Genomic DNA, 57,671 nt, shown 5'->3' with positions numbered 1-57,671 from the left:
TAATTGTTACTCCAAGGCCTGGTTCTGTGATAGGGCTTAAAGGTTCCAATCTTGAAAAGATTGGTCAATTGTTAACTAAAAAAATTTCTAAAAAGATTAGTATTAAGATTAAAGAGGTTAAAAGGCCAGAGCTTGATGCTCAAATTATTGCTAATGGGATTGCAAAGCAAGTAGAAAATAGAGTGTCTTATAGAAAAGTTTTAAAATCAGCTCTTTCTACTTCTATGTTAAAAGGTGCCCAAGGGCTAAAAATTAAGATTGCTGGGAGACTTGGTGGGGCTGAGATTGCAAGAAGCTTTGAAGTTAAGGAAGGTCGGGTTCCTTTGCATACTCTTAGAGCTAATATAGATTATGGGTTTTCTGAAGCTCATACTACTTATGGAATTATTGGAGTTAAGGTTTGGTTATTTAAGGGTGAGGTTTTAGGTAGACAAACCAATTCTGATGCTGGTCAGGTAATAAATAAAAAACCTTTTAGGGAAAGAGGCGAGACTGTTAAAAATTTTGATAAAATTTTAAATAATAGAGAGAAAATTAATGAAAAGCAAACTAGGGCTTTAAATAAAAAAGATGGATTGTCTAAAGACGAAGCAAGTCTTTTGAATAAACTTAGTTCGTCTTTTTCTAAAGAAAGAGTCGATTCTAATGAGCAGAATATTGGAGGATAATTAGATGTTAAGTCCAAAAAAGGTTAAATATAGAAAAAAGCAGAGGGGAAGATTGTCTGGAGAGGCTCAGAAGGGCAATAAAATTTCTTTTGGTGAATATGGACTTGTTTCTTTGGAAACAAATTTTATTACTGCTCGCCAAATTGAAGCTGCTCGTATTGCAATGACTCGTAAAATAAAAAGAGGTGGGAGAGTTTGGATAAGAATATTTCCTGATATTCCTTATACTAAAAAACCAGCCGAAACTAGAATGGGTAAGGGTAAAGGGGGTGTTGATCATTGGAATGCTCCTGTTAAGCTTGGTACTGTTATGTTTGAAATGGCTGGAGTTGTGGAGGAACTTGCTCAAGAGGCTATGTCACTTGCGAGTTCTAAACTTCCAGTAAAAACCATGTTTGTTGTAAGGCGAGATTTGAGGTAATTATGTTAAAAAATTTTAAGAATTTTACTCTTGAGGACATGAAAGCTAAAAGGCTAGAATTAAAGAAAGAATATTTAGATTTAAGATTTAAATCTGTTGTTGGTCATGTTGAAAATCCTTTAAAGAAAAGAGAGATTAGACGTGATATTGCAAGGCTTAATACAATGATTTGTGAATATAAATTAGGCATTAGAAAGGTTTAAATATGGCAAGAGAAAATAAAAAAGAATTAATCGGTAGAGTTGTTAGTGATAAGATGTCTAAGACTATAGTAGTAGAAATTGTTCAAAGAAAGATGCATCCAATCTATCATAAGTATTTAAAGGTTAGTAAAAAAGTTAAAGCGCATGATGAAAAAGAAGTTTCAAAGGTTGGCGATAAGGTAAAAATTATTGAAGTTCGACCTATTAGTAAAGATAAAAGATGGTCTCTTGTTGAAGTTTTAGAGAAATTAAAATAGTTTTGATTTTTCTAAAGGAGGTTGATTATGATTCAGATGCAAACCTATTTAACAATTGCTGATAATACTGGTGGCAAGGTAGCTCAGTGTATTAAAGTACTTGGTGGTAGTAAAAGGCGTTATGCCAAAATCGGGGATATAATAACTATTGTAGTAAAACAAGCGATTCCTAATTCTTCTGTTAAAAAAGGAGATGTTTGTAAAGCTGTAATTGTTAGGACTTCTAAAGAAGTAAGACGTAAGAATGGAACCTATGTTAGGTTTGATGATAATGCTTGTGTGATACTTGATGCTAATTTGAGCCCTAGGGGTAAAAGGGTATTTGGACCTGTTGCAAGAGAACTTAGGGATGCTAATTTTATGAAGGTAGTATCATTGGCTTCAGAGGTGATATAGCAAAAGGGGGTTTTGTGAAGACAAAGTTGAAGATAGGTGATAGTGTAAAAATTCTTTCTGGAAAAGACAAGGGAAGAATAGGTAAGATTGCTAGTATAAATAGAAAAAAAAATAAAGTTATTGTTGAATCTTGCAATATGGTTAAAAAAGTTATTAAAGCTAGGACACCCCAAGAAAAAGGTAAAATAATAGACAAGGAGGCCGCTATAGATATTTCAAATGTGATGATATTTGTCAAAGGAACTTCTTCAAGATTAGGTATTAGATTTGAAAATAATGAAAAAATAAGATACCTTAAAAAAAATGGACAGAGGATATAAAGTATATGAATTATGTTCCTGAATTGAAGAAATATTATAAAGACAGTGTTATAAAAGAACTTGTTAAAGAATTTGAATATAAATCTATAATGCAAGTTCCCAAGCTTGAGAAGATAGTAGTTTCTATAGGTGTTGGTGAGGCTGTTAGGAATAAGAAGTTGTTAGATTCTGCAGTTTTAGAGCTTGCTCAAATTACCGGCCAGAAAGCTGTAAAGACAAAAGCAAAAAAAGCAATAGCTGGATTTAAAATTAGACAAGGGCAAGAAATAGGTGCTAAAGTTACACTTAGAGGTAACTCGATGTATGAATTTTTATATAAGCTTATTCATTTAGCATTGCCAAGGGTTAAGGATTTTAGGGGAATAAATGGGGATGCTTTTGATGGCAATGGAAATTATTCTTTTGGTATATCGGAGCAAATAATATTTTCTGAGATAGACTATGATAAAATAGAGAGAATATCTGGTTTGAATGTTACAATTGTGACAACAGCTTCAAATGATAAAGAAAGCAAAGCTTTGCTTTTGAAATTTGGAATGCCGTTTAGTAATTAAAGGGATTTATAAGGTATATGGCTAAAAAATCAATGATTATTAAGGCTTTAAGAAAGCCTAAGTATAAAACAAGGCAGAATAATAGATGTAAGTTATGTGGTCGTCCAAGAGGATATTTGAGAGATTTTTGTATGTGTCGAATATGTTTTAGGAAGTATGCGTCTGAAGGATTAATTCCTGGCGTTTCAAAATCAAGTTGGTAAGGGGATTTTATGGCGATTACTCATTCAGTAGGAGATATGCTAACTAAATTGAGAAATGCAAGCAGAGTTAAGCATGGATCTGTAGATTTAAAGATGTCTAATATGAATAAATCAATATTAAACATTCTTAAAAAAGAGGGTTATATCAAGGATTTTAATTTTTTAGAAAAAGAAGGAATTACTTTTATTAGAGTTTTGTTAAAGTACGATAACAAAAGAAATCCTGTTATAAATAAAATAGATGCCATTTCTACTCCCGGTAGAAAAATTTATTCTTCATATAAGAATATGCCAAGAATAAAAAATGGATATGGAATATTAATCATATCTTCTTCTCAAGGTGTTATTACTGGCAAAGAAGCTAAAGATAAAAAAATAGGTGGTGAGTTGATTTGCTCAGTTTGGTAGTTTAATAGGGGGATGTATGTCACGTATTGGAAGACTTCCGATAAAGATTCCAGATACTGTAAAGATTGATGTTAAAGACAATTTAGTAATAGTTGAAGGTATTAGGGGAAGATTAGTTCAAAATATAAAAGACAGTATTAATGTTAAAGTTGAAAATGGTAGCGTTATTGTTGGTCGAGTTTTTAATGATAAAAAAGCAAAAGCTTATCACGGTCTTTACAGAAGTTTGATTTTTAATATGATAAAAGGAGTAACTGAAGGATTTTCTAAGTCTCTTACTATAAATGGTATAGGTTATAGAGCAGAGCAACAAGGTAATAGCCTTTTTTTAAGCCTTGGCTATTCAACTCAGTTTGAATATGTTATCCCAGATGGTGTTAGTGTAAAGCTTGACGGGAATACTAAAATTTCTGTTGAAGGAATAGACAAGTTTAAGGTTGGCCAGGTTGCTGCTGAAATTAGAAGTTTAAAAAAACCAGAGCCATATAAAGGAAAGGGCATTAAGTATGATAATGAAATTATTAGAAGAAAAGTTGGAAAATCTGGTGTAAAAAAATAAATTTTGGGTTAATAGTTATGAAAAAAATAAAAGAAGCAGAACAGAGAAAGATTAGGCGTAAAAAAAGAATAAAGGATAAAATAGGGCGTGGAATAGCTACCAGGCCACGAATTACCATATTTAAATCCAATAGGTATTTTTATGCGCAAGTTATAGATGATAGTAAGGGACATACGGTTGCAAGTATTTCTACTATTGAAAAAAGTCTTAATTTAAGCAAAAATATTGATGATATAAAAAAACTTGGAGAAGTTCTTGCTAAAAGGCTTAAGGAGAAAAATATAAATAATCTTATTTTTGACAGAAATGGTTATAAGTATCATGGACTTATTGCAAGTTTTGCAACTTCTTTAAGGGAGTTTGGTATTAATATTTAAGGGAGTGTATTTATGGTAGATGTTCAGACTCAGAGAAAGCAGATAGAAAAATTAATATCACTCAACAGAGTTACTAAAGTTGTTAAGGGCGGGAGAAGATTCTCTTTTGCTGCTTTCATGGTTGTTGGAGACGGAGAAGGACATGTTGGTTGGGGCTTTGGTAAAGCTAATGATGCTAGTGATGCAATAAAAAAAAGTTTAACAAGTGCTAGGAAAAATTTAAGATTTGTTTCTATTCGAAAAGGAACATTGCCTCATGAGGTTATTGGTTGTTTTAAAAAAGCTAAAGTTTTAATCAAGCCAGCTACTCATGGTACTGGTGTTATTGCAGGAGGTCCTGTTCGTGCTGTAATGGAGGCTTTAGGGGTGCACGATATTTTGAGCAAATCTCTTGGTTCTAATAATTCTATGAATGTAGTAAAGGCAACTTTTAAGGCATTTGATTTAGTTTTGAATGCTGAAAAAGTGGCAGAAATGCGAGGGAAAACTTTGAAAACTTTATGGGGTTAATACATGATTAAAAGGAAATTAAGGTTACAACTAAAGAAAGCTAGGTTTAATGCTTCAAGGTCTAGGTCTAAGAATAAATGTTTTATTAGAAGAATGGAAAAGAATAGGGAAATTATTTCTAAAAACAATATTAATGTGGAAGTTTTTCTTATAAGAAGTCTTATTGGAAAATTAAATAAAAAGGTCAAAGTTTTAAAAGCATTGGGTTTAAATAAAATAGGTGATAAAAAGGTTCATTTTTTAAATCAATCTATTAAAGGTATGCTTAACGAGACTATTAATATGATTTTATTAAGCGAGGTAAGTAATGTTTAGTCTATTAAAGCCTAAGGGAGCGGCTAAGCGACGCAAAATTGTTGGCAGAGGTCCAGGTTCAGGGCTTGGTAAAACTTCTGGGAGAGGGCAAAAGGGTCAAAAAGCAAGAAATACTTCGCCAAGACTTGGATTTGAAGGTGGACAAACTCCTCTTTATAGAAGATTACCGAGGAAAGGTTTTTCTAATAATGATTATAAATTGGAATATGCAATTGTTAATCTTGGAGATATAGATAAAAAATTTAATGATGGACAAGTGGTCAACTATGATACTTTGCTTGAAAATAAACTTATAAGAAAGAAAAATAAAAAAATTAAGATTTTGTCTAATGGCAAGCTTACAAAAAAAGTTTCCTTGGAGGTTTCTAAAATTTCTAAAACGGCTGAAAGCCTTGTAATGAAAATTGGCGGTACTATTAAATTAGTTTAAAGTGGAATAAAAATGAAAGAATTGTTTTTAAGTTTATTTACTGTTAAGGATTTGAGAAATAAGTTTTTGTTTACTTTATTTATTCTTTTTCTTTTTAGAGTTGGTTCGTACTTGCCGATACCAGGAATAGATTCTGTAGCGCTTAAAAGTTATTTCAAGTCACAATCAGATTTTTCAATTGCTAATTATTTTGATTTTTTTTCAGGTGGTGCTTTTAGTAATTTTTCTATATTTATGCTTAGTATAGGGCCCTACATTTCAGCATCTATTATTGTTCAGCTTCTTGTTTATTCTTTTCCTTCTTTGAAAAAAATGCAAGAGGGTGATGGTGGGAGACAAAAGACTAAAAAATATACAAAATATTTAACAATAGTTGCAGCTGTAATTCAAGGATATGCAACAAGTCTTTATGCTAAGGGTATTCCGGGTGCCGTTACTATTCCTTTTTATAGATACATATTTATTGCTATTTTAACAGTTACTACGGGAACATTTATTCTTTTGTGGTTTGGAGAGCAGATTAATCAAAGAGGTGTGGGTAATGGGACGTCTTTGATAATTTTTTCCGGCATAGTGGTTAGACTTCAAGCAGCTTTGTTTAACTTATTCCAAAGCATGCAGGATCCTTCACAAAATGTTAATCCTGTTTTTGTGATACTTGTTATAAGTATATTTATTTTAGTTGTTATTTTAATTATATATGAATATAAAGCTCAAATGCGAATTGCTATTCATTATGCTAGAGCAAATTCTAATAGTACGGTTAGTTCATATTTGCCAATTAAATTGAATCCATCGGGTGTTTTGCCGGTTATTTTTGCCTCTGTTTTGATTACTTTGCCTTTACAAATTTTAAGTGGTTTTGCGGAAACTTCTTCTATAGCTAGGCAAATTTTATCTTATTTAAGGCCTAATGGGTTTTATTATACTTTTTTAAATGTAGTTTTGATAATCGGATTTACGTATTTTTATTCTAAGATTCAGTTAAGTCCCAAAGATATAAGTAATAATATTCGTAAGAATGGGGGTACTATTCCTGGAATAAAGTCTGATGAAATGGAAAAATATTTAGATGAAATTATGAATAAAACTTTATTTTCAGGATCTATTTTTTTGTCAATTATTGCAATTATTCCGTTTTTAGTGCAAAATATTTTTAGATTTCCGCACGATGTTTCTAGAATAATGGGGGGATCTTCTTTGCTTATTATGGTAGGAGTTGCACTTGATACATTAATTCATATTGATGCTTATTTGAAAACGCAAGGATTTTCTCATAGAAATAAAAAGAATTATGCATTTTTGCAAAAAATTTAGGAGTGTTTGATTATGAAAGTTAGAGCAAGTGTAAAGCCAATTTGTGAAAAATGTAAAGTTATAAAAAGAAAAGGTGTATTAAGAATTATTTGTGATAATTTAAAGCACAAGCAAAGACAAAAGTAAAAATTAGAGGGAATAAGATGGCTAGAATATCGGGAATAGATTTACCAAGTAATAAACAATTAAAAATAGCACTTACTTCTATTTATGGTATAGGTAGAACAAGAGCTTTAGAAGTTTGCAATAAGGCAGATATTTCTCCAAGCAAAATTGCTAAAGATTTAGATAATGATGAGGTTAATCGACTTAGGAAGGTGATTGAGAGCGATTATGTTGTAGAGGGAAAACTTAGAAGTGAGGTTGCTATGTCTATTAAAAGGCTTATGGATATAGCATGTTATAGGGGCGTTAGACATAGAAAAGGATTGCCTTTGAGAGGGCAGAGAACTAAAACAAATGCAAGAACTAGAAAAGGAAAAAGAAAGACTGTAGCTAATAAGAAAATAGCTAGCAAATAAAATAGTTTTTAAGATTTGGAGGGTAAGTTGAGCGCAAAATTATCAACTAATAGTAAAAAAAAAATTAAAAGAAACATAGGAGAAGGAAACGTTTATATACAAGCTACTTTTAATAATACCATAGTTACTGTATCTGATATAAAGGGAAATGCTTTAGCTTGGGCAAGTGCTGGTGGGATGGGTTTTAAAGGGGCTAAAAAGTCGACTCCATATGCTGCTCAAATAACAGCAGAATCTGCTTTAAATAAAGTGAGAGATTTTGGAATTAATTATGTTCATGTGTATATAAAAGGGCCAGGTATTGGTAGAGAATCTGCAATAAGAGCTATTGGTTCGATTGGGATGACTGTAAAATCAATTTCAGATATTACCCCTATTCCTCATAATGGATGCAGGCCGAAAAAAACCAGACGGGTTTAGTTAGAAGGAGTTATAATGCCCATGGAAAGATTTTTGAAAGATTTTACTATACCTGAAAAAATTGAATTTTTAAAAAGTCAAGATGATGGATCTTATGGTAAATTTACGATATATCCTTTTGAAAGAGGTTTTGGAGTTACCATAGGTAATACTTTAAGGCGTGTGTTGCTTTCTTCTATTGAAGGGTATGCTATTACTGCTATGAGAGTTCAGTCTAATAATAAAGACTCTTCATCAAAGGTCGTTTCAAGTGAATTTGATTTGATTCCTGGAGTTTCTGAGGATACTCTTGAAGTCATTGCTAATATTAAAAATATTCATTTAAAACTTAGAGAAGGAGAGCAAAGAAAAACAATAAGTTTTAGTGTTAGTGGTAAAGATACTAATGTTTTGAAAGCTTCTCATTTTGAAAGGGATGGAGTTGAGGTTTTTAATAAAGATTTAGTTATAGCTACTTTATCACATGATGTGAATTTAGATTTTGAATTTCAAATTAATTATGGTAGAGGCTATGTGTCTTCTGAGCAAAATTCCAAGTATTTAGAAGAAGTTAATGTTATTGCTTTGGATTCTATATTTTCGCCTATAGAGAAAGTTTCATATTCTGTAGAAGATACTAGGGTTGGTCAAAGGTCAGATTATGATAAGCTTGTAATGGAAATTTGGACTACAGGTGTGATTTCTGCTAAAGATGCAATAAAAAAGGCTGCATCAATAGTAAGAGAGTTTTTGTTTCCTCTTGTAGATTTTGAAGATAGTGTTAGTGTATCTTTTGATAAATCAAAATCAGAAAGTTCTAACTTACTTGATATGAGTATTGAGAAATTGGATTTGTCAGTCAGATCTTTAAATTGTTTAGCCAAAGAAAATGTTAGAACTTTAGGGGAGCTTATTAGTAAAAATGCAGAAGAGCTTTCTAAGGCTAGAAATTTTGGGAAAAAAAGTTTAGAAGAGATAATCGAAAAACTTGGTTCTTATCAATTGTTTTTAGGAATGTCCAAAGAAGATGCTTTATCTGTATTGAGCAAGAATGTTAAAATATCTGAATAAAAGGAGAGTTTAGGTTATTTCATGAAAGCAAAATTGGGTTTTAATAGGTTAAGTAGGAAATCTAGTCATAGGAGAGCGCTTTTAAAAAATATGGTAATTTCTTTTTTAAAACATGAAAAAATTTCTTCTACTAAGGCAAAATTGTTTGAAGTTAAAAGATTTTCTGAAAGATTAATTACAAAGGCAAAAGTTGACACTGTGCATAATAGGCGAGAATTATCAAAATTTATACATGATAAATATATTTTAAATAAGCTGTTTACCAAAATTTCTCCTGTTTTTAGACAAAGAAGTGGTGGGTATACTCGGATGATTAAATTAGGTAAAAGATATGGAGATGCGGCTGAAATGGCTATCCTAGAATTAGTTGAAAAGCCTTTAAAAGCCGAATAATTAATAAATTTGAGCATACTGTTTTATAAGATTAAAGTTTAAATTGCTTTTAACAGCATAGGAGTTAAATGATATGATGTATATTATTTTTTCTTCTATTTTTGCTGGCTTTATATTAGGATTTTTAATAAGAGTTTTTTTAGGTAGATTATCTTTATTAGATTTAGAAAAAAATCTGACAAAAGTAAGGGTAGAATCACAATTAGAGATAGAAAATGAAAGAAGGCAAATTATTGCTAATGCAAAATCTCAAATGCTTAAAGAAAAAAACCAGCAAGATAGGGATATAAGGGATAGGAAAAATGAGATTGTTAATCTGGAAAAAAGATTATTACAAAGAGAAGAAACCTTAGATAAGAGAATATCTGCTCTTGATAAACAACAATCCAGAGTTGATTTTAAAATTAAAGAATTTGAACAAAAAGAAAAAGTAATAAGAGAAAAAGAGGCCGATCTTGTTAAAAGATTGGAGAATATTTCTGGTCTTACAAGAGAAGATGCAAGAAAAATTGTAATTGAAAAAGTTGAGCATGAGTCTAGAAGAGATGCTCAAGTTATTATCAATAAAAGTGAACAGGAGGCTCAGTTATTAGCGGATAAAGTCGCAAAAGATATTTTAGTATCTACTATGCAGCGTATTGTTACAGAGGTAAGTTCAGAGTTTACAGTAGCTTCTGTTGAATTGCCTAATGACGAGATGAAGGGGAGGATTATAGGTAAAGAAGGACGCAATATTAGAGCTCTTGAGACTTTAATAGGAGCCGATATCATTATTGATGATACTCCTGAAGCTGTTGTTATATCTTGCTTTGATCCAATAAGAAAAGAACTTGCCAAGAGGACCTTAGAAAGACTTGTTACAGATGGTAGGATTCATCCTGCTAGGATTGAAGAAGTTGTGTATAATGTTACCAATGAGATAAATAGCATTATTCAAGAAGAAGGTGAGAAAGTAGTTTTTGATCTTAATATACATGGACTTGATAAGAGACTTATTAGAGGGTTGGGAAGGCTTTATTTTAGAAGTAGTTATGGGCAAAATGTTTTAAGCCATTCCAAAGAAACTGCTATAATAGGAGAAATTTTAGCTAAAGAGATGAAATTAGACCCTATTGTAGTAAAAAGAGCATGTCTTTTACATGATATTGGGAAAGGTATGGAAAGTATTTCTGATAATAGCGAGGGACATGCTATTACTGGTGCTGAACTTGCTCAAAGTTGCGGAGAGAGTGAAATTGTTGTTAATGCTATTGCTGCGCATCATAATGAAGTTAAGCCCGAGAGTCTTGAGGCTATTGTTGTTCAAATAGCAGATGCCATCTCAGCATCTCGCCCTGGAGCAAGGCGAGAAAGTTTAAATAACTATATAAATAGACTTAAAAGACTTGAAGATATTGCTTATAGTTTTGAAGGTGTTCAAAAATGTTATGCGATTCAAGCTGGTCGTGAAGTTAGAATTATTGTTGACAATGCTTTAATTAATGATGAAAAATCAATTTTACTTGCAAGAGATATTGCCAAGAAGATAGAAGCTGAAATGAGATATCCTGGAAAAATTAAAGTTACAATTATTCGTGAAACTAGAGTTATTGAATATGCAAGATAGCATTATTAAAACCTTGATAATTGGGGATATAATAGGCGAGAGTGGATTAAAAAAAGTTTTTTTTAATCTTAAAAATATTAAAAACAAATATAGAATAGATTTGGTAATTGCTAATGGAGAAAATTCTTCAAATGGTTTTGGAATAACTCCGGAAATAGCAAATAATCTTTTTAGATCAGGTGTTAATGTTATTACCACCGGGAATCATGTGTATTCTAATTGCAAAATAAATGATTATTTAAATAAGCAGATGTATATTTTAAGGCCAAATAATTTTTCAGATTTATTAGATGGGCATGGCTATTGTTTTTTGACTGTTAGAGATGAGAAGATCGCTGTGATTAATGTTCAAGGGGGTATAAATATGAATTTTATTGTTAAAAATCCTTTTGATAATACAAAAAAATTGATTAATATGCTAAGTAATAAGGCCAGAACCATTTTTGTAGATTTTCATGCTGAGAGTAATTATGAAAAAGAAAGTTTTGGATATTTTTTAAATGGTTTTGTAACAGGTGTGGTTGGGACTCATACTCATGTTATGACTAAAGATGAAAGGATATTATCAAAAGGGACAGCCTATATTAGTGATGTTGGAATGACAGGGGGATTGAATTCTGTAATAGGATTTAATCCCGACATTTCTCTTAAAGGCTTGCTTGAATATATCCCTTTAAGAGCTGAAGTTGTGAAAGATGACATAATTTTACAAGGAGTTATTATTACCTCCAATCTAAAGACAGGCCGTGCTTTAAAAATTGAAAGGATTCAGAAATAATTTATTAAATGTACTTTGTAAAAGGTATCCGGAAAAAACACGAAAAGAATTAATGGTTTTGATTTTAACGGGTAATGTATATGTAAATTCTCATAAAGAAAAAAATCCTAAAATGTTAATAAACAAAGCAAGTAAAATAGATTTAGTTGAGAATACTTGTCAAATATTTGTATCAAGGGGAGGTTATAAGCTTTTAGAAGCTCTTAAAGGTTTTGAGATCGAAGTTAAAAATAAAATTTGTGTTGATGTTGGCTCTTCAACTGGTGGCTTTACTGATTGTCTGTTACAGTGTGGTGCTAATTTTGTTTATTCAATTGATGTAGGCATTAATCAACTTTCTTATAAATTGAGAATTGATCCAAGAGTTAAAGTTTTAGAGAGAACTAATATTTTTGATGTTACAGAATTTGAAATTGTGCCTAATTTTGCCGTTGTAGATGTTTCTTTTAGATCGTCAATAAGTATATGTGTGAATTTAATAGATAAACTTTCTGATAATTTTATTATAGTTTTGATCAAGCCTCAATTTGAGGTTAAAAGTTTAAATTTAGATATAAAAAATTTTAATGGCGTTGTGAATGGTAAGTATTTGAAAATAATTTTGCAAAGTGTAATTGAAAAGTTCTATAAAAATAAATTACAAGTTAAAAATATATTAAAGTTAAAAACCAAAGGTAAAAAAGGCAATCAAGAATTTATGTTTTTAATTATTAGGTCAAGTATTTTAAATATTGCAAGCTCTATGCAATTGCTTAACAATATTGAATTTTAATATTTATCCAAAGTCTTTTTATTTAATATCCCTGAGAAGTTTAAGTTTAATTCTTCAAGTATTATTGGATTATTTTCTATCGTTAAAATTATTCCAGTAATTCCTTTAATTTCAAGACATGTTAAAGTTATTTGAGCTATTTGATTAATTATACCCTCAATTCCGAAACTATTTTCATAAAATTCTTTAGATAAGTTTATTTTAGCAATTCCTTCACTTAGGCTTAAGTTTAACAGCTTAGTTTTTATAGAGATTAAGCTTAAAAAATTGTTTTTTAGTTCGTATTCATTTGGTCCTTTGATTAAAGATTTTAGTGTTTCTTCAAGAATATTTTTGTCGTAATATATAGCTCTTTTTACAGTTTGTCTTAAAAAATAGCCTTCTGGGGTAACTTTTATAAAATAAAGCTTGATAAATTTTTTGTTTTTAAGGTTATTATTTCTTTGGTTTTGTTTAAGTTCTTCTTCAAGTTTTTTTATTTCTGGTGGTTGGATTAAAAAACTTTCATTTTTAAGTATTTTTATATTTGTATTTTTATTAGTGTCTTTTTTGACTTCAATTAACCTATTATCGTGTGTTTTACTTGATTCAAATAAACTGTTATCGTAATTTTTTTCTTTAAAAATATGCATAATAAGTGAATTTTTGGTTATTAATAGTGCGCTAATTATTGTTAAAACAATAGCAATCAAAATTAGAAGTATGTCTGATTTGATTGAGCTTGAACTTTTTTTCCTTTTCAATATAAACACTCATGCGTAATTGGCATAAATACTAATATTTGATATTATAATGGAAATATCGGAATAAATAAAGAGGTGTATTTGCTTTGCTTAGTTATAAAAAGGTTCTTATTGTTGGTAGACCAAATGTTGGGAAATCTGCTTTATTTAATCGAATTTTAGATACAAAAAGGAGTATCACTGAAAATACTTACGGTGTTACTAGAGATTTAGTTGAAGAGGTTTGTAAGGTTGGTTCTTTTAAGTTTAAATTAATTGATACTGGTGGGTTTACTATCTTAAAAGATGAGATTAGCAAAATTGTTGTGCAAAAGGTTTTAAGCTCTTTAGAAAAAGTTGATTTAATTTTATTAGTTTTAGATGTTAATGAAATTTTACTTGAAGATTATCAGATTATTGAAAGACTTAGGAAATATAGTAATAAGGTAATTTTAGTTTTAAACAAAGTAGATGCCAAAGATAAGGAATTTTTAGCTCATGAATTTCATAATTTAGGGTTCAAGCGCTGTTTCTTGGTTAGTGCAGTTCATTGTCGAGGCATTGCTAAACTTAGGGATTTTTTAAAAGTAGAAGTTGGCGAGGCTAATATTGAGGATGAAGTTAATATTAAGGTTGGGATTATAGGTAAGCCTAATTCAGGCAAGTCCACCCTTATTAATTATTTATCTGGAAATGAAATTTCAATTGTTTCGGATAAACCCGGTACTACTAGGGATTTTATTAAAACCAAACTAACTAGAAATGGAAAAGTTTTTGAGATTATTGATACAGCTGGGATAAGGCGAAGGGCCAGAGTAAATGAAATTGTTGAATATTATTCTGTTAATAGGGCATTAAAAGTAATTGACATGGTGGATATTGTGTTTTTGTTGATTGATGTTAAAGAAGAATTAACTTCTCAGGATAAAAAGATTGCTCATTATGTTACTAAAAAAGGGAAAGGAATTATTATTGTATTTAGCAAATGGGATCTTGTGAAGGAATCTAAAGGCTATTTTGAAGCCCTAAAGAGTCGTGTGAAATTTTTTTTCCCTGTTTTAAATTTTGCTCCTATATTTAGAATTTCTGTTCATAAAAAGATAGGTTTAGATTCTCTTTTTAAAGAAGCTTTTAAGTTAAAAGATCAACTTGAGTTTAAAACCAGTACCCCAGATCTAAATAAAATGTTGAATTTATGGATCAAAGATTATCATTTAAATGTTTCTCATAAAATAAAATATATTACGCAAGTTAGTGCTAATCCTGTCAGGTTTATTCTTTTTGCAAATAAAATAAAGAATTTTCCAAATTCTTATTATAATTATTTAGTAAATAATTTGCGTAAAATTGGATATAACAATATTCCAATTTTAGTAGAATTGAGAGAAAAAATAAGAGATTTAAAGTGAAATATATATTTTTATTCCTAATAATTAAGAGTCTAAATCTTTTTGCGCTTGAGAGTTTTTTTTATGATTTTGATATAAGGACTAAGTATTCAAAATATTTTAATTCAAGCTATGTACAAAAAAAAATAAGTCCAACTAAGCACTTTATTACAGAAAATTATTATATTGAAGTTTCAAGTTCAGTTTCTTCTGAGTATGTTTACTATTCTTTTTTTAATAAAAAAAAGAATGTGGATTATATTTTTCCAGGGTCTTATGTGATTAAAGTGGGCAAAGATGGCATTGAACAGATAAAAATATTTTTTATAAACAGGGGTGATACGTTTATTAGAATAAAGTCTGCAAAATTTTCTTCTAGTGCTGATTTTTATTTAATAAATACTTTAATTTATAAAGATGTTAAATTGCCTTTTAAGATTGAAGAGATTGCAGTAATTTCTCTTGGCAATATAATAAATTATATTGCCAAGGTTATTGATTTTAGGTATTTTATTCCTGAATATTTTGATATTTATGAAAATATTTCTAATATGGCAATTACCCTAAGGAAGGCTCTTGCATCTTTTTCCATTGCTGAGGTTGTTGATGGTGCAATGGATGAATATGGCAAAATGGTGCATATAGAAACTGGATTGTTGCAAAAAGATCCTGTAGGGTTTAATTGTTCAGGATTTGTTAAATGGGTGGCGGATTCGATTTATAAATCAATTACGGGACGACTTTTAAGGATTGATGATCTTAAGCTTAGACATATTGGTGTTAGAGGTAGTGTTTTTACTAACAACCAAGAATTTAACAAGGATCCTTTTTTTGGTCTTGATTGGATTCGTAATATTGCCTATAGGATAAATAATATTAATATGGATTTTAATTTGTCTAAAATTAAGGAAAATGATGTCAATAATATTAAGTTTTTTGATTATATTGACAACCGTGGCTATAAAATTGAAAATTTAGAATTTTTATTATATAGTCTAGCTTTAGATGAGCCCGGATATATTTATTTTGGATCTATTAGTACGGGTGTTAACAATTTGTCAAGTATGATGCTTCATAAACATGTTGTTTTATTTCTTCCATTTCTTGATGAAAATAAAATTTTTAGAGTGTCTGTTAATGAAGTTAATGCTGAGACTTCGATTAAGTCTCTTCAAAAAAGATATCCAAAATCTTATATCCATTTAGTTAGAGTTAAGATTCCTGAAAATTTACCGATAGTACCTATACCTATAAAGGCAAATAATCAATTATCATGATTAAAGCTGTAATATTTGATTTAGATGGCACCTTGTATCCTGAAGTGGATAGAAATAAATTAATGTTTTTTGAATTTTTAACTAATATTAAGTTTTTTTTAGCTTTTAAAAAGATTAGAAAAAAAATACGAATTTTACAAACCAATCAATTTCCGCCTTCAAATAGAGATGAATTACTTTCCCTTCAGGTTAAAATGCTTTCTGAGCATTTAAATCTTGATGAGAATAGGTGTGCTTTTTTATTAAATAAAATATATTACAGTCAGATTTTTAGTGATAAGTTTAAAAAACTCAAGCCATATCTTGGAGTTCAAGATTTAATCTATTGGCTTAAATTTAAGGGAATAAAATTGGGTGTAATGTCAGACTTTCCTATTTTAGGTCGTGTCAAAAATTTATTAGGCATTCAAGACAGTTTTTGGGATATTCTTTATTCTTCAGAAGATACTGGGTATTTAAAGCCGCATAAAGCGCCTTTTTTAAAAATTATTGAAGATTTAAATTTAAGTAGTAATAATATTTTGTATGTAGGGAATTCTTATGAATATGACATTTTAGGTGCTAAAAATGTTTCAATGAAAGCAGCTTTTTTTTCAAAAAAGAATATAAATTTCAAGGGGACGATTGATTTTATTTTTCATGATTATAAGGACTTAAGAGAATATATACGTTTGAATATATAGAATATGGGTAAAATATTTTATGATAGATTTTGCGACTATTTTAGTTAACCTTTTTTTGGTTTCAATAGTTTTGTTTGTTTATAGGCAATATGATAAACGTTCTAGAGCTTTAGATAAAATTAAAAAGTTCATTGACCTTACAAAGGTTAATCTTGAAGATTTTATTGAAGATAAGACAAAAGAGATTAATGATCTTGCTGTTGATATGGAAGCTTATCAAAGATCTAGCATAGAAATAATAAAAAAGATTGAGGAAGTTCAGCAAAAGATTAAAAACAAAAGCAATGATTTTGCAGAGGTTGAAAAAAAGATAGCTTATCATGATTCTATGCTTAAGGATCTTGATGAGATGACCTTTAAAGTTCAAGAGAATATAGAAAGATTGCAAGTTGATGGGAAAATAGTAGATAAACTTTCAAAAACTTTAAAAGGATTTAATACTCAAATTGATTCGGTTGAATCAAATTTAAATTCGGTGTTAGAAAAATTTGACAAGACCAATAAGGAAAATCTCGAGTCTATTAAAATTGCTAGTTGGGAAAAGTTTGATACTAATATTAAAGACCTTGTTTTTAAAATGGACAATTTGAATAAAGAGATTGATCTTTATGAAAAAGATTTAGCAAATATTGAAGAGAGAAAAAAGGATATTTTAGTTAAGGGTAATGAGAAATTAGATTTAGAATTTAACGATTTTCTTGAAAAAGTTGAATTTAATATTGTTAAATATAATAAAGAGATAGAAAATTCTTTTGGTTTTTATGAAGACAAATATAAGTTAATAGAAAATTCTATAGAGCTTATTATGGAGAGCGTAAAGAATAAAATTAATGAGAAAGAAGATTTTATTTTAAATAGACTAAATGAAGAATTGCAAAATAAATTTAAGGATATCTTTACATACGTTGATGATCGTTCTAAGGAAATTCAAGATAAACTTGAGGATAAGTTGATTTTAGTAGATGATGAAATTTCTTCTATGAGCTCTTCTTTTAAGGACAATGTTTATTCAAGAATTAATTCACTTGAAGAATCAATACGAATAGAGATGGGAAAATATGAGGAGCAGGTTGATGATGTTTTTGATAAATTTAGATCTCAAGTTGAATTAAATCTTAAAAATATTTATGAAGATTATGAAGATAAAATAAACCAAGTTGATAAGAACATTAAAGAAAGGGTAGAACTTGGTTTGTTAGATTTGAATTCTAAAATGGAAAGCGTTCAAGTAGGTGCTATCGATCTTATGAAGAGGCTTGAAGATGATTCTAATAAAATATATCTTGAATTTAAAAATAAGTTTGAAGAAGATATTAAAGTATTTAGTGGAAGTTTTAAGGATGATATTAATCAACTTAAAATGCAATTAGAATCTCAACTTTTAGATGTTGATTCAAATATTCAAGACAAGCTTATTAAGCTTAATGATAATTTGATTTCTAATTTTGAAGAAATTGGTGGCAAATTTAATAATAATTATTCAAATTTAAGTGATAGTATAAATGCTAAGTACACAGCTCTTTTTGAATCTTTGGATTCTAGCAGCTCTAAATTTGAAGATCAAATGGAATCTAAATATAAAGTCTTTACAGATAAATTAACGGCAGAAATGGATGATTTTTCTTTAATTTATGGTAAAAAATTTGACACATTCTCTCAAGAAGCGATTAATAATTATCAAGAATTTCAAGATTTAAACAAAAAATTAGAAAATGAAATTGGATCTTTGTGTAATATGTTAGAAGAAAACCAAGAGATTTTAAAGCGAGATTTTAATACTAGTTTAATTAACATTAAAGATGAAATTGGTAAAAATATAATAGAGTTTAAGGATCGTTATTACGATGAGGTAAATATTTTTGTTAGTCAGCTAGAAGAAAGTAAGCTCCAATATTCAAAGTGGCAAAGTGAAATGGATTCTAATTTAAAAAATATTGAATCTCAAATAAATAAAACAAATGAAGAATTTTTAAGTTTAATTCAGATTCAAAAAGACAAAGGAATAGAGCTTAGTGAGAGTGTTTTTAATGATCTTTCTGATCATATTCAAAAAAAAGCTATTGATATGCATGGTAGTTGGAAAGATGAGCTTATTGCTTTAAATAAATCTTTGCTTGATATTAAGATCTCTAGTGAAGAGCTACTTTCATCTGCTACTTTAAAAATAGAAAATCTAGAAAAAGATATTAACGATAGAATGGAATATGTTTTGTTAAAAACAGGTGATATTGAGAGTTTAGTTATAGAAAAATATAAAGAATTAAAGGATATGTCATATTCACAAAGTGATGAAGCTATATTAGAAATTAAAGAATTTATTAATAGACAAACAGAAATAATTAAAGATAAAAGTGTATTTATGCTTGAGGATTTAAACAAAAAATTTGATGATAAGAATAATTTTGTTATAAGTAAGATTGAAGAATGTGATTATAAATTAAAAGATTTCAAGATTGAATCAGAAGATGTTTTAAATAATTTTAAATCTGATCTTAATGAATTTATTGAGTCAAAACTACAAATTGTCTCTGATATAAAATCAGACAATCAAAAGCAAATTGATGATTTTTTAGATAGAATTTCCAAAGATATTTTAAATAGGAAAGATTCAATTAACAATGAAGTAGACATTAAGCTTAGTGATTGGCAAAGCAAATTAAACGAAATAACTGTTAAAATTGAAAATTTATTGTCTTCAGGCAAGGTAGATTTGGATTTAATAGATTCTGAAGTAACTACAAAAATCAAAGAGCTTAAATTTTCCATAGAAAGTCTTGAGAGTTATTATCTTGAGAAAATAGATGAATTTAGAAATCAGGGTGCTATATATTCTGATGAGCTTTTACAGGATATAATGAACCATTTTAATAAAGAGACTAGAGAACTTGAGGAAAATTTGTCAAAAAAGTTTGCTGTAGTTTTAAATAATTCAGAGGAATTTGTTAAAGAGGTTGATAGTTTATTGCAGGATAAAAGAACTGATATTGCTTCTTTTCAGGCTAATATAGATATTACTCTTGATTCTCTTAGTGTAAAGTTTAATGATATAAACAAAGAAATTAATGAAAAATATAATGAAGTGATATCTAATTACAGAGGGTATTCAGAAAATATTTCTAGCAAACTTGAAAATGAAATAATGCATGAGATTGAAAATCTAAATAGAAGATTAACAGATAGAATGGATAGTCTTAGCAAAGGTATGGATGAAAATCTTCAAAAACTTAAGGAATCTTTTGATGTGTCAAAATATCAGGTTGAAAAATTTGAATTGAAAGTTAAAGATCTAACAGATGATGGAGAGACAAAAATTAGTGAGTTTGTTAAAGAGATCGAACAGTATTATAAATCTAGATTAGAAGAAGCAATTGATTATAGGAGAACTATTGATAGTGATATTATGCAAGCAAAAGAGAGATTTGGAGAGATAACAAATGATCTTAAAAATAATATTGAGAGTAAATCTGAGTTTTTAAATGATCTTTATAAGGAAAGATTTAAACTTATTGAGAGTAATTTTGAAGAGAGATATTCTACATTTTTAATTGAAAGTGAGGGAGCTATTTCAAAAATTAGAGATGAGATCTATAAAACACTTACAATTAATGATGAAAATTTGCAGATTAAGATTGCTGAAATGGATCATAATTTTGAGATAATAGAACAAAGATCAAAAGATATTTTAGAGTTTGAAAAAGAATTGCGAGATAAAATTCAGGATTGTTACGGTGTTATAAATTCTCAATTTGGAGAGATTAAGGTAAGTGTTGAAGAGGATATAAAAAATCATTTTGAAGTTTGTATAAAAAAGGCAAACACTTTGATTGATGATGACATTATAAAGTATGAAAATGAAATTCATAAGAGAATTGATTCTTTAAAATCAATTGAAAATACTTTTGATAGCATAGAGAAAAATTTGAATGACAAAGTGAATGGGTGTATTGATAAAATAGCCAATGATTTTAATCTTAAGTATATTGAACTTGAAGAAAGGTGCAATGAAGGGCAATTGAATTTAGAGAGTAAAATTGACAACAAAATTAAAGCCATTGATAATTTAGCTTCAAGTCAATATGATGAGCTTGAGAAAAAGTATGCTGATATGTATGATGAATTTTTAGAGAGATTAAATTCTTATATTACAACTTTAAGTGAAGAGTTTAAGCATTCAAATAAAGAGATGATTTTTGAACTTGAATCTCAATTAAAAAATCTTAAAAATCTTGAGTCTGATTTAAATAATGTTGAAAAGGATGTTATTAGATTAAAAGAAGAGTCTTATCACAATGTTTCATCACATCTTAAACTATTAGAAGAAGATTTTTTTAAAGATTTGAAAATTAGAGGCGAAGAGCTTAAATATTCTTTGGAAAACTTTGTTGCTTCATATAATGATAAAATTCAAAATTTAGAATATGATTTGTCTAAAAATTTGGAAAACAAGACAGAACTTATTCAAAGCTTTCACTTAGATATTGAACAAAAAATGAAAAATGATAAAGAAAATTTTTATTTGGATTTTACTAAGGAATTTTCTTCCAAAAAAAAAGATATGGAGAGTGAGATAGCCTTAATGGAAACCAATATTACTGGGAGAGTAGATGAATTTATTGATTTTGTAAATAACAGGCAAAATATTATTGATTCTTGGTTTTTAAATATTAAAGATGATGTAAAAAATTGGCAAGAAAAATCTTATAGTACAATAGAGAAGAAAATAAATCTTGCTGAACTTGGAATTAAATCATTTGAGAATGATATTCTTAATGTTAAAATTGGTTTAGAATCTTTTAAAGATGGTTTTGAAGTTAAGGCTGAAGAGATTTTTAGCAATTTGCAAAGCGAGGCTAAAAAAATTGAACAATCAGTTCATCTTGATTTTAAAAATATTGGTGAATCATTAAATCTTAAAGTTTTAGATCTTGAAAGATTTGTTGATTTTAAAGTAGAAAAGATAGACGAAAAGGTTAATAAGAAAACTGAAGATATCTTGACTCAGGCAGAAGTGAAATTTTTAACTCAGCAAAAGAATCTTGAAGATAGGATTTTTGAGCTTAATCAAAAATTGGAGCAAGAATTTACAACTTTATCTTCTAATCTTGATAAAGTAAGGCGGGAAATGGTTGATGTAATTTCTAGTGATAAAGAAAGCTTTGAAGGTCAAATTGAATTAATGCATAAAAATATTTCAGAATTTTCTGAAAAAATTAGTTTATACAGAAGTAATATTGAGACATCAATTGAGAATGAATATAGTTCTTTTTCTAAATCTATAAAATCAGAGTTCGGTTTACTTGAGGACGAGCTTAAAAAAAGTTTAAAACATTCAACGTTGGAGATTGAATCCGTAAAGAATGACTTACAAGAACAAATTGATAAGTTTGAGGTTGAATTCAAAAAAAATCATAAAGAATTATTAAAAGAAGTTGATACTAATGTTTTAGAACTTGAATCTAAAATATTAAATTGTGATATTACATTTAATAAATTTATTAGTGACATTAAAGACAATCTGGTTGAATATAAATCCGATTTGAGAAAAGAATTTGAAGATAGTTATGATAAATTAAATTTTCAAATTGAAAATTTTAAAAAACTAGATGCTGAGCTTGAAAAAAATAATTCAATATTTTTAGAGGCCTATTCTCTTAAGGATAAGTTAGAGAAATTATGGGAAACTTTAAAAAATGAGATAGATCTTGCTCAGGAATATAAAAATAATTTTGAAAACGTTAACAAAGAATTCTATAATATTCAAAAAGAAACATTAGGTATTATTGAAACCTTTAATGATTTAAAGTTAGAACATGAATCTATTCAAGCTATTAAGAATGATTTAAATAAATTTTTTGAATTTTATTCTTCATTTGATAGTAGATATAAGAGTTTAGTTGAATCTTATGATGAAATGCAAATTTATAAAGCTAAAATAAAAGAGATATCTGTTGAGCAGAGAACCATTCTTGATAATTATGAAAGAATTAGCAACAAAGAGAGTATATTAAAGAGTACTATAGAGTCCGTTGATAAAAACTTTGATTTAATAAATGAAGTGGAGAAAAGATTTAATACTTTAAGTAAAGAGAGCACTGAGTTTCAGAACAATCTTAAAGACATGGAAAATGTTGTTTCTAATCTCTTATTAAACAAAGGGTTGTCTGAAGAAGTGATGGTTAATGCTCAGAATTTAAAGGAAATGCTCTTAGATATTGAAAATAGGTTGAAAAACACTTTAACTATGAGAGAGAAGGTGGTGAAATCTGAGACAAGGTTAGAGAATTTAAATATTGCAGCAGAAGAGAGAATAAAAACTCTTGGCATTCTTGTCAAAACAGATTCTAAATATCAAGATAATGTTGGTCTTAATAATAAAACTGTTAGGAATTCTGTAATAAAATTAATGAGGCAAGGATGGAGCGCTGAAGAAATTTCTAGAGCTACTAAATTATCTATTGGAGAAGTTGAGCTTATTTTAGAACTTGGTATAAGCAACAAGGGTGATTAAAGGTTATATTTATGAAGGCAGATTTAAATTTAATAAAAACATTACATCCTCTTGAGATTAAAGTTATTTTAAATAATAAAGAAGAGGATAATATTTCTTCTTCAATTATTATTGAAAAATTAGGGTTTAATGAAGGCCAGGCAAATAAAACAATTGAATGGTTAAATTCTAAAAGGATTATTATAGAGACTTATAGGAAATTAAATGTATTTTATAAAGCAACAGAAAAGGGCCTTAGTGTTTTAAAAGATGGGTTTGTTGAGGAAAAAATAATAAATCTAGTATCTCGAAAGACAGTTTTGGCTTCAAATTTAGCATTAGAGCTTGAGCTTGATCTCAAAGAAGTGAGAAAAGCGTTTGGCAATTTATTAAAAGAGGGCATTCTTTCTCTTGATTTAAATAAACAGGTTATTATAAATTGTTCAGATGGTATAGAGGCTAATTATCAAAAAATACGTGTCTTGTTAGAAAGAGCAAAAAGTAGTGATCTTCTTAGAGAAAGTTTGACAACTGAAGAGCTTTTATTAATATCAAATTTTGCTAAGAAAAAAGGAGCAGATTCTGTATTTTTTAAAATAATAGAAAAGTTTGATTTAAAGTTTAGATTATCTGATTTTGGCTTAGAAGTAAAAAATTTTTTAATGAAAAGCAAATTGACAGGAGATGAGCTTACTAAGCTTACTCCCGAAATTTTAAAAAATAAAACGTATGAGAATAAAAAATTTAGAGCTTATAATATTCATATTCCATCAGCTAAAACTTTTATTGGGCGCTTTAATTCTTATTTAGATTATATTTCTAAAATTAAAGACAAATTAGTTGGCCTTGGTTTTGAAGAGTTTGATGGGCCTTTAGTAGAAACAGAATTTTTCAACAACGATGCTCTTTTTATGCCTCAATTTCATCCTTCTCGTGACATTAAAGATGTTTATTACATTTCAGATCCTAGCATGCAAAAATCCTTACCTGAACCTTACTTTTCTAATGTAAAATTAGCTCATGAATCAGGATATGCAACAGGTTCAAGAGGTTGGAGATATAGTTTTAGTGAGGATCTTTCTAAGAGATTAGTTTTAAGAACTCAAGGTACTGTTCTTTCTGCAAAACAGTTAATTAATGCTAAAAACCCAAGCAGATATTTTGGAGTTCTTAGATGTTTTAGATATGATCAAGTAGATGCAACTCACGGAGTTGATTTTTATCAAACTGAGGGGATTGTTATTGAGGATAACGTTAACATTAAAACTTTGTTAGGCCTTCTTGAAATTTTTGCCAAAGAGTTTGCAGGTGCTACAGAAGTTAAATATGTTCCTGCATATTTCCCCTTTACCGAACCTTCGATTGAAATACATGTAAAACATCCTGTTCTTGGCTGGTTTGAACTTGGAGGAAGTGGAATTTTTAGGCCAGAAGTTACAAAGCCTTTAGGCATTGATCTTCCTGTTATTGCTTGGGGGATTGGAATAGATAGAATGGCTTTAATGCACTTAGGTCTAAATGATTTAAGAGATCTTTTTACTTATGATATTGGTGATGTTATTCTAAGGCGAGGAAAGATAAGATGCCAAAAGTAGAAATTTATAAAAATCTTTTTTTAGATAAAGTAGGAAAAAATTTTACAAATTCAGAGATTTCAGAATTGCTTGAACCATTTAAAGCGGAATTTGATGGGTTTGATGAAAATTCAGGAAAAATCAAAATAGAATTTAATGATACAAATAGGCCAGATTTGTGGTCCTATACTGGACTTGCTCGTCAAATAAAAACGTATTTTTTTGGAAAAATGCCTTGTTATGATTTTTTTTCAAAAAAAGGAGACTTTAAAAAGTGTTATGGTGAAATTTTAGTGGATAATAAAATGTCTCAAATCAGACCGTTTATTTTTGGATTTTTAGCAAAGGGATTGATTATTAATGATAGAATGCTTGAGGCACTAATTCAATTTCAAGAAAAGCTTTGTCAAAGTTATGGACAAAAGAGGAAAAGAGTTGCAATGGGGATGTATAATTCTAATTTTATTAAATTTCCAATAAGTTATGTTGCTTCATCTCCTAATCATAAGTTTGTTCCCTTGGGAATGGATTGTGAGCTTTCTCTTTTAGAAATAAATGAGAAGCATCCCAAAGGATTGGAATATTCCCATATTATCAAAAATTTTGATAAGTATCCGTTATTATTGGATGATAATAATAATGTAGTCTCTTATCCTCCAATAATTAATTCTAATAATATCGGATCTTTAAAGGTTGGTGATACTGATATATTTGTTGAGGTTACGGGGATTGATTTTGAAGCAACTTTGTTAGCGTTATCTGTAGTAGCTTGTGATTTTTATGATATGGGTTTTGAAATTTTGCCGGTAAAAACTGTGTTTAAAAAGCCTTTTGGTTTAGATTTTGAAGAATTAGTATGCCCTTATTATTTCCAAGAAGAAGTAGAGTTTAATGTAAAAAATGTTAATAGGCTGCTTGGAAGTAATTTAACATTAGAGCGTATTTGCCTTAGTTTAAAAAAAATGGGAGTAAATTCTTACTCTAGAGATTTGAAAAATTATGTTATCCCACCTTTTTATAGAAACGACTTTCTTCATGAGGTTGATGTGATTGAAGATGTGATGATAGGGGAAGGTCTTGCAAGTTTTCATCCAGAGCTTCCTAAGGCTTTTGCAGTGGGAAGGCTTAGTGCTTTAGAAGAGTTTTCAAGGGATATTAGAAATTTAATGGTGGGTATGGGATTTCAAGAGATGATTTATAATTATATGGGTTCTAAGAAAGATTTTATTGATAGAATGAATATTAGTGATCAAAACTTTTTAAAAGTATCTAATCCAATGACAGAGAATTATGAATATATTAGGGCATCAATAATTCCCAATTTATTAAAATCAGAAAGTGTTAGTTCTAATTTCCCTTATCCGCATAAAATTTTTGAGGTTGGTAAGATAGCTTTAAAGAATTTGAATACTACTATTGAAGGAACAAGCACTTTTACCAATTTAGCTTTTTTAATGTCTGGCAAAGAAATTTCTTTTAATGAGATTAATTCAATTGTTGCAACGCTTTTTTATTATTTAAATATTGAGATTAATTTAAAAGAATCACAAGCCAATTTTTATATTAATGGTAGGGGAGCGGATATTTTTCTTAAAGACTTTAATATAGGTAGCTTTGGTGAAATTTCACCTTATGTTTTAAATAATTTTGGTATTTTTATTCCATGCTCTGTTTTTGAGGTTAATATCAATAAGCTTATGAGTCGATCTTAAGTATTTAATATTAATTCTAGCAACACTAAGATTTGCATTGAAATTTTTAAGGGAGGCTTAAAATTTATATGTTGGAATTTGAAACCATTGATATAAATCTTACTCAAAAGGAAAATTTATCTCAAAAAGAGGTAGATTTTATTGAAGATGTAATAATTGTAGGATCTGGTCCGGCTGGATTAACAGCTGGGATTTATTCTGTTATGAGCAATTATAAAGCTACTATTTTAGAAGGCCCTGAACCTGGAGGACAGCTTACTACAACCACAGAGGTTTACAATTATCCAGGCTTTAAAAATGGAATAAGTGGTAGAGATTTGATGTTAAATATGAGAGAGCAAGTAGTAAATCTTGGAGCTAAAACTTTTCTCGAAACTGTTTTTTCTATAAAAAAAAGAAATAGTATTTTTTACCTTTATACAGAAAATTATGTTTATAAAAGTAAAGCTGTAATTATTGCCGTTGGATCAAAACCCAAAAAACTTGAATCTCTTAAAAATTCGGATTTATTTTGGAATAAGGGTATTTCGGTTTGTGCTATTTGTGATGGACATCTTTATAAAGGGAAAAGGGTTGCAGTAATTGGTGGAGGAAATACTGCTCTTTCAGAAGCAATTTATTTAAGCAAATTAGCGGATAAGGTTTATGTTCTTGTAAGAAAAGATTATCTTAGAGCTATTGCTATGTTAAGAGATAATGTTGCAAAGTTGCCGAATATTGAAATTTTGTATAATTCAGAGGCCACAGAAGTAGATGGAAAATCTTCTATTTCTTCGGTTAAAATTTTTAATAAAAAAGATAATATTGTTTATAAATTAGAAGTGAATGCTGTATTTATGGCTGTTGGTTATAAGCCGAATACAGAATTTTTAAAAGGGTTTTTGGATTTAGATGAAGAAGGGTTTATTATAACTAAAGACGTTGTTAAAACAAGTGTTGATGGTGTTTTTTCGTGTGGAGATGTTAGTAATAAACTTTATGCTCAAGCCATTACTGCTGCTGCTGAGGGATTTATTGCGTCTGTTGAGTTGGGGAATTTTTTAAAATAGTTTTTATTCAATTTAATGTTTTAGAGTAGATTTAATTGCCTTTTGATTTCAAAGATTAAAATGCCAGCAGATACAGAAACATTAAGTGAGTCTATTTTGCCACTAGTTGGAATTCTTATTAAAAAATCGGAATTTTGTTTTGTTAGCTTGTGAACACCTTTTCCTTCATTTCCTAAAATAAGTGCAATTTTTTTGTCGTTTATTTTGATTTTGTTTATATCTTGCCCTTTAATATCACCAGTGTATATCCAAAATCCATGTTTTTTTAAAAAATTTATTGTATTGTTTATGTTTGTCACTGTTATTTTTTTTACATATTGACTTGCACCAGAGCTGGTGCGCAAAACCGTTGAATTGTCTTTTGCACTATGTTTTTGAGTAGTAATTACAAGATCTATACTAAACTGTTCTGCTGTTCGAAGGATTGCTCCGAAGTTTTGGGGGTCTTCTATTTCGTCTAAAAGTAAAATGAAAACATTTTCTTTTTTTTTAAATGTTTCTAGCAAGTTTTCAAAATCTTTGGTTTGTGTTTTTACATTTTTATTTTTTTCAACTTTTAATTTTAATGCAAATCCTCTATGATCTTTGTTTTTTAGAATTTTGTCAAGCTCATTTATACTGATTTTTGTTATTTTTATATTTTGTGTTTTAGCCAATTTTTCAATTTCTTTAGTTTTTGAACTTTTTTTTGATATATAAAGTTCAAATCCTTTATTGTTTTTTATGCTTTCAATTATTGAATTGGCATGAGTTATATACATATTATACTTTGAGTAAATCTATTTCATCGCCATCTCTTAATTCTTTGCTCAAGTTTTCAAAAAGTTTGATAGCATTAGAATTTAAATTTTTAGGTGTTTTTATTTTGGTGATTAATATTAAGTTTCCAAACTTTTCGGTTTGAAGAATTGGCATTCCTGCGTTTTTAATTAAAATTTGTTCTTCATTTTCTATTCCTTTTGGAATTTGTATTTTAATCTCTTTTGAAGCAATTGTTTTTATTCTTACTTCTTTTCCAAGGGCTGCTTGAGTAAAGCTTATTGGAAGCATTGCGTAGAGATCTTTACCATTTCTTTTAAATATTTTATGAGATCTTATTAATATTTTTACATAAAGATCACCATATTCTTGGTTGTCTGGATTAACATTTCCTTTGCCTTTCATTTTTATTTGTTGGTTATTATCAATGCCTGAAGGAATGTTTAATTGAATAGTTTCTTGTTTTGCAAGGCTTCCTTTTCCTTTACAAGATTTACAAGGGTTTGATATTATTTTACCTTCACCGTAACATTTAGAACATGTTGTTGTAACCCTGAAAAATCCTCCACCTTGTACTACTCTTCCGCTGCCGTTACACATGTTACATATTGAAGGACTTGTACCTTTTTCAGATTTTTTTCCAAAACAAGAATGGCAGAGTATTTGTCTTGTTATGTTTATATCGTTTTTGTAACCAAAGTATGCATTTTCAAGAGATATTTCTATGTTATATCCTACGTCTTCACCTTTTGCATGTTTTCTATTTTTTTCTTGTCCTTTGTTTCCAGTGAAAAATGAATCAAAAATATCACCAAAATCTTCAAAGATGTCTGAAAATCCACTAAATCCACCTGAAAATCCTTCAAATCCTCCCCCTTCGAAAGCGGAGTGCCCAAATCTGTCGTATTTGGCTTTTTTATTATCATCTATTAAAACTTCGTAAGCTTGAGTAGCTTCTTTAAAGATAGAAGCAGCCTCTTCATTCCCTTGATTTCTATCAGGGTGGTATTTAATTGCTATTTTTCTATAAGCTTTTTTTATTTCATCTTTTGAGGCTCCTTTTGAGAGCCCCAAAATTTCATAATAATCTTTTTTCACTATTTTTTATCCTCGTCAACAACTTCGTAATCAGCCTCTTTGCCTTCTTCGCTTGTATTGTTTTGAGTACCATTTTCTTGTTGGTTGCTTGCATTTTGCTGGGAAGAATCTTTATACATCATCTCAGCTATCTTGTAAGAAGCTTTTTGAAGTTCTTCTGTTTTAGATTTTATAAGTGAAATGTCTTCTTTTTCAAGACTTTCTTTTAATTCTTTTATTTTATTTTCAATAGTTTCTTTGTCTTCGATTGAAATTTTTTCAGAATATTCTTTTAATGATTTTTCTGTTTGATAAATTAAAGAATTAGCTGTATTTTTTGCCTCAATATTTTCTTTTAATTTTTTATCTTCTTCTGCATGAGCTTCTGCATCTTTTACCATGCGATCTATTTCTGATTCAGAAAGTCCTGATGATGATTCAATTCTAATTTTTTGTTCTTTGCCTGTTCCCATATCTTTTGCAGACACGTGAACTATTCCATTAGCGTCAATGTCAAAGCTAACTTCAATTTGAGGCACTCCTCTTGGTGCTGCTGGTATTCCATCAAGTATAAAATTACCAAGTATTCTATTTTGTGCTGCCATTTCACGTTCACCTTGAAGAACCTTAATATCAACAGAGGTTTGATTGTCAGCGGCTGTTGAGAATACTTGACTTTTTTTTGTAGGAATTGTAGTGTTTCTTTCAATAAGTTTGGTCATTACACCACCTAGCGTTTCTATTCCTAGTGAGAGTGGAGTAACGTCAAGGAGTACCATATCTTTAGTTTCTCCGGTTAAAATACCACCCTGAATAGCAGCTCCAATTGCTACAGCTTCATCTGGATTTACTCCTTTGTTAGGATCTTGTCCGAATATATCTTTTACAATTTTTTGAATAGCAGGAATTCTTGTTGATCCGCCTACAAGTATTACTTCATTAATGTCAGAAGCTTTAAGTCCAGCATCTTTAATAGCTTTAAGGCATGGTTCTTTTGTTTTTTGAACTAAATGGTCTACCATTTGTTCGAATTTTGCTCTTGTTAGAGTATATTGTAAGTGTTTTGGACCGTTTGCATCTGCTGTAATAAATGGAAGATTTATTGAAGCTTCTTGAGCGCCTGAAAGTTCTATTTTAGCTTTTTCAGCTGCCTCTTTTAGTCTTTGAAGAGCCATTTTATCGTTTGATAAATCAATAGCGCTTTCTTTTTTGAATTCCGAAATTAAATGCTTTATTATCTCATCATCAAAATTGTCACCTCCAAGATGTGTATCTCCATTGGTTGACTTTACTTCAAAAACACCATCTCCAAGTTCCAATATTGAAATGTCAAATGTTCCCCCACCAAGATCGTAAACAGCAACAATCTCTTCGTGTTTTTTTTCAATTCCATAAGCAAGAGCAGCAGCAGTTGGTTCGTTAACAATTCTTTTCACTTCAAGGCCTGCTATTTTACCAGCATCTTTTGTAGCTTGTCTTTGAGCATCGTTAAAGTAAGCAGGAACTGTAATGACAGCTTCTGTAACTTTTTCACCTAAGTAAGCTTCTGCTGTTTCTTTCATTTTTGTAAGAGTTGCTGCTGAGATCTCAGGCGGCGACATTTGCTTTTTTATATTAGAAATGTTTACTCGTGCATCGCCATTTAGTCCCTTTTCTATTTTATAAGGAACCATTTTTATTTCGCTTGCAACCTCTTCAAATCTTCTTCCCATAAATCTTTTAATAGAATAAATTGTGTTTTCGGGGTTTGTAACCATTTGGTTTTTTGCGACTTGCCCCACAAGCCTTTCGCCTTTATTTGTGTAGGCAACAATAGATGGAGTAGTTCTTCCTCCCTCTGAATTTTGTATTACGACTGGTTTTCCATGCTCCATTATAGCTACGCATGAATTTGTTGTGCCTAGGTCAATACCTATTATTTTGCCCATATTATAAACCTCCTCTTTTCTAATTAATTTTTACTTTGAGCAACTTTAACTTTTGCTGTTCTTAATATTCTGTCGTTGTAGCAATATCCTTTTTGGTATACTTCTACTATTTCTGGATTTTTAAGATCTTCTTTCTCTTCAATGCTTATTGCTTCATGACGGCTTGGATCAAAATTTTCGCCATTTTCTCCAAATTTTTTTAAATTATATTTTTTATCAAAGATTGATAGTATTTCATTTTCAATCATACTGATTCCTGTTAATAGGTTGTCAAAATCTTTAGATTTTTTTGAAGAGTTAATAGCCCTCTCTAGGTTATCAAGAAAATTAACAACATCTTTCATTATGGTTTCATTTGCAAATTTAACAAAATTATCTTTTTCTTTTTCTAATCTTTTTCTGAAGTTTTCAAATTCTGCTTGTTTTCTTAAATACAAATCTTTAAGATTGGAGATTTCATTTTCAAGTTCGGTAATTTTTTTATCAGAATTTACCAAATTCAAGTTTTCTTTTTTTTGAGATTTTGTATTTTTGTTATCTTGCTTGTTGGTTTTTTCAGTTTCGTTTTTAGTTTCTTTTTTTTCCATTTTTCCTCCTTTGATAAAGCATTTTATCTTTAAAAAAAATATTTTACAAATTTTTTTCTTTCTTGAAATTTACTAAAATTGATTCATTTTGAGCATTTGCAAGATATATATTTTTCTTAAGCTTTTAGTAATAGTGTTGTATTGATACAGATTTCTATTTAGCAAAATGTTGGTGTGTATTTTTTTGTCAAAATAAAAAAATTTTAATTTTTTTATTTATCAGAATGTTTTCAATATCATTTTTTGATTTTGTTTGTTTTAGTGTGTTGATAGATATCCTTAATTTTAAGGTGTTATTAAAATATGGGTGAGTATTGGTTGCAAAGCCATTAATTTTTTTTGTTGTAATTTAATGTATTATTGCTTATCATTTACCTATGAAAATAAGTATTGCTCAAACGAAATATAGAGGTTTAGATTTTGATAAATGTCTTGAAGATTTTAAAATTAATTATAATGAAGCCTTGTTAAGGGGTTCAGACGTTTTAGTTTTTCCTTCTATGTTTTTAGATCATACTAAGTATAGCGAGTTGTTTGGGCATTCTAAATATTCTCAAAATATATGTAAGTGCATTGAATTTATAAGAGAACAGGTTGATGATAGAACTTTAATTATTTTTGGGCACAGTGTTTATAAGGATGGCAAATTTGTAGATATTATTTCTGTCATCAGTGATCATAAAGTTATTCTAACTGTATCACAATGCAATTCACCCGGGTTTTTTACTTATAAGGAGAATGTATTTGCTGTATTAAATTTTGAGGATGCTTTGCTTTTTAAAGAATTAATTCCCAAATTTGGCGAGAATTTAAAAAAGGCTCAGTATTTAATAATACCATCCAAATCTTATTTCACTAAGGAAAAGAATAATCTTAGGTTAAAATTCTTTGAAAGAGTTGCTGTTGAGAATAATCTGGATATTGTTTATTCAAATTTTTATGGAGCTGAAGATTCTGCAGTTTATGATGGGTGTAGTTTTTTTATTAATAGCTTTGGTAAGCTAAAACAAGCTAAAGGATTTGAGTTTGATTTCATATCTAATGATTCATTTCAAGATTTAAAATTTGATACATGTAATGAGCTTTTTGAAAAAATTATTTTAGCAATATCTCTTGTTTTAAGAGAATATGTTTGTTTTTCGGGATTTTCTAAAGTGCATTTGGGGTTATCTGGGGGTATTGATTCTGCTCTTGTTGCGTGTCTTGCATGTTTTGCTTTGGGCGCTGAGAATGTTGTTGGAATTTCCATGCCCAGTAAATTTTCATCAGAAGGTTCTATTTCTGATGCTAAAGAGCTTTCTAGAAAATTAGGGTTTAAATTAATTGAAATGCCAATAAAAGATCTGTTTGAGGCAAGTAGTAGATCTTTTGAATCCCATTTTGATGTTAAAGGCGTTACTGGAGAAAATTTACAAGCTCGGTTAAGGGGGCTTTTATTAATGTCTTATAGTAATTCTCAAAATTCTTTACTTTTAAATACTGGCAATAAAAGCGAGATTGCGGTTGGTTATTGTACTCTTTATGGGGATACTTGTGGGGGGCTTGCTTTGATTGGAGATCTTTTTAAGACGGAGGTTTATGATCTTGTAAAGTACATTAATGCAAAGTTTGACCAATGTATTATTCCTATTAATATTATTTTAAAAGAGCCTTCAGCTGAGTTAAGGTTTGATCAAAAAGATAGTGATTATCTTCCAAAATATGAAGTTCTTGATATTATTTTAAATAGATATTTAATTGACAATGAATCTGTAGATTCAATTTATCTTTATTTTGAAAAAAGTATAGTTGATAAAGTTTTAAATCTTTATTTTAAAAATGAATACAAAAGAAGACAAGGAGCTCCTATAGTTAAAGTTTCTAAAAAAACTTTTGGTTTTGAACTTTCAATTCCTATTTTAAATAATATGGTTTGAAATTATGGGTAAGGCTTAGTTTTTTAAATTCTCTTTTTTAAAAAATTTTATTGATAATATTTTTTACGGATTTTTACGGAGAAAATTAGAGATTTAATGTTATTTAATATGTTTAAGGATAAAAACATTACAATTTTAAAAAGTAATAGAATTTCAATCTCACAATGTTGTTTATAGTGAAAAATTATAGGGTATTTAATTTTTAAAAATGAAATTAATTTAGTTTTTAATCTATTAAAGTGTTGTTCAAGTTTTTTAAAAGGAATATTCTTTTAGAAAAGATATTCATTATTGTTGTATTTAAAATAGACGACAATAATATTGTTAAAGCATTTGTTGAAGAGAAAATTGATTATTGTTTAAAGAGTCTGTATTTTTTAAGATTGGATGCTAAAATTAAAAATTTTATTAAAAAGAAGTGAATTAAAGATTGATAACAACAAAAGTATTTAAAATCTATTTAATAGAATATCTGGTCATGGTATGGAGCCACTTTTTTGTTGCTTAATGTATCAATATTATTAATTTTTATGTTATGACGGTTGGTACAACATAAGTTCTTTTGAAGTATTAAATTATGTTAATAATTATTTATTGAATTTAGAAGTGATATGTGTATTACATTATGGTATGAGGGTTTGAATATGAAAATTAGAAATATGAAATTTAATCTAAGCTTCACTTTAGCTATTGTTTTAATTCTAATAGGATTTTGAAACTTAAATCAAAGGACATTGCTCTTGAAATTGGGAACTATATGTATCTGTGGAGGAAAAAGAATTTGTGTTTGATAAATTTTCTCATTTTTTACTATTTAATGGAGTCTATGAGATTGAGAATAAAAAAATGTGAGTATGGATATTTATTATTTTTATACTATGCTTAGTTAAAGAATCGAGATAAAAATGGATTGGGATTTCGAAAAAATTATATTTTTGTTAAATGAGTCAACTAGGCTTGCATTAAGTGGTTGTTCTAAATTAAGTGTAGATTTTAAATCTGATGGATCTATTGTAACTCAGGTTGATAAGCAGATTGAGCAATTCTTATTCAAAGAAATTAAAAAGTCTGGTAATTTTGTTATTGGGGAAGAGACAATATCTACTTATACAGAAGAGTATATTAAAAATGCGTTAATCTCAGAGAATACTTTTATTATTGATCCGATTGATGGAACTTCTTCTTTTGCAGCAGGCCTTCCTTCATATGGAATATCACTAGCGTGTGCTAGTGGTGGTAAAATTAGTGAAGGTGCTATTTCTCTTCCTTTAAGCGGTGAGTTTTTTATTACTTCTAACGATAGTGTATTTTATGCTAAAAAAAACATTGGTAGCTATCCTTTAAGAAAGGATTTTAATAAGTTTATTTTTGCCAATTCTGAACCCTATAATATCCAAAGTTTGCTTGCAGTTTCAAAGTCTATTATAAGGTCATTTAATCTTAATGTTTCTTCTCATATTCATAGTAATGGCTCTTGTGTTTATTCTTTTGCCAAACTTTTTACAGGTTCTTATAAGGCTTATTTTTCTTTTGTTGGACTTTGGGATATTGCAGCGTGTTTAGCTATTGGGAGTAAATTAGGCATGGTTGGTGAATTTTATTGTGGCAATAAAATGACATTAGATATCTTAGATTCAATGTACATTTTAGAGCCTAATAATCATAAAAGATGGTCCTTGAAAGATTTTTTTATTTATTCTGATAATAAATCAACAATAGACACTGTAAGAAAAGTAGCAAATAAAAAAATTAATAAGTAAGGGATTTTAAAAGAATTTGAAAATTATTATTTATGTTTTGCAGTTTTATTGTTATTAGATTCAATGTTGAGCGTTTTGATTAGCTTGTTTAAGGTCCAGCTTGAAAATTTTATGTAAAGTATTTTAATTGGATTTTTTGTATTTTTTTTTAGCACTTTTAACGATTCTATGTTCATTAAAGTTATTATTTCTTTTAGTGTTTTTGGCAAATTGTTGAAAATTTTGGAACCAACCTTATGCCCTTCTAGAATAAAATTTTGAAGAGTTATTTGATCTTTTTTTTGCAGGCGTCTCATATATAACTTTAAAATACGCTCTTGAGATTTCATAATTTCTGAATTAATTTGTTCTTGTTTTTTAGTAATTTTTTTCTTGTTTTCAATAACAGGTTTTTTAGGTAGAGACTTATAAGGATTTGTTCCTGGAATATAATTTTTAGGAATTTTCATATATTTTACTCCTATTCAACTAGCCAACCTATACATTTTATTATTTTTTTTGTTTTTATGCAATCAATATTGATATTTTGATTTTTTATGATTAGAATCATCATATGAAAGGGTTTTTAAGGGCAGGAGCTTTTAATTTATTGCTTGGTGCTTTAACATTATTTGTCGTTATTTTTTTACAATTTAGGAATTTAAACTTAAATATTTTTTTTTTAAAAGATGTAAAATTAGAAGTAAATAATAAGGTTGAAAATAGTGAATATATTTTAAATGATATTGTTGTTAATGTTAGGGGACTTAGGATACTTTTGTCCAAACTTAATCCGCTTGTTGTTTTAGAAACAGAATTAAATCTTTTACCCATCTCTTATAAAGTGCAAGACGCAGGTATTTATGTTTATTTTGAGAATAATATTTTTCTAGGATTTTTGTTTGATTCAGAAAATAATTTTAGCATTGAATCAAATCTTTCTAAGAGTTTTTTGTTAAGCTATGAAGTTGAAGAGCACTATGAAGTTTTATTAGATAAGCCTAATATTTCAATAAGACAAGGAGAAAATTTAGAATATAAAGTTTTTTTAGGAGAAAATGTAAAAATAAGAGAAAAAGATATTTTAATTTCTCCTCAAGCAACATTTAGAATTGGTAATGCTATTTATATCGATTCACCAAAGAAAAGTATTCCAAATTCCATTATAGAGGGCAATCAAAGTAATATCTTAGATTATTCTATTATGCATTCAAAAATTAAAGAGGTGGATAATAAAATTTTTAATGATACTTTAAATAATTTTAGACAAAGTGCTTATGATTCTTGGAACAATCCTGTTAATTTTAATGTTTCCAAGGGAGGATGGCTTAAATATGGTACTTATAACTTTGATGAAAATCTAATGGTTTGCTTTTTAGCAGAATCTTTGATTAGAGGAAATCACGAATCAATATTTTTAAAATTAGATTCTTTATTAGCTAAAAATGAACATAAACTTACTTATTTAAGTTTAAATTATTATTCTAATTCAGATCAAATCGACAAATTTTTTTCTTATTTATCAAGAAATAAAACTTTTATTGATTCTCTTGAGAAAGACAAACTTATGGTTTATTTAAAAGAGGATTCTCGTCTTTTGGAAAAAATTTTTTTATCAGAAAACGGTTCTAAATTAAACGATGCTTTAAATCTTCTCAAAGATCCTAAAAAAATATTAAGTTCTAAATTTGATTTTAGCCAAACCTATAACATTCTCTCTAATTATCTTACTTTTCTTAAGATTAGCAATGATGATTTTATTTATTCAACTTTTAAAAAGGAGCTTTATAAATTTATATTCACTTTATTTGATGTTACAGACGAAGGAAAAGTATATATTTTAAATAATAATAATTCATCTGATGTTGTTGAGTATGCATTAAAGATTGCTGGGGTTCTTAAAAGAATAGCATCTTATTTGAAAGATAATTTAATATTAAAGCTTTCATTTAATGTGATTTATTATTCTTTAATGAGTGATTATGCCAAAGGAATTCCTTATGAAAGCTATTATTCTGATATTATTGATAATCAATACATGCCTCAATTTATCTTTATTGTTAAGAATGGATCTAACAGATGGATATATTCTGCGTCTAAGGCTTTGAATCGTGAAGTTACTGATACCAAAGTTATAGTTGATTTTGATCAGGAAATTAATTGTTCAAGCTATATATTTTTTGGGAATATTTTAAACCCAACTTTAGTTAGATTTAGAGAAATTGATTGGTTTACAGATTATAAGTTTTACACATATTCTGATGGTTGGAGGTATTATCCTTTGAGTAAAATTTTGGTTATTAAAGCAACGCCTAAGAAAAAAAAGACCCTTAATCTTTTATTAAGATTTGACAAAATTGCGCAAAAAATAAATATTTATGAATAAGCCTTTATTATCAGAATTGATAATTGATATTGGAAATACTAGCATTGCTTTTGCCTCATTTAAATACAATAAAATTAACCTATTTGTTAAAATGAAAACAAACCTTATGTTAAGGCATGATGAGGTTTTTAGTTTTTTTAAAGAAAATTTTGATTTTAATGTAAATCAAGTTTTTATAAGTAGTGTTGTTCCTATTCTTAATGGAATATTTGAAAATGTCATTTTTTCTTTTTTTAAGATAAAACCCTTGTTTATTAGTTTTGATTTAAATTATGATTTAACATTTAATCCTTACAAAAGTGGTAAATTTTTGTTAGGTTCAGACGTTTTTGCTAATCTTGTTGCTGCCATTGAAAATTATTCATTTGAAAATGTTTTGGTAGTAGATCTTGGGACAGCTTGTACTATTTTTGCTGTTAGTAGGCAGGATGGAATACTAGGCGGTCTTATTAATTCTGGTCCTTTGATAAATTTTAATTCTTTATTAGACAATGCTTATCTTTTGAAGAAATTTTCCATTAGCACTCCAAGTAATCTTTTAGAGAGGACTACATCTGGGAGTGTAAATAGCGGTTTGTTTTATCAATATAAGTATTTAATAGAAGGTGTTTATCGTGACATTAAAAAGATGTATAAAAAAGAGTTTAATTTGATAATTGCCGGGGGTAATGCGAACCTACTTTTGCCATTAATTGAAATAGAATTTATTTTTAATATTCATTTAACTGTAGAAGGTATTAGAATTTTAGGAAATTCTATTGTTTTTTAAGCTTGTTAATTGAAATATTTATTTTTATAAAGTTTTAAATTTTTTTGTTAAATAAATTTGGGAAATTTTTTGTATGGTTATTAAATTTATCTAAAATTAATGTAATTTCTTTATATACTTCGTCATTGATTTCTGCTTTAAATGAATTCAAGTTTGATTCTACATAGCTTTCCTTGCTGAATCCTACTATAAATCCACTTAATTTTGTTTTTTTAAGCCATGAATATGTTAATTCTAAAATTGTTAAGTTATTTCTCTTAGCTATCTCTTCAAGTTTATTTATGGTTTTTAAAGTATAAGGCCAAATTTCTTTTTTAAAAAGTATCAATTTTTCTGTTATATTATCATTAAATTTGCTTTTGTCTTTTATATTAGGTTTAGATAAGAGTCCTTGAGCAATTGTTGAATATGATATGGTGGCAATATTGTTGTCTTCACAGTAAGGAATTACATCTTTTTCTTTATTTCTAAATAAGAGATTGTATCCTATTTGATTTACGTCAATTTTGCAAACTTTTTTTATGCTTTCCATGTGTGATATTTCAAAATTACTTACACCCACATATTTTATTTTTTCTTTTGATCTCATTTCTTCAAGAAATGATGCGATTGGTCTTAGGTCAAAATCGTTTTTAGGCCAGTGTATATAGTAAATATCTATATAGTCAGTTTTTAAATTTTCAAGACTTTCATTAAAATTCTTTTTATATTCTGAAATTTCTATTGGGTAGCATTTACTTGCAATTAAAATATTTTCTCTTATTGTTGGATCCTTTGATATCATTTCACCGATTATTTTTTCTGAAATTCCATTTCCATAAGCTTTTGCAGTATCAATATTTCTAATCCCGTGACTATATGCTTTTTTTAATATTTTTTTGGCGGTTTCTTTTTCAACCTGTTTAAAATATCCTCCTCCAAATTGCCAAGACCCCAAAATTAGTTTGCTATAAGTATTTATTTTTTCTTTAAGATTATTCATAGGTTCTCCTTTTTATTTTATGATAAATTAGTGTTTTTTTAATGATTTAAGTAGTTCTTATTTTAAAGGTTTTGTAATTAAAATTTTATAGTTTATCAATATTTTTTAGTAATTTTTCTTTATTAAAATCTCTATTTATTCCAAATCTGGTTAAAGAGAAATCGTATTTTACAGGATCTTCTTGATTTTCTTTTGAAAAATAGCTTGTAATTTTTATTGCTTTTTCAAGATTTACGTTTTTTATTTCTTTAATTTTAAATAATTTTGAGGCAATGTTTGTCATATGAGTATCCATTGGAACTATAAGTGTATTAGGATTGAATTTATTCCAAATACCCAAATCGACATCATCTTTGCGTATCATCCATCTTAAAAATAAAAAAAGTCTTTTACAAGAACTTCCCTTTGAAGGCTTTGGAAGCAGCATTCCAAATTCTCTTCCATTTATTTTTTCCATATGCTTTATTAATTCATCTACACTAAGTATAAAATTTTGGTTTTTATAATAAATACTATAAAGAAGATTTTCAAGTGTGTGATGTTGTTCTTTTATTATCTTGAGAGTGTATAGTAGTCTTACAATGTCTTCTTCTTTAAAAAATCTATAAACAAATCCTTTAAACATTTCTTTTAAGTCTTTTTCATTTGCTAGCTTAAGGCTTTTAGAAGGTGATTTACCAAGTGGTTTAAGTATTCTCTCTATTGCTTCTAAAATTTTTTCTACCCTTCCAAGTGACAATGAAGAACTAATTAGGCCTACAAGTTCAATGTCTTCTTTTTTTTCATACCTGTATAGAAATTCTAAAGGATCAGGATGTATAAACTTTTTTTTATTGTATTTTGAATATATTTCTTCTAAAAAATCATATAGTGAGCTTTTAGCTTTTATTTGCATTATTATATTCTAATAGTTCCAATAATATTTTTTTAAGTTTTTTATCGTAAAATTTGTCTTTTGCCCATTTTCCAGTCAAATCATATATTGTTGGAGCAGATCCTCTTTTAACAAGGTAAAATCTAGGATCAACCATATTTGAGTTGATATTTTGTTTTGATGCATAAGCTTTTAAATGTTGAATATGAGCTTTGATTCCTTCTTTAATATTGGAAAAAGAATTTCCTTTTGTAAGATTATTAGTAGCGCCTATTCCTGAAAAATTGTGTTGTTCTTTTGAGACTATTCCATTAAATTTTAGAGCTCCTGTTTCTAGTAGCATTTGAGCATAGGCAATGTCGTAGTTAATCCCTTCAATTAAAGATTCGTCTATGTAGGTTTTAGCAATAGTATTTACATAGCTTTTGTCAAGGGTTGGGTTTATTTCTAGAGTATATTTTACAAGGTCTTCCAGTTGAGTTTTTCCTCTACTTATTAAAAAGGGGATATATTTTTCTTTTTGTATTTCAGTACTTATTTCGATTACCTCTTCATTACTATGAGCTTTATTTGTTAGAAAGATGCTGATCATTGCAAATAGCAAGAATTTTTTTATCATTATTATTTTTCCTCTTCAATAAATTTATTAATTTCAGTAACTATAGAATTGAATCTTGATAGCATTAATTTTTTGTTTTTTAAAAAATTAAAACTTTTTAAATAGTTTCTGCTAAAAATAAGATCAGAAATTTCTGCAACATTATTAATGTCTATTAGCTTTATAGAATTTATATTGCTAACTTTTGTATGGAGTTCCTTTTCATTTTCTCTTAGAATTAGTTGCAAGTTTTTTAAATTTTTTATTATTTGTGGTTTGCCCCCTATATTGATATACTTTGTTATATTTTTGTTTTTTGCAAGGATAAAATTAGCAATATTTGCTTGATTTCCCAGTGTAATTAACGTTAATTTATTTAGGTCCATTTTTGAATTTAAAAATTTCAAACTTTGGCTTGATTTTGCTAGTTCAATAATGCTTTGAATATCATTTTCCGTGGATGCAATATCAGCTTTTTCATTAAGAATATTGGCAGGTTCAATTAAATAGCTAATGCTTTTGTTGATTACATAGCTGAATATACTTTTATGGCTATTTTTAATAAAATCGTAGCTTTTCATGTGTTTATATTTTGGTGAATATAAATAAACAATTTTTCCCTTATAAACAAGCTTGTTGATTAGGGATTTGAACATTGAATCGTGAGAATAATAAGGAAGTATAAGTAAAATAGAATCATATATTTTTTGGTTATTGCTAATAAAGGCTTGTTTATATATACTATTCTGTTTTGGTAAATAATTCATTTCGTTTATGAAAAAAGGATTAAATTCATATAAAAGAAATGGATTTTGTTTTTTTAGGCCCAATGTTGAACTTACAGGATACCAAATCGATAAGTTTAAATCATTTTTGTGATCTTTCATTCTTATGAATCCAATTTGATAGCTATTGTTTTCATCTTTGGGATAATTTACAAAAAGTGCTAAATATGAAAAAATAGTTGCAATAATAACGGTTAAAATAGCAGGCATTACAAGTATTGTTTTTAGCAAAATTGAAAGAAATATTCCTTTTGATTGTTTTATATTCTTGTTTTTACTACTACTTCTTCTTCTTCTCCTTCTATTTACTATTGTTTTTATGTTTTTAAAGAAGATGATTATCATAAAGATTAAGAATATACTGCCAATATATAACATTAATGGGTTGATTTCTGTGAAGTATAAAGTTATTACAAAAAATGCACCTGGGAATATTATGAAGTAGTCTTCATAAGTAAATTCTTTTTTAAAATTAAATAAATTTACTATTAAAAATATGCTAAAGCTAGTTAAGAAAATCAGTTCATAAATTTGCGTATCCATAAAAATAATTTTTCCTTAAATAATTATAATCATAAAAGCGGTTTTTCCAAAATAGTTTACAGATTGATTATTAAATAGTGTTAATTGAATTTTAGATTTAAGGAAGGGATTTTCGATTAAGACGAGTTTATTTTTGTTTAATATAAAATGTTGTGTTAAAATAGATTATGTTTACAGGCGAAAGGTAGTAACAATATGGTTGGAACCTTTTTAGGAACTGGTGCTTCAAGTGGTGTTCCTATGTTGAATTGTAGTTGTAGAGTCTGTACTTCAAGTTTTAGCAAAAATAAAAGATTGAGAAGTTCTTTTTTTCTTAAGGTATCTTCTAACATCAAATTGTTGATTGATACAGGTCCTGATATTAGGCAACAGCTCTTAAGAGAGAATATAGATAAGCTTGATTTAGTGCTTTATACACATGAACATTATGATCATATTATGGGTTTTGATGATATTAAATTTTATACACGAAGCGCCCCTTTAAACATTTATGCTAGAGATACTGCTATGGCCCACATAATGAATGCTTTTTCGCATAATTTTTCATCCAAACCTTCTGTAAGTGGAAAGGCAGACATTATTCCTAATGTGATTAGAGATTTTGAGCCCATTTTTTTTAAAGGTCTAAAGATAGTGCCAATTCCTTTGATTCATGGAGAGATAGTTAGTTTAGGCTATAGGATAGGCAATTTAGCGTATCTTACTGATGTTAAATTTATTCCTGAAGTGTCCTATGATTATTTAAAAAATTTAGATCTACTTATAATAGATGCTATGAGAATTAAGCCCCATCCTGCTCATCTAAATTTTTCAGAGGCTATTTGTGAGGTTAAAAAAATCAATCCCAAAATTTCTTACTTTACGCATATTGCACACGATATAATGCATGAAGAATTTGATTATTTAGAAAAAGACAATATTTATTTAGCTTATGATGGGTTAAAGATTTTTATTTAATTTAAATTTAAAGGGGATTTATGAAATTAATTTCATGGAATGTAAATGGAATTAGAGCTGTTTTAAAGAAAGGTTTTCTTGAGTTTGTAAGAGAATATACCCCAGATATTTTATGTGTTCAAGAAACCAAAGCTTTAAAAGAACAGTTGCCAAGGGATTTAATTCTTGAAAATTATTATTCTTATTTTTCAAAGTCAAAGATTAAAGGTTATAGTGGTGTTTGTATTTATTCTAAAGTTAAGCCTATTGCTGTAAATTTACTTGGAAAAGAAATTTTTGACAATGAAGGTAGAGGGCTTATAGCACACTATGAAGATTTTGTATTGATTAACGGTTATTTTCCTAATTCTCAAGCTTTAAGAAGAAGACTTGTTTATAAGCTTGATTTTTTATCTTATGTTGAGAATCTTATCGATTCTTTTGTAAATGACGGAAAAAATATAATAATTTGTGGTGATTTTAATATTGCTCATACCGAGATTGATCTTATAAGTCCTGATTCTAATAGAGACTCTCCCGGATATTATATTGAAGAAACGACTTGGTTAGATAGTTTTTTAAACAAAGGATATGTGGATACATTTAGGATATTTAATAAGGAGCCTGGTTATTATACTTGGTGGAGCTATAGAACAAGGGCTAGAGAGAAAAATATAGGTTGGAGAATTGATTATTTTATTGTTAATGAATTTTTTAAGAGAAATGTTAAAAAATCTTTAATTTTAGACAAAGTAATGGGAAGTGATCATTGTCCTGTGTTTTTAGAGTTGACTGATGCAGTTATATAAAGGGAGGAGGCTAGATTGAAAAAAAACATTGCAATTTTTTATTTAATATTTATAGTTACTTTTAGTTTTGGCATTGATTTAAATGATTTTAATTTTTATCGTAGTCTTGAAAAAGAAGAGTTGATGTTTTTTATTAATTTGCTAAAGAGAGAGCAACTTACTTTGGCAAATAATTGTGCTTTAGAGTATATTGAATTAGCTTATAAGGCGTTAAAAGAAAAAAATATAAATTTATTATTAAAAAACAACAAAGAATTGCCAGCGGATAGCGATGAGCATTTAAGACAATCTAAGGTCTATAACAATGCAAGGCTTATTTTTAACGCTACAAAGGATTTAAATACTTTAGTTCATATCAGTAAGGATGGATTTTTAAAGACTTTAGATGGAAGAAATGTGGGCGTTAAGGATAATAAATTTATTATTTTAGATTCTTTTTTAAATAACGATTTTTATGATGATGTTTCAAGCGAATATACTACTATTGAAATTTATAATAAAAGCATTTTAATGCCCAATTTAAATAAATTTCTTCTAGATAAGCGCTCGAATCCTTTTGTTTATCTTGAAGATTTTAATAAAAACGTTTATTTAAATGATATTCCAAAATTAAGCAAAGAAGAGTTATTGTTTCTATTTTATGAACTGTTTCCAGTTTCTAAGCTAAAGAGTTTAAAAGATTGGAATGATTTTGGATTTTCATCTATTTTAAAAGTATTAAATAAAATTTATTCTGAAAAAATAAATTCAAGAAGAGGGATTGTAAATGAATTATCAAAGAATTAGAAATTATTTTAGATTTACAAGTGTTTTTCTATTTTTTTTGTTTTCCTGTGTTTCTAATGAGTTGAAGTTAGATAAAAGTTTGGTAAAGGGGAAACTTGTTAATGGACTGAGTTATTATATTTATAAAAATCAAACCCCAAAGAATGCTGTTAATATGGGGATTGTCTTTAATGTAGGGTCTCTTAATGAAGAGGATAATGAGAGGGGCATAGCTCACTATCTTGAACATATGGCTTTTAATGGTACAAAAGATTATCCAGGGAATTCTATTGTTGATGTTCTTAAAAAATTTGGAATGCAATTTGGTGCTGATATTAATGCTGCTACTAGTTTCGATTTCACTTATTATAGACTTGATTTGTCAGATGGTAATAATAAAGATGAAATTGATGAATCGTTGAATATTTTGAGAAACTGGGCTTCTCAAATTAGTTTCATGAAAGAAGAGATAGATCTGGAGCGCAATATTATTATTGAAGAAAAAAAGCTTGGTGAAACTTATCCTAGCAGGATTTATGAAAAAATGTATAAGTTTTTGACAAGTGGAAGTATTTATGAATCTAGAAATCCTATTGGTCTTGAAGAACAGATTTTATCTTTTCAGCCAGAAGATTTTAAAAGATTTTATAGAAAGTGGTATAGGCCAGAACTTGCAAGTGTTATTGTGGTAGGAGATATTGATCCTAGAGAAATTGAAGAGAAAATAAAGAAACAATTTATTTCTTGGGAAAATCCAACTGATAAAATTAAAGAGGTAAAAGTAAGTTTAGATTTAGAGTTTAAAGATAAGTTTTTACTTTTAGAAGATTTAGAAGTAGGGGAGCCTAGTTTAATGTTCTTTAAAAAGGAAATTGTTAACTTTGTCAAGACCAAGGATGACGTTTTAGATGCTATTAAAAGGTCTTTATTAGCTGCTCTTTTTGAAAATAGATTTTCTGAATTAAAGACTGCTGGGGTAAAGTATTTTAAAAATGTTTCAAATGAAGATTTTTTTTCATTTAAATCGGACAATAATACTATTGTTGCAAGATCGATTTCATTAAACTTTAATCCAGATTATTTGAACGAAGGAATAGAAGACTTTTTTTATGAGCTTGAGAGAATAAGAAAATTTGGATTTACTCAAGGTGAGTTTGAAAAAGTCAGATCTCAATTTTTTAAATCTTTAGAACTAAAGAAAAATAATATAAATAAAACAAATTCATGGGTTATTTTTCAAGATTTAATAGAAATTGCTATTAATGGTTCTAACAAATTTGATATGAGTGAGTATTGTGATCTTTCTGTTCAATTTTTGAAAAAAATTGATTTGAAGACAATAAACAATCTTGTAGAAAGAGAGTTTGATGTGAAAAATTGTGCAATTTTTTATTCTTATTATGGTAGAGTACATCCTACTTTGGCTTTTGAAGATATTAATAATTTTCAAAAGATAGCTTTAAAAAGAGAGTTTAAGCCTTATGAGAATTCTTCAATTGGAGGTGATTTTTTTAAGAAGTCTTTAGATGATAAAGATATTATTAGAGAAAATGAATTTGAAAATGGAATTTCATCATTTGTTCTTGAAAATGGGGTTGAAGTTTATTTTAAATATAATGATCAAAAAAAAGGCGTAATTGATTTTAGAGCAACTTCTTGGGGTGGTTTAATTAATGAAGATTCAAAACTTATTCCTGTTTTAGCTTTTGCGCCTAGAGTAGTATCTGGCTCAGGATACGGCGATTATTCTGCATTACAGATTGAAAAATATTTATCAGACAAAGCGGTTTCTTTAAGTGTTGGTGTTGGAGCTCAAGAATCATATATTACTGGAAGTTCAGATAAAAAAGATCTTCAAACTCTTTTTGAGCTTATATATTTTACTTTTAAGGAACCCAAAATCGATGATGTTTTTTTGCAAAATGCTATTAATAATATAAAAGCATTAATCAAGAGCAATGAAAATAGTTCTAAATATCATTTTAAAAAAGCTATTAGTAGATTTTTAAACAATAATGATCCTAGATTTGAAGATATAAAAGATAGTGATTTGCAATATTTTACAAAAGAAAATATTTTATCTTTTTACAAGAAAAGGTTTACTTATGCAAATAATTTTAAGTTTGTTTTTGTTGGAGACTCGGATATTCAGACAATAAAAGCTTATTCAAAGAAATATTTAGGTAATCTTAGCTTTAAAAAAATAAGCGAGTATAAAGATTTAGATTACTCTTACAGTAAAAATTTTAATAAAATCGTTGTAAGGAAAGGAAAAGATCCAACTAGTTTTGCTTATGTGGTTTATCCTTTTAAATTTAATTATTTAGCAGAGACCTCATTAAATTTAAATGCTTTGGCAGATCTTATAACGGATGGTCTTATAAAAAATATTAGAGAAAAATTGTCTAGTGTTTATGCAATTCAAGCTTCTTTTGATTCCAATTCAAGGAAAAATTTAGATTCCGATGGTATTTTTTCTATTTTTTTTACAACTGAGCCTAAGGAGTTGGATAATGTTTTAAATTCTATTAATCGCTATATGATTGAAAGGCAAAAAATAGATTTTAATGATAAAGATTTTTCTTATGTTAAGAAAAATTATATTAAAAATACAAAGATAAATTCAGAAAAGAATAGTTATTGGATTTCAAATATATCGAAATCATTATCCTGGCATGGAGTATTTAAAAATAATTTCGGCGTTAAGTTTGTAGAGACAAATTTAAGCAAAGATTTGATAAATGAATTTTTTAAGAGAATTAATCTTGAAGAAAGAGCAGAGATATTATTAATACCCGAATAGCTTAGTTTATTTGAAGCACCCTTCTTACTTTTGACAAAGTAAGAAGGGTAAATATTATTTTTCCTTGACAAGACATCCTCTAGGGGAATCGAACCCCTCTTGCCAGGATGAAAACCTGGAGTCCTGACCGATAGACGAAGAGGACAAAAGTGAGCTCAGTAGGACTCGAACCTACGACAAACGCCTTAAAAGGGCGCTGCTCTACCACCTGAGCTATGAGCCCAAAAGTCATTTTATGACCATCGAAAGTAATGATATATTTAATTTCCAATAATGTCAAGTTAAATTGGTATAAAATTAATAATTCATACCAAAGGGTATTTAACAATTTGAGCTGCACAGGACTTGAACCTGTAACCAACGGATTAAGAGTCCGATGCTCTACCACTTGAGCTAGCAGCCCGGTTTATATTAATTTACTAACAATAAGAATAAGTTTTTATAAATTGAATGTCAAGGTTTACCGGTGCTTTTTTTTAATTCTTCTAGTAAATTTTTTGCTTCTAGATTATTAGGAGAAATTGCAAGAAGTTTAATTAGTGTTTCTTCTGCTAATATTTTATTTTTTGCATTTATTCTTGATTTTGCTAATTTTATTAATAGATTTTGGTTGTTAGGAGCAAATCGTAATGCATTTTCGTATGCAAAATCCGCTTCATTATATCTTTTTAGCTCATAGAAAGAATCTGCAATCAAATTATAAACTTTTATTATTCTTGCTCCTTTAGAATCAAGGCTAATATATTCTTGAAAGTATTTTAATGCATTTTCATAATTTTTTTGGAAAAAATAAGCTTCTCCTAGCGCTTGAATAATTCTTATGTCATATTTTTTAATATCAAGACCAATAATCGCCTCTTTTTCGGCTCTTTTGTATTCTCCTATAGCTATTAAGCTCCATATCAATATTGTCCTAGCATCTAAGTTGCCAGGATTTAACCGAATCTCTTCTAGTGTGTTTGAAATAGCTTCTTTAAATTTTCCTTCTCTATAGAGAAGGAGGGAGTCTTCTTTTTCTTTAAGCTGGGATTGTCCGAATAATAAGCTTGAATTGGATAGCAGAATTAAAGTTATTTGCAATAGAAAAGAAAATTTCATTCTTCCAAATCCTCCATTTCGCAATTCCCTTTAAATATTGCTCCAGAATCAATAAAAAGTTCTTTGGTTTTAATGTTTCCTATTAATTTGCCGGTTTTGTAGATTTTAATTGTTTTTAAAGCCTCAATATTCCCTTTTATTTTGCCATGATTTAGTAAATGTTGGCATTTTATTTCAGCTTCAACACTGGCTTTTTCCCGTAGATAGATTGAGTTTGATGAGTTTATTAAGCCCTTGAGTTTTCCTTCTATTATTATTGGTTGATTACTTTCAATATATCCTTCAAATTCAAAATTTTTTTTTATTACATTTTGAGTATTACTTTCTTCAAATTCTAAGCTATCTATGCTCATTGGAACCTCTAAAAACGAATGCTTTTAAGTTAAAGCATTCATTTTTGATTGAATTTTTTATAAAAATGATTTTTTATAATTGTTTTAGTCGTTTCTTCTTTGGCCTAAAAATCTTAGAAGATATAAGAATAAATTTATAAAATCTAAATAAAGCTTAAGTGATGCTACAACTGCCATTCTATTTTTTATCTCAGTATCGTCTTGTAGCATTTTGTCCATTTTAGAAATATTTTGAACGTCATAAGCTGTTAGTCCTGTGAATATGACTACACCTAAGATAGATATAAGGAAATTAAGGCCTGAGCTTCTGAAAAACATATTAACAAGAGATGCAATAATGATTCCCCATAAGCCCATTATTAGATAGCTTCCCATTTTTGTTAGATCTGTTGTTGTAGTATATCCATAAACAGACATTCCAAGAAATGTTCCAGCAGTAATTCCAAATGTGAATACTATTGATCCTTGTGTATAAATCATAAATATAGAAGATAATGTTACTCCTGTTAGTGCTGAGTAGAGTAAGAAAAGAGCTGTTGCGGTATTGCTTGATATTTTATTAAGAGCACCACCTATTGCATATACAAGTCCGAATTGTATAAGTATTAAAGTCATGAATGACATTGAATTTGAAAATATTATTGCTTTGATTGTTTGATTTTCTGAGGTTGCATATGCAAACATTGCTGAGATTAAAAGTCCAATTGACATAAGTCCAAAAACTTTGGCTAAAAACTTATTTTTTATTAATATTTCTTGTTTTTCTTGTGTTAAATCGATCATAATAAAGCCTCCTTATTATTTATTACTAAGATTATTAAGATTTGTTTTGATCGTTAAATTTTTTGCGAAGTTCATCAAATATAGCGCTTGGAACTTTTCCATATTTTAAGAATTCCATTGAGAATTCTGCTTTTCCTTGGGTAGAGGATCTAAGGACTGTTGAAAATCCAAACATTTCGCTTAAAGGCACCTCAGCTTCAACTTTTGAAAAGCTTCCATCTTCTAGCGATCCTGTTATTATTCCTCTTCTTTGGTTTAAAAGTCCAAACATATTCCCTTGGAATTCAGTAGGTCCTTCAAGGGTAACTTTCATTATTGGTTCAAGGATTGTAGGTTTTGCTTTTTCGTAAGCCTCTCTAAAAGCTCCGATTGCTGCTAATTGGAATGCAATGTCAGACGAGTCAACAATGTGATATTGGCCATCATTGATGGTGATTTTTATATCAACTATCGGGAAACCAATTAATGTTCCTTTTTCCATTGCTTTTTGGAATCCTTTGTCACATGATGGAATGTATTCTGTTGGGATTACTCCTCCTTTTATCAGATTAACAAATTCGTATGTTTCTCCTTCTTTATTAAGAGGTTCCATAAATCCAGCAACTCGTCCAAACTGACCAGCTCCCCCAGATTGCTTTTTGTGAGTATAGTTGAATTCAGCTTTTCCTGTAATCGTTTCCCTATAGGCTACTTGTGGCATTCCGGTTTCAACTTCTGCTTTGAACTCTCTTTTCATTCTTTCAATGTAAACCTCTAAGTGTAGTTCTCCCATGCCTTGAATTATTGTTTCGTTTGATTCAATGTCAACATAAGTTTTAAATGTTGGATCTTCTTTTGTAAATCTTCCAAGAGCTTTAGCCATATTGTCAGCAGATTTTTTGTCTTTCGGCTTTACAGAAAGAGAAATTACTGGGTCTGGAATAAACATTGATGTCATTGAATAGTTGATAGATGGATCACAAAATGTATCCCCTGATGCACATTCTATTCCAAATAAAGCAACAATGTCGCCACTTCCTCCAAATTCAATATCTTCTGTATTATTAGCGTGCATTCTAATAAGTCTTCCAACTTTGAATTTTTTAGAAGTTCTTGAATTGATAAGTTCTTGTCCTTTTTTTAAAGTTCCTTGATAGATTCTAACATAGGTTAATTGGCCATATTGTCCGTCTTCAAGTTTAAATGCAAGAGCAACAGTTGGGAGGTTATTGTCAATTTTAAGATCGATTTCTTTTTCATTATTATTGAGGTCAAGAGCAGTGTTTTTTATATCATGAGGTGATGGTAAAAATCTGGTTACAGCATCTAAGAGTAATTGTACTCCTTTGTTTTTATAAGCAGATCCCATGAATACAGGGCATAATTTTAAAGCCAATGTTCCTGTTCTAATTGCATTGTATATTATTTCAATAGGGACTTCTTTTCCTTCCATGTGTAATTCCATGAGTTCATCATTAAAATCGGCAAGAGCATCAAGCATCATTTCTCTTTTATTTTTTGCTTCTTCTAAGAGTTCTGAGGGTATTTCTTTTTCTATTATTTCTGTTCCATCTTTTCCCTCAAAATAGTAGGCTTTCATTAATACAAGGTCTATAACCCCAATATGTTTATCTTCTAATCCAATTGGGATTTGCATTAAAACGGAGTTTAAGTCAAGTTTTGATCTTAGTTGATCTTTTACATTATAGGGATTTGCTCCAGTTTTATCACATTTGTTTACAAAGGCAAGGCGCGGCACGCTGTATCTTTTAAGTTGTCTATCAACAGTTATTGATTGGGATTGAACTCCCGCAACAGAATCAAGAACTAATATTGCCCCGTCAAGCACTCTAAGAGACCTTTCAACTTCAATTGTAAAATCTACGTGACCAGGTGTATCAATAATATTTATTGGAAAATCTTTCCATTCAACGTGAGTTGCGGCTGACGCTATTGTGATTCCTCTTTCTCTTTCAAGTTCCATTGAGTCCATTGTTGCGCCAACCCCATCCTTGCCTTTTACTTCGTGAATCGCATGAATTTTATTGCAATAAAAAAGAATACGTTCTGTAAGAGTAGTTTTTCCTGAGTCGATGTGAGCGCTAATACCTATGTTTCGTAATTTATTGTAGTCCATTAGACATTGTTCCTCCTGATGATATGTGAGTAAAAGATTAACTATCTTAGTAATTTTACAAAATTTTTTTTTAAAAATCTATCTTATAGCATTTTATGTTATTAAATATTTTGAAGTTTAAACTATTTAATATGATGTTTGCAGTTTGCTTGATTAAAGTTGTATTAATGTATATCCTTATATTAGGGAATATATCATTTAGTAGATTTTGATTTTATTGATTAAAACTTTTTATTTAGTGAATTAACTCTTACTTTATTATTATACTCCTAAGATAATTAATTTGGAGGAATTTGAGTTGGAAACTTTAACAATATCTAATGAATTGAGCAAAATATCACAGGTAGGTTATGATTCTTCTGTGTCTGAGCTTTCTGTATTTTTTAAGGATGGGAGAGCTTATAAGTATTTTAAAATCGAACCAAGACATTTTAGTGTAATATCTAAATTGATTGAGGACAAAAGATCGGTTGGTAAATATTTGACAGAAAATATATTTAACAAGTATGATCAAGAAAAGCTTTAATTTAGTTTTTAGATAACATTAAAAGCCCTTTTGTTTTTTTAAACAGGAGGGCTTATTTATGGTTGGCTTTTAGAGTGATAAGTTTTATTCTATAGTAATCAATATAGTTTTAGATTATTTAATTTTAAAATTTAATAGCATTGAAGTTTTATATTTTGATTATTATTAGATTTAGCGCTATTTTGCCGCTTTGAATAATTTAAATGATATTAAGGACTTGAATAAATTTTTATGTATAAATTGTTATTTATTGTTGTTTTTATTTTGTCTTGTAGTTCTATTTTTAGGGAATATCAAAACATATCAGATGAATATTATAAGCTTGCTAAATTAAATGAAGAGCTTGGTAATAATGAGACTTCTGTTTTGCTTTATGAAAAATCTATTAAATTCAATATTAATGCTGGTGATGATTCGAGTTATAATTTTATTTTGGCTTGCATTAATTTGAAAAAATACGAAGAGGCTGAGTTGAAACTTAATTCCATCATAAAAGAAGATCCAGAAAATATTTTGTTAATTAATTTGAAGGGATATTTGCTTTTTAAGAAAAATGATTTAGATAATGCTTTGATTTATTATTTGAAAACTTTAGAATTTGCGCCTGCAAATAAAGAGGCTTTATTTAATATTTTTTACATTTATCATTTGAAAAGCGACAAAAAAAATGCAAAAAAATATATTTTAAGATATAAAGAGCTAAATCATCCTGTACCAAGTGGTGCGGAAGAAATAATTTCTTCTGTTGTTAAGGGTTAATTTTTTAATTTTTTGTTTACTTTTTACTTTTTTACTTTATGATTATTATATAATAAGGTATGCAATATAAACCCTGTTTTATTTTTCATATTTCATAAATTTTTGTAGGAGAGTTTGTATATGATGAGGCTTAAAGTTTTAATTTTGTGTTTGTTTGGGATTTTTGTGGTCAACGGTTTTACAAACACTAATTTTGAATTCAATTTTGGTGGTGGGGTTGCTTTTCCTGTTAATCCCTTTTCAAGCTTTTATAATGAAGCTTTAGAGATTAATGCAAAGCTTAAGCAAGATTTGCCTTCAAATTCATCCCCAATAGAAAAAGAAGAGATAGTCCAAAAATTTTCTGATTTGGCCAATATTGCTAAAGCTGGATTAAAATATGGTACTTATGCTCAATTTGGTGCTAAGTTTGATGATTTTGTTTCTGTTGGATTTGAGCTTTTGTTTGACATGAACCTTTTTAAGGTAATAAAGCGCTCAGATGGAACTGCAAATGAAAATTTCTCTTTTGTCATGGCAATAACACCGAGATTTTATACAAAATTAGATTTTTTTGTTTTAGCTTTAGCGTTTTTCACAGGTCCTAAGATTAATATAGCTACTTCTGCTGCAGATTCTGTTCTAGCAGAATTGGGTACAATGGGTTGGGATATTGGTGCTAGAATTTCATTCTCTTTTTTAATTCTTGAAGGTTACTATGTTTGGAATATTCATAACGCCAAATTTTCTGATTTCAAGTTTGGAATAGGATTTGAATTTGGAATTGTGTAGTTTAGTCAATTTTGTTTTTAATATTATGTATAATATTAACTTTTGCTATTAATGAGATTTTTCTTTTTATTATTGGAACTAAAATATTTTAATGGTTTTGCTTTAAAAATTTTTAGTTATTTTAGTATTTACATTCATTTTGATTATCAAATTAAGATTGTTAAGATCTTCTTAAAAAAGAACGAGGAACTAGGTGAATTTGCTTAAAAAAAAATCAATAGGAATTATTGCTTGTCCTGGGGGTAGGGTTTTCGCTAATAAAATAATAGAGGAGCTTGAAAAAATATTTATAAATGTTGAAAATGACATTGTAGATAGTATATGCCGAGATTCTAAAGTCTTAAAAGAAGAAATTTTTAAGCTTGAAAAGGTTTTATCTCCGTTTTTAGAAGGTCTTAGTTTGTCTACTCTTAAATGCAAAGAGCCTTTAGAAATCCCTGTAAAATTTGTTAAATTTGCCAATGGTGAATTTAAAACTGAAATTTTAAAAACAATTAGGAATAAGGATATTTTTATTGTTCAAGATGTTGCTAATACTTATGAAGTTGAGATCAATAGTAATGAAAAAGTGATTATGACAGTTAATGATCATATAATGAATTTAATGACAACAATAGATGCTTGTATGCAGGCTAAAGCCAGTTCTGTTAGCGTTATTATTCCATCTTATCCTTATTCAAGGCAAGATAAAAAACATTCAAGAGAATGTTTAACGGCAAGTCTTATTGGAAGATTTTTAGAAGAGTTGGGTATTAGGCATATTTTAACCTTAGATATTCACTCAAAAGCCATTGAAAATGTATTTAGGAAAGTTTATTTTGAAAATTTAAATGTTTCTTATGAAATCTTTAAATCCCTTAGAGATTTGATCGATATTAGAGATTCTAATTTAGTTATTGTTTCGCCTGATACAGGAGCTGTAAGTAGAAATAAATTTTTTGCATCAACTCTTAAGAGCCCTCTTGCTTTGCTTTATAAGGAGAGAGATTATTCAAGAGTTTCAAGTGATATTACTGATTCAAATATTTCTGTAACCAAACTTTTAGGAGATGTTGAGGGTAAGAATGTTTTTATGAGTGATGATATGTTGGCTACTGGGGGTACTCTGATTAAGGCAATGAAATTGCTTAAAAGTATGGGCGCTAAAAAGATTATATGTGGGATTAGTTTGCCGTTTTTCAATGGAGATGCTATTAAATATTTTGACAAAGCTTATGAGGAAGGGTATTTTTACAAAATAATTGGAACGAATGCTGTTTGTCATAATGATGAATTAATAAATAAGCCTTGGTATTATGAAGCCAATGTTGCGCATCTTTTTGCAAATGCAATATTTGCAATTTATAATAAGGTTGGTTTACAAAAAATTCTTGATAGAAGGGATGATATTCAAAAATTGATTACTAAAGGTTAGTTTGTGAATGCTCTTAGTATTGATATTGGCACTAGTGTTTTAAAGGCAGCGTTAGTTAGTTCTGAAAATGGAGTTTTAAGTTATATTGATGTTAGTTATTCGGATTATTTTGATGTCGATTTTGAAAATTTTGATTTCAATATATGGCTTTTTTCTTTTAAAAAAGCCATATCCAATTTTCAACATAACAAAATAGATTGCATTTCTGTTAGTGGTATTTCGCCATGTTTAATTGCTTTAAATTCAAATTTAATTCCTTTAGAAGTATTACATTGGAATTCTCTTAAAATTAAGCCCGATTTTAGGGGAAAGTCTGTATTTTTGCCCTATGTACTTAGTACGGTTGAAAGAGGAACATATTCTAAAATAAGCTATTTTGTTTCTTGTTTTGAGTATTTTATTTATTTGCTTACAGGAAAGCTTTTTACAAGCTTTCCAAGTGTAGAGTATATTCCTTTTATTTGGGATGATATAGAGATAAAAAAATATGGACTTGATAAGAACAAATTTCCCTCGTTCATAAAAATGGGGGAAAATATTGGTGTTGTAACTGATAAAGCAGGCGTTGAATTTGGACTAAGTAGTGGAATTAGTGTAATTAATGCAGGGTCAGATTATTTGAGTGTTTTGGTGGGAAGCGGTGCTTTTCAAGAGGGAATTGTATCAAATAGAATGGGTACAAGTGAAGGGTTTAATTTTGTTTCAAGTACATATTTACCCGGATTTTCTTTGGAATATCCTTATTTTTTAGAAGGATATTTTATTATTGGAAGAATTGTTCCTTTTGGATATTTGATTCAATTATTAAAAGATAGTTTTTATAAAAAAAGTTTGACTTTTGAGTCGCTCTTAAAAAAGATTGTTAAAAGTGCCACTTTAAATAATATATACTTTTATCCAAGCAAAATTAGACTTTTTAATGATTTATTTATTGTAGATCCTTATCTTTGTAAAGATTTAAGCAAAGGAATTTTTGGTAGTGCTAAAAATCCATTAGAGATTGGTTTGGCAATACTTGAGTTTGTGTGTTTTGCTTTTTACAACAGATTGGTTGAGTTGAAAGCCTGTAAAAAAGAAATTTTAAGTATTTTTGTTAGTGGATCTAATTCTGATAATTTGCTTTTAAATCAAATAAAAGCAAATATTCTTGGCAAAGATTTAAAGATTTTTGATTTTAAGCATTCAGAAATTATTGGGGGGGCAATTCAAGCATTCTATTCTTTAAGAGAATTTGGCAGTTTAAATGATTCTTTTTTAAAACTTGCGAAGATTAAGCATGTTGTTTCGCCTATTATCGAGATTCATGAAGAGTATTTAGAAAAATATCAAAAATATATTAATAACTATAGTCTATTTGTTAACCGGTAATATATAAGTTTCTTTAAATTCGCTTATTCCTGCTATTTTTTTAAAGTCCGCTTTTGCTTCTGATTTTGTTTTATAAGGTCCAGATCTCACTCTGTAAATATCTTTATTATCTACTGTTGCAGAATATATTTTGGCAACTATATTATATTTGAGTAATTTTTGAATATAGTTATCTGCATTAATTGGGTCTGAAAGTGATACAAATTGTATGTAATATTCTGTATTAGGGTCATATATGTTATCAATGTTTAAATCTTTTTGGGCTACGGGTTGAGATTTTTCAATAATTTTTGATTTTTGAGAAGTATTAGGTATTTTTTGAGGTGTAGGTTGAGATTTTTCAATAATTTTTGATTTTTGAGAAGTATTAGGTATTTTTTGAGGTGTAGGTTGAGATTTTTCAATAATTTTTGACTTCTGAGAAGTATTAGGTATTTTTTGAGGTGTAGTTTTTTTTTCTTTATTTAAATCTTGTGTTAAATCTATGATTATTTCATTTGGAGTTTCAGATACCTTTAAAGATTTTTCATTTTGGTCAACGTTTTCTAAAGTGTTTTGATCTTTGGTTTCTTCTAAAACAATATTCTTCTCTGCAATATCTGAGGTTAAATTTTTGTTTGGAAAGAAAATGATTGTCCCAAGAAATATTATGATGCAAACTGTTGCGATTGAGGTTAATGCTACAAAAAATCCTTTATTATTGTCATTATTTTCATTCAAATCTTTCATAGTTGATTATCTCCTGCATTTTTTTTTCAATTTCTTTTTCTAGATATGCATAATTTTTATTATTAATTACATTGATTATTTTTAAGTTTATAATATTTTTTTTAAAAAAAATATCTTTTTGGATTTTG

59 protein-coding genes and 2 tRNA genes (2 of these 61 cut by a window edge) are annotated in these 57,671 nt (G+C 28.4%); 43 read left to right on the top strand and 18 right to left on the bottom strand.

The genetic code is table 11. The annotated features are described in order from the left end of the window. The 23 genes from rpsC to HNP63_RS01730 form a co-directional block, all read left to right on the top strand. A protein-coding gene (gene rpsC, locus HNP63_RS01840; protein WP_004789365.1) for a 30S ribosomal protein S3 crosses the window boundary here: on the top strand, nt 1–668 show its 3' portion. Its footprint begins 208 nt before the window's first position; 668 of the gene's 876 nt are visible here — the last part of the coding sequence; its start codon lies beyond the left edge, outside the window; it ends in the stop codon at nt 666–668. A gap of 4 nt (nt 669–672) precedes the next feature. Next, nucleotides 673–1,089: a 50S ribosomal protein L16 gene (gene rplP / locus HNP63_RS01835; RefSeq protein ID WP_004789534.1), complete on the top strand. Its 417-nt coding sequence runs from the start codon at nt 673–675 to the stop codon at nt 1,087–1,089. A gap of 2 nt (nt 1,090–1,091) precedes the next feature. Further along, nucleotides 1,092–1,292 (top strand): 50S ribosomal protein L29, encoded by a 201-nt coding sequence (rpmC, locus tag HNP63_RS01830; RefSeq protein ID WP_004789447.1) that lies wholly within the window; start codon nt 1,092–1,094, stop codon nt 1,290–1,292. Nucleotides 1,293–1,294: 2 nt separating this feature from the next. Continuing rightward, on the top strand, nt 1,295–1,549 hold the full coding sequence (gene rpsQ, locus HNP63_RS01825; protein WP_004789587.1) for a 30S ribosomal protein S17: 255 nt from the start codon (nt 1,295–1,297) through the stop codon (nt 1,547–1,549). A 27-nt stretch (nt 1,550–1,576) separates the two neighbouring features. After that, nucleotides 1,577–1,945: a 50S ribosomal protein L14 gene (gene rplN, locus HNP63_RS01820; RefSeq protein ID WP_004789515.1), complete on the top strand. Its 369-nt coding sequence runs from the start codon at nt 1,577–1,579 to the stop codon at nt 1,943–1,945. Nucleotides 1,946–1,959: 14 nt separating this feature from the next. Continuing rightward, the gene (gene rplX, locus HNP63_RS01815; protein WP_004789682.1) at nt 1,960–2,265 is read left to right on the top strand and encodes a 50S ribosomal protein L24; all 306 of its coding nucleotides are present in this window, start codon (nt 1,960–1,962) and stop codon (nt 2,263–2,265) included. Nucleotides 2,266–2,270: 5 nt separating this feature from the next. Next, the gene (gene rplE / locus HNP63_RS01810) at nt 2,271–2,819 is read left to right on the top strand and encodes a 50S ribosomal protein L5 (RefSeq protein WP_004789431.1); all 549 of its coding nucleotides are present in this window, start codon (nt 2,271–2,273) and stop codon (nt 2,817–2,819) included. Nucleotides 2,820–2,836: 17 nt separating this feature from the next. Next, nucleotides 2,837–3,022: a type Z 30S ribosomal protein S14 gene (locus HNP63_RS01805; protein ID WP_004789520.1), complete on the top strand. Its 186-nt coding sequence runs from the start codon at nt 2,837–2,839 to the stop codon at nt 3,020–3,022. A 9-nt stretch (nt 3,023–3,031) separates the two neighbouring features. Beyond that, the gene (rpsH, locus tag HNP63_RS01800; protein ID WP_004789547.1) at nt 3,032–3,430 is read left to right on the top strand and encodes a 30S ribosomal protein S8; all 399 of its coding nucleotides are present in this window, start codon (nt 3,032–3,034) and stop codon (nt 3,428–3,430) included. A 16-nt stretch (nt 3,431–3,446) separates the two neighbouring features. After that, nucleotides 3,447–3,989: a 50S ribosomal protein L6 gene (gene rplF, locus HNP63_RS01795; protein WP_004789935.1), complete on the top strand. Its 543-nt coding sequence runs from the start codon at nt 3,447–3,449 to the stop codon at nt 3,987–3,989. A gap of 17 nt (nt 3,990–4,006) precedes the next feature. After that, on the top strand, nt 4,007–4,366 hold the full coding sequence (gene rplR, locus HNP63_RS01790; RefSeq protein ID WP_011601053.1) for a 50S ribosomal protein L18: 360 nt from the start codon (nt 4,007–4,009) through the stop codon (nt 4,364–4,366). Between the two features lie 12 nt (nt 4,367–4,378). Further along, on the top strand, nt 4,379–4,876 hold the full coding sequence (rpsE, locus tag HNP63_RS01785) for a 30S ribosomal protein S5 (RefSeq protein ID WP_004789879.1): 498 nt from the start codon (nt 4,379–4,381) through the stop codon (nt 4,874–4,876). Between the two features lie 3 nt (nt 4,877–4,879). Beyond that, nucleotides 4,880–5,191: a 50S ribosomal protein L30 gene (gene rpmD / locus HNP63_RS01780; protein WP_004790079.1), complete on the top strand. Its 312-nt coding sequence runs from the start codon at nt 4,880–4,882 to the stop codon at nt 5,189–5,191. After that, a complete protein-coding gene (gene rplO / locus HNP63_RS01775; RefSeq protein ID WP_004789819.1) occupies nt 5,184–5,621 on the top strand; it encodes a 50S ribosomal protein L15 in 438 nt (145 codons plus the stop codon). Before rpmD ends, rplO begins: the two co-directional genes overlap by 8 nt. Before the next feature lie 12 nt (nt 5,622–5,633). Next, the gene (secY, locus tag HNP63_RS01770) at nt 5,634–6,938 is read left to right on the top strand and encodes a preprotein translocase subunit SecY (RefSeq protein WP_015055598.1); all 1,305 of its coding nucleotides are present in this window, start codon (nt 5,634–5,636) and stop codon (nt 6,936–6,938) included. A 12-nt stretch (nt 6,939–6,950) separates the two neighbouring features. Beyond that, nucleotides 6,951–7,064, top strand: a complete 114-nt coding sequence (gene rpmJ, locus HNP63_RS01765) for a 50S ribosomal protein L36 (RefSeq protein ID WP_004790059.1) — start codon at nt 6,951–6,953, stop codon at nt 7,062–7,064. Between the two features lie 17 nt (nt 7,065–7,081). Further along, nucleotides 7,082–7,459, top strand: a complete 378-nt coding sequence (rpsM, locus tag HNP63_RS01760; protein ID WP_004789950.1) for a 30S ribosomal protein S13 — start codon at nt 7,082–7,084, stop codon at nt 7,457–7,459. 27 nt (nt 7,460–7,486) lie between these two features. Further along, nucleotides 7,487–7,879: a 30S ribosomal protein S11 gene (rpsK, locus tag HNP63_RS01755; RefSeq protein WP_002557092.1), complete on the top strand. Its 393-nt coding sequence runs from the start codon at nt 7,487–7,489 to the stop codon at nt 7,877–7,879. A 15-nt stretch (nt 7,880–7,894) separates the two neighbouring features. After that, a complete protein-coding gene (locus tag HNP63_RS01750) occupies nt 7,895–8,929 on the top strand; it encodes a DNA-directed RNA polymerase subunit alpha (protein ID WP_011601055.1) in 1,035 nt (344 codons plus the stop codon). 21 nt (nt 8,930–8,950) lie between these two features. Next, nucleotides 8,951–9,322, top strand: coding sequence for a 50S ribosomal protein L17 (rplQ, locus tag HNP63_RS01745; RefSeq protein WP_004789857.1), 372 nt, complete (start codon nt 8,951–8,953; stop codon nt 9,320–9,322). 73 nt (nt 9,323–9,395) lie between these two features. Next, on the top strand, nt 9,396–10,928 hold the full coding sequence (rny, locus tag HNP63_RS01740) for a ribonuclease Y (protein ID WP_004790011.1): 1,533 nt from the start codon (nt 9,396–9,398) through the stop codon (nt 10,926–10,928). Continuing rightward, nucleotides 10,918–11,706: a TIGR00282 family metallophosphoesterase gene (locus tag HNP63_RS01735; protein WP_004789451.1), complete on the top strand. Its 789-nt coding sequence runs from the start codon at nt 10,918–10,920 to the stop codon at nt 11,704–11,706. Before rny ends, HNP63_RS01735 begins: the two co-directional genes overlap by 11 nt. Further along, on the top strand, nt 11,687–12,478 hold the full coding sequence (locus HNP63_RS01730) for a TlyA family RNA methyltransferase (RefSeq protein ID WP_004790026.1): 792 nt from the start codon (nt 11,687–11,689) through the stop codon (nt 12,476–12,478). The genes HNP63_RS01735 and HNP63_RS01730 overlap by 20 nt, the downstream gene beginning before the upstream one ends. Here HNP63_RS01730 and HNP63_RS01725 read toward each other — a convergent pair. Continuing rightward, nucleotides 12,475–13,221, bottom strand: coding sequence for a GerMN domain-containing protein (locus tag HNP63_RS01725; protein ID WP_183227066.1), 747 nt, complete (start codon nt 13,219–13,221; stop codon nt 12,475–12,477). The genes HNP63_RS01730 and HNP63_RS01725 overlap by 4 nt on opposite strands. Nucleotides 13,222–13,307: 86 nt before the next feature. Here HNP63_RS01725 and der point away from each other — a divergent pair, with 86 nt between their 5' ends. From der to trxB, 7 genes are all read left to right on the top strand, one after another. Next, complete coding sequence (der, locus tag HNP63_RS01720) at nt 13,308–14,609, top strand: ribosome biogenesis GTPase Der (RefSeq protein WP_011601058.1); 1,302 nt, start codon at nt 13,308–13,310, stop codon at nt 14,607–14,609. Beyond that, complete coding sequence (locus HNP63_RS01715; protein ID WP_004789428.1) at nt 14,606–15,865, top strand: DUF8515 domain-containing protein; 1,260 nt, start codon at nt 14,606–14,608, stop codon at nt 15,863–15,865. Before der ends, HNP63_RS01715 begins: the two co-directional genes overlap by 4 nt. Beyond that, the gene (locus tag HNP63_RS01710; protein ID WP_044052218.1) at nt 15,862–16,548 is read left to right on the top strand and encodes an HAD family hydrolase; all 687 of its coding nucleotides are present in this window, start codon (nt 15,862–15,864) and stop codon (nt 16,546–16,548) included. Before HNP63_RS01715 ends, HNP63_RS01710 begins: the two co-directional genes overlap by 4 nt. Nucleotides 16,549–16,567: 19 nt before the next feature. Beyond that, complete coding sequence (locus tag HNP63_RS01705; RefSeq protein WP_183227064.1) at nt 16,568–23,056, top strand: SpiroCoCo family coiled-coil protein; 6,489 nt, start codon at nt 16,568–16,570, stop codon at nt 23,054–23,056. A gap of 11 nt (nt 23,057–23,067) precedes the next feature. After that, entirely contained in the window at nt 23,068–24,630 is a 1,563-nt protein-coding gene (gene pheS / locus HNP63_RS01700; RefSeq protein ID WP_011601061.1) for a phenylalanine--tRNA ligase subunit alpha, read from the top strand. After that, nucleotides 24,618–26,321 (top strand): phenylalanine--tRNA ligase subunit beta, encoded by a 1,704-nt coding sequence (pheT, locus tag HNP63_RS01695; RefSeq protein WP_183227061.1) that lies wholly within the window; start codon nt 24,618–24,620, stop codon nt 26,319–26,321. The genes pheS and pheT overlap by 13 nt, the downstream gene beginning before the upstream one ends. A 68-nt stretch (nt 26,322–26,389) precedes the next feature. Continuing rightward, entirely contained in the window at nt 26,390–27,370 is a 981-nt protein-coding gene (gene trxB / locus HNP63_RS01690; RefSeq protein ID WP_011601063.1) for a thioredoxin-disulfide reductase, read from the top strand. 20 nt (nt 27,371–27,390) lie between these two features. On the opposite strand, the gene rlmB is transcribed toward trxB, so the two are convergent. The 4 genes from rlmB to grpE are packed head-to-tail and all read right to left on the bottom strand — an operon-like array spanning nt 27,391 to nt 31,721. Continuing rightward, a complete protein-coding gene (rlmB, locus tag HNP63_RS01685; RefSeq protein WP_011601064.1) occupies nt 27,391–28,131 on the bottom strand; it encodes a 23S rRNA (guanosine(2251)-2'-O)-methyltransferase RlmB in 741 nt (246 codons plus the stop codon). A 1-nt stretch (nt 28,132) separates the two neighbouring features. Next, the gene (dnaJ, locus tag HNP63_RS01680) at nt 28,133–29,227 is read right to left on the bottom strand and encodes a molecular chaperone DnaJ (RefSeq protein WP_004789554.1); all 1,095 of its coding nucleotides are present in this window, start codon (nt 29,225–29,227) and stop codon (nt 28,133–28,135) included. Beyond that, nucleotides 29,227–31,134, bottom strand: a complete 1,908-nt coding sequence (dnaK, locus tag HNP63_RS01675; RefSeq protein WP_004789842.1) for a molecular chaperone DnaK — start codon at nt 31,132–31,134, stop codon at nt 29,227–29,229. Before dnaK ends, dnaJ begins: the two co-directional genes overlap by 1 nt. Before the next feature lie 23 nt (nt 31,135–31,157). After that, nucleotides 31,158–31,721, bottom strand: coding sequence for a nucleotide exchange factor GrpE (grpE, locus tag HNP63_RS01670; RefSeq protein ID WP_004789941.1), 564 nt, complete (start codon nt 31,719–31,721; stop codon nt 31,158–31,160). A 377-nt stretch (nt 31,722–32,098) separates the two neighbouring features. Here grpE and nadE point away from each other — a divergent pair, with 377 nt between their 5' ends. Both nadE and HNP63_RS01660 read left to right on the top strand, forming a co-directional pair. Beyond that, entirely contained in the window at nt 32,099–33,637 is a 1,539-nt protein-coding gene (gene nadE / locus HNP63_RS01665; protein WP_011601066.1) for an NAD(+) synthase, read from the top strand. A gap of 905 nt (nt 33,638–34,542) precedes the next feature. Continuing rightward, the gene (locus HNP63_RS01660) at nt 34,543–35,397 is read left to right on the top strand and encodes an inositol monophosphatase family protein (protein ID WP_004790065.1); all 855 of its coding nucleotides are present in this window, start codon (nt 34,543–34,545) and stop codon (nt 35,395–35,397) included. Between the two features lie 26 nt (nt 35,398–35,423). On the opposite strand, the gene HNP63_RS01655 is transcribed toward HNP63_RS01660, so the two are convergent. Next, nucleotides 35,424–35,846 (bottom strand): hypothetical protein, encoded by a 423-nt coding sequence (locus tag HNP63_RS01655; RefSeq protein WP_011601069.1) that lies wholly within the window; start codon nt 35,844–35,846, stop codon nt 35,424–35,426. A 104-nt stretch (nt 35,847–35,950) separates the two neighbouring features. Here HNP63_RS01655 and HNP63_RS01650 point away from each other — a divergent pair, with 104 nt between their 5' ends. Continuing rightward, the gene (locus HNP63_RS01650) at nt 35,951–37,762 is read left to right on the top strand and encodes a hypothetical protein (protein ID WP_183227059.1); all 1,812 of its coding nucleotides are present in this window, start codon (nt 35,951–35,953) and stop codon (nt 37,760–37,762) included. Then, nucleotides 37,755–38,531 carry a type III pantothenate kinase gene (locus HNP63_RS01645; protein WP_048830620.1) on the top strand — a complete coding sequence of 259 codons (777 nt, stop codon included), beginning with the start codon at nt 37,755–37,757 and terminating at the stop codon, nt 38,529–38,531. Before HNP63_RS01650 ends, HNP63_RS01645 begins: the two co-directional genes overlap by 8 nt. Before the next feature lie 34 nt (nt 38,532–38,565). On the opposite strand, the gene HNP63_RS01640 is transcribed toward HNP63_RS01645, so the two are convergent. The 4 genes from HNP63_RS01640 to HNP63_RS01625 form a co-directional block, all read right to left on the bottom strand. Beyond that, nucleotides 38,566–39,513, bottom strand: a complete 948-nt coding sequence (locus HNP63_RS01640; protein ID WP_004789484.1) for an aldo/keto reductase — start codon at nt 39,511–39,513, stop codon at nt 38,566–38,568. Between the two features lie 85 nt (nt 39,514–39,598). After that, nucleotides 39,599–40,408, bottom strand: coding sequence for a TIGR02757 family protein (locus tag HNP63_RS01635; RefSeq protein WP_004789511.1), 810 nt, complete (start codon nt 40,406–40,408; stop codon nt 39,599–39,601). Continuing rightward, the gene (locus tag HNP63_RS01630) at nt 40,392–41,006 is read right to left on the bottom strand and encodes a glucosaminidase domain-containing protein (RefSeq protein ID WP_004789425.1); all 615 of its coding nucleotides are present in this window, start codon (nt 41,004–41,006) and stop codon (nt 40,392–40,394) included. Before HNP63_RS01630 ends, HNP63_RS01635 begins: the two co-directional genes overlap by 17 nt. A gap of 2 nt (nt 41,007–41,008) precedes the next feature. Continuing rightward, complete coding sequence (locus HNP63_RS01625; RefSeq protein ID WP_183227058.1) at nt 41,009–42,313, bottom strand: hypothetical protein; 1,305 nt, start codon at nt 42,311–42,313, stop codon at nt 41,009–41,011. Nucleotides 42,314–42,508: 195 nt separating this feature from the next. On the opposite strand from HNP63_RS01625, the gene HNP63_RS01620 reads away from it, so the two are divergent. Genes HNP63_RS01620 through HNP63_RS01605 form a run of 4 tightly spaced genes read left to right on the top strand, consistent with a single transcriptional unit; the run spans nt 42,509 to nt 47,626 of the window. Continuing rightward, complete coding sequence (locus tag HNP63_RS01620; protein ID WP_004789709.1) at nt 42,509–43,270, top strand: MBL fold metallo-hydrolase; 762 nt, start codon at nt 42,509–42,511, stop codon at nt 43,268–43,270. A 20-nt stretch (nt 43,271–43,290) separates the two neighbouring features. Then, complete coding sequence (gene xth / locus HNP63_RS01615; protein WP_004789909.1) at nt 43,291–44,058, top strand: exodeoxyribonuclease III; 768 nt, start codon at nt 43,291–43,293, stop codon at nt 44,056–44,058. Nucleotides 44,059–44,073: 15 nt separating this feature from the next. Beyond that, nucleotides 44,074–44,844: a hypothetical protein gene (locus HNP63_RS01610; RefSeq protein ID WP_004789538.1), complete on the top strand. Its 771-nt coding sequence runs from the start codon at nt 44,074–44,076 to the stop codon at nt 44,842–44,844. After that, complete coding sequence (locus HNP63_RS01605) at nt 44,825–47,626, top strand: M16 family metallopeptidase (protein ID WP_183227056.1); 2,802 nt, start codon at nt 44,825–44,827, stop codon at nt 47,624–47,626. The genes HNP63_RS01610 and HNP63_RS01605 overlap by 20 nt, the downstream gene beginning before the upstream one ends. Nucleotides 47,627–47,776: 150 nt before the next feature. On the opposite strand, the gene HNP63_RS01600 is transcribed toward HNP63_RS01605, so the two are convergent. The 6 genes from HNP63_RS01600 to fusA all read right to left on the bottom strand — a co-directional run bounded on the left by HNP63_RS01600 (nt 47,777) and on the right by fusA (nt 51,976). Then, nucleotides 47,777–47,849 (bottom strand) — tRNA-Lys (locus HNP63_RS01600). Between the two features lie 107 nt (nt 47,850–47,956). Further along, a tRNA-Lys gene (locus HNP63_RS01595) sits at nt 47,957–48,029 on the bottom strand. Nucleotides 48,030–48,079: 50 nt separating this feature from the next. Continuing rightward, on the bottom strand, nt 48,080–48,724 hold the full coding sequence (locus HNP63_RS01590) for a tetratricopeptide repeat protein (protein ID WP_048830623.1): 645 nt from the start codon (nt 48,722–48,724) through the stop codon (nt 48,080–48,082). After that, on the bottom strand, nt 48,721–49,077 hold the full coding sequence (locus tag HNP63_RS01585) for a bactofilin family protein (protein ID WP_044052228.1): 357 nt from the start codon (nt 49,075–49,077) through the stop codon (nt 48,721–48,723). Before HNP63_RS01585 ends, HNP63_RS01590 begins: the two co-directional genes overlap by 4 nt. 84 nt (nt 49,078–49,161) lie before the next feature. Then, nucleotides 49,162–49,860 (bottom strand): Bax inhibitor-1/YccA family protein, encoded by a 699-nt coding sequence (locus HNP63_RS01580; RefSeq protein ID WP_011601075.1) that lies wholly within the window; start codon nt 49,858–49,860, stop codon nt 49,162–49,164. A gap of 34 nt (nt 49,861–49,894) precedes the next feature. Beyond that, on the bottom strand, nt 49,895–51,976 hold the full coding sequence (gene fusA / locus HNP63_RS01575) for an elongation factor G (protein WP_004789999.1): 2,082 nt from the start codon (nt 51,974–51,976) through the stop codon (nt 49,895–49,897). 298 nt (nt 51,977–52,274) lie between these two features. Between fusA and HNP63_RS01570 the strand changes: the two genes are divergently transcribed. The 5 genes from HNP63_RS01570 to HNP63_RS01550 all read left to right on the top strand — a co-directional run bounded on the left by HNP63_RS01570 (nt 52,275) and on the right by HNP63_RS01550 (nt 56,814). After that, nucleotides 52,275–52,502 carry a KTSC domain-containing protein gene (locus tag HNP63_RS01570; RefSeq protein WP_004789464.1) on the top strand — a complete coding sequence of 76 codons (228 nt, stop codon included), beginning with the start codon at nt 52,275–52,277 and terminating at the stop codon, nt 52,500–52,502. 231 nt (nt 52,503–52,733) lie between these two features. Continuing rightward, a complete protein-coding gene (locus HNP63_RS01565) occupies nt 52,734–53,261 on the top strand; it encodes a tetratricopeptide repeat protein (protein WP_011601077.1) in 528 nt (175 codons plus the stop codon). Nucleotides 53,262–53,381: 120 nt separating this feature from the next. Further along, on the top strand, nt 53,382–54,032 hold the full coding sequence (locus tag HNP63_RS01560) for a hypothetical protein (protein ID WP_011601078.1): 651 nt from the start codon (nt 53,382–53,384) through the stop codon (nt 54,030–54,032). A gap of 193 nt (nt 54,033–54,225) precedes the next feature. Continuing rightward, a complete protein-coding gene (locus tag HNP63_RS01555) occupies nt 54,226–55,446 on the top strand; it encodes a ribose-phosphate pyrophosphokinase (protein WP_004789531.1) in 1,221 nt (406 codons plus the stop codon). Between the two features lie 3 nt (nt 55,447–55,449). After that, nucleotides 55,450–56,814 carry an FGGY-family carbohydrate kinase gene (locus HNP63_RS01550; protein ID WP_004789869.1) on the top strand — a complete coding sequence of 455 codons (1,365 nt, stop codon included), beginning with the start codon at nt 55,450–55,452 and terminating at the stop codon, nt 56,812–56,814. On the opposite strand, the gene HNP63_RS01545 is transcribed toward HNP63_RS01550, so the two are convergent. Continuing rightward, the gene (locus HNP63_RS01545) at nt 56,797–57,543 is read right to left on the bottom strand and encodes an SPOR domain-containing protein (protein WP_015055629.1); all 747 of its coding nucleotides are present in this window, start codon (nt 57,541–57,543) and stop codon (nt 56,797–56,799) included. The two genes, HNP63_RS01550 and HNP63_RS01545, sit on opposite strands and share 18 nt — an antisense overlap. Beyond that, nucleotides 57,527–57,671: the 3' portion of a dephospho-CoA kinase gene (gene coaE, locus HNP63_RS01540; protein WP_048830626.1), read on the bottom strand. Its footprint extends 473 nt past the window's final position; the window shows 145 of its 618 coding nt (coding positions 474–618); its start codon lies beyond the right edge, outside the window — the gene reads right to left on this strand; its stop codon occupies nt 57,527–57,529. Before coaE ends, HNP63_RS01545 begins: the two co-directional genes overlap by 17 nt.

It is taken from the genome of Borreliella afzelii (assembly GCF_014202295.1).
Classification (GTDB): Bacteria; Spirochaetota; Spirochaetia; order Borreliales; family Borreliaceae; genus Borreliella; species Borreliella afzelii.
The sequence above is the reverse complement of the archived record's forward strand: the minus strand, read 5'-3'. Positions and strand labels throughout refer to the sequence as shown.

Excerpts from the sequence above, each read along its gene's own strand:
- HNP63_RS01580 (WP_011601075.1), bottom strand. The coding sequence starts at position 49,860 with ATGATCGATTTAACACAAGAAAAACAAGAAATATTAATAAAAAATAAG.
- nadE (WP_011601066.1), top strand. The coding sequence starts at position 32,099 with ATGAAAATAAGTATTGCTCAAACGAAATATAGAGGTTTAGATTTTGAT.
- HNP63_RS01650 (WP_183227059.1), top strand. The coding sequence starts at position 35,951 with ATGAAAGGGTTTTTAAGGGCAGGAGCTTTTAATTTATTGCTTGGTGCT.
- rpmJ (WP_004790059.1), top strand. The coding sequence starts at position 6,951 with ATGAAAGTTAGAGCAAGTGTAAAGCCAATTTGTGAAAAATGTAAAGTT.
- HNP63_RS01620 (WP_004789709.1), top strand. The coding sequence starts at position 42,509 with ATGGTTGGAACCTTTTTAGGAACTGGTGCTTCAAGTGGTGTTCCTATG.
- HNP63_RS01660 (WP_004790065.1), top strand. The coding sequence starts at position 34,543 with ATGGATTGGGATTTCGAAAAAATTATATTTTTGTTAAATGAGTCAACT.
- rplQ (WP_004789857.1), top strand. The coding sequence starts at position 8,951 with ATGAAAGCAAAATTGGGTTTTAATAGGTTAAGTAGGAAATCTAGTCAT.
- rplE (WP_004789431.1), top strand. The coding sequence starts at position 2,271 with ATGAATTATGTTCCTGAATTGAAGAAATATTATAAAGACAGTGTTATA.
- HNP63_RS01705 (WP_183227064.1), top strand. The coding sequence starts at position 16,568 with ATGATAGATTTTGCGACTATTTTAGTTAACCTTTTTTTGGTTTCAATA.
- pheS (WP_011601061.1), top strand. The coding sequence starts at position 23,068 with ATGAAGGCAGATTTAAATTTAATAAAAACATTACATCCTCTTGAGATT.
- dnaK (WP_004789842.1), bottom strand. The coding sequence starts at position 31,134 with ATGGGCAAAATAATAGGTATTGACCTAGGCACAACAAATTCATGCGTA.
- rpmD (WP_004790079.1), top strand. The coding sequence starts at position 4,880 with ATGATTAAAAGGAAATTAAGGTTACAACTAAAGAAAGCTAGGTTTAAT.
- rpsH (WP_004789547.1), top strand. The coding sequence starts at position 3,032 with ATGGCGATTACTCATTCAGTAGGAGATATGCTAACTAAATTGAGAAAT.
- HNP63_RS01565 (WP_011601077.1), top strand. The coding sequence starts at position 52,734 with ATGTATAAATTGTTATTTATTGTTGTTTTTATTTTGTCTTGTAGTTCT.
- rplN (WP_004789515.1), top strand. The coding sequence starts at position 1,577 with ATGATTCAGATGCAAACCTATTTAACAATTGCTGATAATACTGGTGGC.
- HNP63_RS01655 (WP_011601069.1), bottom strand. The coding sequence starts at position 35,846 with ATGAAAATTCCTAAAAATTATATTCCAGGAACAAATCCTTATAAGTCT.
- rplP (WP_004789534.1), top strand. The coding sequence starts at position 673 with ATGTTAAGTCCAAAAAAGGTTAAATATAGAAAAAAGCAGAGGGGAAGA.
- HNP63_RS01585 (WP_044052228.1), bottom strand. The coding sequence starts at position 49,077 with ATGAGCATAGATAGCTTAGAATTTGAAGAAAGTAATACTCAAAATGTA.
- HNP63_RS01635 (WP_004789511.1), bottom strand. The coding sequence starts at position 40,408 with ATGCAAATAAAAGCTAAAAGCTCACTATATGATTTTTTAGAAGAAATA.
- rplR (WP_011601053.1), top strand. The coding sequence starts at position 4,007 with ATGAAAAAAATAAAAGAAGCAGAACAGAGAAAGATTAGGCGTAAAAAA.
- HNP63_RS01805 (WP_004789520.1), top strand. The coding sequence starts at position 2,837 with ATGGCTAAAAAATCAATGATTATTAAGGCTTTAAGAAAGCCTAAGTAT.
- rpmC (WP_004789447.1), top strand. The coding sequence starts at position 1,092 with ATGTTAAAAAATTTTAAGAATTTTACTCTTGAGGACATGAAAGCTAAA.
- rlmB (WP_011601064.1), bottom strand. The coding sequence starts at position 28,131 with ATGTATATAACTCATGCCAATTCAATAATTGAAAGCATAAAAAACAAT.
- HNP63_RS01630 (WP_004789425.1), bottom strand. The coding sequence starts at position 41,006 with ATGATAAAAAAATTCTTGCTATTTGCAATGATCAGCATCTTTCTAACA.
- HNP63_RS01590 (WP_048830623.1), bottom strand. The coding sequence starts at position 48,724 with ATGAAATTTTCTTTTCTATTGCAAATAACTTTAATTCTGCTATCCAAT.
- rpsM (WP_004789950.1), top strand. The coding sequence starts at position 7,082 with ATGGCTAGAATATCGGGAATAGATTTACCAAGTAATAAACAATTAAAA.
- pheT (WP_183227061.1), top strand. The coding sequence starts at position 24,618 with ATGCCAAAAGTAGAAATTTATAAAAATCTTTTTTTAGATAAAGTAGGA.
- HNP63_RS01560 (WP_011601078.1), top strand. The coding sequence starts at position 53,382 with ATGATGAGGCTTAAAGTTTTAATTTTGTGTTTGTTTGGGATTTTTGTG.
- rplO (WP_004789819.1), top strand. The coding sequence starts at position 5,184 with ATGTTTAGTCTATTAAAGCCTAAGGGAGCGGCTAAGCGACGCAAAATT.
- HNP63_RS01640 (WP_004789484.1), bottom strand. The coding sequence starts at position 39,513 with ATGAATAATCTTAAAGAAAAAATAAATACTTATAGCAAACTAATTTTG.
- rpsE (WP_004789879.1), top strand. The coding sequence starts at position 4,379 with ATGGTAGATGTTCAGACTCAGAGAAAGCAGATAGAAAAATTAATATCA.
- HNP63_RS01710 (WP_044052218.1), top strand. The coding sequence starts at position 15,862 with ATGATTAAAGCTGTAATATTTGATTTAGATGGCACCTTGTATCCTGAA.
- xth (WP_004789909.1), top strand. The coding sequence starts at position 43,291 with ATGAAATTAATTTCATGGAATGTAAATGGAATTAGAGCTGTTTTAAAG.
- rpsQ (WP_004789587.1), top strand. The coding sequence starts at position 1,295 with ATGGCAAGAGAAAATAAAAAAGAATTAATCGGTAGAGTTGTTAGTGAT.
- trxB (WP_011601063.1), top strand. The coding sequence starts at position 26,390 with ATGTTGGAATTTGAAACCATTGATATAAATCTTACTCAAAAGGAAAAT.
- HNP63_RS01605 (WP_183227056.1), top strand. The coding sequence starts at position 44,825 with ATGAATTATCAAAGAATTAGAAATTATTTTAGATTTACAAGTGTTTTT.
- HNP63_RS01750 (WP_011601055.1), top strand. The coding sequence starts at position 7,895 with ATGCCCATGGAAAGATTTTTGAAAGATTTTACTATACCTGAAAAAATT.
- fusA (WP_004789999.1), bottom strand. The coding sequence starts at position 51,976 with ATGGACTACAATAAATTACGAAACATAGGTATTAGCGCTCACATCGAC.
- HNP63_RS01735 (WP_004789451.1), top strand. The coding sequence starts at position 10,918 with ATGCAAGATAGCATTATTAAAACCTTGATAATTGGGGATATAATAGGC.
- rny (WP_004790011.1), top strand. The coding sequence starts at position 9,396 with ATGATGTATATTATTTTTTCTTCTATTTTTGCTGGCTTTATATTAGGA.
- HNP63_RS01645 (WP_048830620.1), top strand. The coding sequence starts at position 37,755 with ATGAATAAGCCTTTATTATCAGAATTGATAATTGATATTGGAAATACT.
- HNP63_RS01625 (WP_183227058.1), bottom strand. The coding sequence starts at position 42,313 with ATGGATACGCAAATTTATGAACTGATTTTCTTAACTAGCTTTAGCATA.
- grpE (WP_004789941.1), bottom strand. The coding sequence starts at position 31,721 with ATGGAAAAAAAAGAAACTAAAAACGAAACTGAAAAAACCAACAAGCAA.
- secY (WP_015055598.1), top strand. The coding sequence starts at position 5,634 with ATGAAAGAATTGTTTTTAAGTTTATTTACTGTTAAGGATTTGAGAAAT.
- HNP63_RS01545 (WP_015055629.1), bottom strand. The coding sequence starts at position 57,543 with ATGAAAGATTTGAATGAAAATAATGACAATAATAAAGGATTTTTTGTA.
- rplF (WP_004789935.1), top strand. The coding sequence starts at position 3,447 with ATGTCACGTATTGGAAGACTTCCGATAAAGATTCCAGATACTGTAAAG.